General features: G+C 72.1%; 54 protein-coding genes (1 of these 54 only partly in view). 19 read left to right on the top strand and 35 right to left on the bottom strand.

Annotation, left to right across the window (positions count from 1 at the left end):
* The 4 genes in view from EFL26_RS00335 to EFL26_RS00320 are tightly spaced (at most 49 nt apart) and all read right to left on the bottom strand, a layout consistent with a single transcriptional unit that may run on beyond the window.
* Positions 1–188, bottom strand: the 5' end (the start) of a protein-coding gene (locus tag EFL26_RS00335; protein WP_123220911.1) for a VOC family protein. It extends 214 nt beyond the left edge of the window; only the first 188 of its 402 coding nucleotides appear in the window; its start codon is at positions 186–188; its stop codon lies beyond the left edge, outside the window.
* 49 nt (positions 189–237) lie between these two features.
* A complete protein-coding gene (locus EFL26_RS00330; RefSeq protein WP_123220893.1) occupies positions 238–1,974 on the bottom strand; it encodes a glycerol-3-phosphate dehydrogenase/oxidase in 1,737 nt (578 codons plus the stop codon).
* Positions 1,975–1,990: 16 nt separating this feature from the next.
* Positions 1,991–3,097 (bottom strand): GuaB3 family IMP dehydrogenase-related protein, encoded by a 1,107-nt coding sequence (locus EFL26_RS00325; protein ID WP_123220892.1) that lies wholly within the window; start codon positions 3,095–3,097, stop codon positions 1,991–1,993.
* Positions 3,094–5,706: an ATP-binding protein gene (locus EFL26_RS00320; RefSeq protein WP_123220891.1), complete on the bottom strand. Its 2,613-nt coding sequence runs from the start codon at positions 5,704–5,706 to the stop codon at positions 3,094–3,096. The genes EFL26_RS00325 and EFL26_RS00320 overlap by 4 nt, the downstream gene beginning before the upstream one ends.
* Positions 5,707–5,761: 55 nt before the next feature.
* Between EFL26_RS00320 and EFL26_RS00315 the strand changes: the two genes are divergently transcribed.
* Positions 5,762–6,148 carry a VOC family protein gene (locus EFL26_RS00315; RefSeq protein ID WP_123220890.1) on the top strand — a complete coding sequence of 129 codons (387 nt, stop codon included), beginning with the start codon at positions 5,762–5,764 and terminating at the stop codon, positions 6,146–6,148.
* A 4-nt stretch (positions 6,149–6,152) separates the two neighbouring features.
* Here the strand turns inward: EFL26_RS00315 and guaB are convergent, their stop codons facing one another.
* Both guaB and EFL26_RS00305 read right to left on the bottom strand, forming a co-directional pair.
* Complete coding sequence (guaB, locus tag EFL26_RS00310) at positions 6,153–7,670, bottom strand: IMP dehydrogenase (RefSeq protein ID WP_123220889.1); 1,518 nt, start codon at positions 7,668–7,670, stop codon at positions 6,153–6,155.
* A gap of 8 nt (positions 7,671–7,678) precedes the next feature.
* Positions 7,679–8,488, bottom strand: a complete 810-nt coding sequence (locus EFL26_RS00305) for a GNAT family N-acetyltransferase (protein ID WP_123220888.1) — start codon at positions 8,486–8,488, stop codon at positions 7,679–7,681.
* A gap of 89 nt (positions 8,489–8,577) precedes the next feature.
* Between EFL26_RS00305 and EFL26_RS00300 the strand changes: the two genes are divergently transcribed.
* Positions 8,578–9,147 carry a protein-L-isoaspartate O-methyltransferase family protein gene (locus tag EFL26_RS00300; protein ID WP_123220887.1) on the top strand — a complete coding sequence of 190 codons (570 nt, stop codon included), beginning with the start codon at positions 8,578–8,580 and terminating at the stop codon, positions 9,145–9,147.
* Here the strand turns inward: EFL26_RS00300 and EFL26_RS00295 are convergent.
* The 3 genes from EFL26_RS00295 to EFL26_RS00285 are packed head-to-tail and all read right to left on the bottom strand — an operon-like array spanning position 9,140 to position 11,369.
* The gene (locus EFL26_RS00295; protein WP_123220886.1) at positions 9,140–9,988 is read right to left on the bottom strand and encodes a phosphatase PAP2 family protein; all 849 of its coding nucleotides are present in this window, start codon (positions 9,986–9,988) and stop codon (positions 9,140–9,142) included. The two genes, EFL26_RS00300 and EFL26_RS00295, sit on opposite strands and share 8 nt — an antisense overlap.
* Positions 9,985–10,749, bottom strand: coding sequence for a VTC domain-containing protein (locus tag EFL26_RS00290; RefSeq protein WP_148046581.1), 765 nt, complete (start codon positions 10,747–10,749; stop codon positions 9,985–9,987). The genes EFL26_RS00295 and EFL26_RS00290 overlap by 4 nt, the downstream gene beginning before the upstream one ends.
* Positions 10,746–11,369 (bottom strand): DUF4956 domain-containing protein, encoded by a 624-nt coding sequence (locus tag EFL26_RS00285; RefSeq protein ID WP_123220884.1) that lies wholly within the window; start codon positions 11,367–11,369, stop codon positions 10,746–10,748. Before EFL26_RS00285 ends, EFL26_RS00290 begins: the two co-directional genes overlap by 4 nt.
* A 101-nt stretch (positions 11,370–11,470) precedes the next feature.
* Between EFL26_RS00285 and EFL26_RS00280 the strand changes: the two genes are divergently transcribed.
* Together EFL26_RS00280 and EFL26_RS00275 are read left to right on the top strand one after the other, a co-directional pair.
* On the top strand, positions 11,471–12,139 hold the full coding sequence (locus EFL26_RS00280) for a response regulator transcription factor (protein WP_123220883.1): 669 nt from the start codon (positions 11,471–11,473) through the stop codon (positions 12,137–12,139).
* 7 nt (positions 12,140–12,146) lie between these two features.
* Positions 12,147–13,505: a sensor histidine kinase gene (locus tag EFL26_RS00275; RefSeq protein WP_123220882.1), complete on the top strand. Its 1,359-nt coding sequence runs from the start codon at positions 12,147–12,149 to the stop codon at positions 13,503–13,505.
* Here the strand turns inward: EFL26_RS00275 and EFL26_RS00270 are convergent.
* On the bottom strand, positions 13,474–14,400 hold the full coding sequence (locus tag EFL26_RS00270; RefSeq protein ID WP_123220881.1) for a sterol desaturase family protein: 927 nt from the start codon (positions 14,398–14,400) through the stop codon (positions 13,474–13,476). The genes EFL26_RS00275 and EFL26_RS00270 overlap by 32 nt on opposite strands.
* Before the next feature lie 70 nt (positions 14,401–14,470).
* Between EFL26_RS00270 and EFL26_RS00265 the strand changes: the two genes are divergently transcribed.
* The 3 genes from EFL26_RS00265 to EFL26_RS00255 are packed head-to-tail and all read left to right on the top strand — an operon-like array spanning position 14,471 to position 16,669.
* Positions 14,471–15,127 carry a TetR/AcrR family transcriptional regulator gene (locus EFL26_RS00265; protein ID WP_123220880.1) on the top strand — a complete coding sequence of 219 codons (657 nt, stop codon included), beginning with the start codon at positions 14,471–14,473 and terminating at the stop codon, positions 15,125–15,127.
* Between the two features lie 43 nt (positions 15,128–15,170).
* Positions 15,171–15,749, top strand: a complete 579-nt coding sequence (locus tag EFL26_RS00260) for an RNA polymerase sigma factor (protein ID WP_221176776.1) — start codon at positions 15,171–15,173, stop codon at positions 15,747–15,749.
* On the top strand, positions 15,746–16,669 hold the full coding sequence (locus EFL26_RS00255; RefSeq protein ID WP_123220878.1) for a hypothetical protein: 924 nt from the start codon (positions 15,746–15,748) through the stop codon (positions 16,667–16,669). Before EFL26_RS00260 ends, EFL26_RS00255 begins: the two co-directional genes overlap by 4 nt.
* A gap of 78 nt (positions 16,670–16,747) precedes the next feature.
* Here the strand turns inward: EFL26_RS00255 and groL are convergent, their stop codons facing one another.
* Together groL and groES are read right to left on the bottom strand one after the other, a co-directional pair.
* Positions 16,748–18,370 carry a chaperonin GroEL gene (gene groL / locus EFL26_RS00250; RefSeq protein WP_123220877.1) on the bottom strand — a complete coding sequence of 541 codons (1,623 nt, stop codon included), beginning with the start codon at positions 18,368–18,370 and terminating at the stop codon, positions 16,748–16,750.
* 86 nt (positions 18,371–18,456) lie between these two features.
* Complete coding sequence (gene groES / locus EFL26_RS00245; protein ID WP_123220876.1) at positions 18,457–18,750, bottom strand: co-chaperone GroES; 294 nt, start codon at positions 18,748–18,750, stop codon at positions 18,457–18,459.
* Positions 18,751–18,961: 211 nt separating this feature from the next.
* Here groES and EFL26_RS00240 point away from each other — a divergent pair, with 211 nt between their 5' ends.
* Entirely contained in the window at positions 18,962–20,128 is a 1,167-nt protein-coding gene (locus EFL26_RS00240) for a class I SAM-dependent methyltransferase (protein WP_123220875.1), read from the top strand.
* Between the two features lie 3 nt (positions 20,129–20,131).
* Here the strand turns inward: EFL26_RS00240 and EFL26_RS00235 are convergent, their stop codons facing one another.
* The 5 genes from EFL26_RS00235 to EFL26_RS00215 form a co-directional block, all read right to left on the bottom strand.
* A complete protein-coding gene (locus tag EFL26_RS00235; protein ID WP_123220874.1) occupies positions 20,132–21,001 on the bottom strand; it encodes a glycoside hydrolase family 16 protein in 870 nt (289 codons plus the stop codon).
* 187 nt (positions 21,002–21,188) lie between these two features.
* Positions 21,189–21,674, bottom strand: a complete 486-nt coding sequence (locus EFL26_RS00230; RefSeq protein WP_123220873.1) for an SRPBCC family protein — start codon at positions 21,672–21,674, stop codon at positions 21,189–21,191.
* Positions 21,671–22,033: an ArsR/SmtB family transcription factor gene (locus tag EFL26_RS00225; RefSeq protein ID WP_123220872.1), complete on the bottom strand. Its 363-nt coding sequence runs from the start codon at positions 22,031–22,033 to the stop codon at positions 21,671–21,673. Before EFL26_RS00225 ends, EFL26_RS00230 begins: the two co-directional genes overlap by 4 nt.
* Before the next feature lie 81 nt (positions 22,034–22,114).
* Positions 22,115–23,293 (bottom strand): glycoside hydrolase family 16 protein, encoded by a 1,179-nt coding sequence (locus EFL26_RS00220; RefSeq protein ID WP_123220871.1) that lies wholly within the window; start codon positions 23,291–23,293, stop codon positions 22,115–22,117.
* Positions 23,294–23,412: 119 nt separating this feature from the next.
* On the bottom strand, positions 23,413–24,510 hold the full coding sequence (locus tag EFL26_RS00215) for an S-(hydroxymethyl)mycothiol dehydrogenase (RefSeq protein WP_123220870.1): 1,098 nt from the start codon (positions 24,508–24,510) through the stop codon (positions 23,413–23,415).
* 140 nt (positions 24,511–24,650) lie between these two features.
* Here EFL26_RS00215 and EFL26_RS00210 point away from each other — a divergent pair, with 140 nt between their 5' ends.
* From EFL26_RS00210 to EFL26_RS00190, 5 genes are read left to right on the top strand one after another with little or no spacing between them, the layout of a single operon-like run.
* Positions 24,651–25,190 (top strand): SigE family RNA polymerase sigma factor, encoded by a 540-nt coding sequence (locus EFL26_RS00210; protein ID WP_245999915.1) that lies wholly within the window; start codon positions 24,651–24,653, stop codon positions 25,188–25,190.
* Positions 25,187–26,344, top strand: a complete 1,158-nt coding sequence (locus EFL26_RS00205) for a hypothetical protein (RefSeq protein WP_123220869.1) — start codon at positions 25,187–25,189, stop codon at positions 26,342–26,344. Before EFL26_RS00210 ends, EFL26_RS00205 begins: the two co-directional genes overlap by 4 nt.
* Before the next feature lie 58 nt (positions 26,345–26,402).
* Positions 26,403–26,966, top strand: a complete 564-nt coding sequence (locus EFL26_RS00200) for a SigE family RNA polymerase sigma factor (RefSeq protein WP_245999914.1) — start codon at positions 26,403–26,405, stop codon at positions 26,964–26,966.
* Entirely contained in the window at positions 26,963–28,156 is a 1,194-nt protein-coding gene (locus tag EFL26_RS00195; protein ID WP_123220868.1) for a hypothetical protein, read from the top strand. Before EFL26_RS00200 ends, EFL26_RS00195 begins: the two co-directional genes overlap by 4 nt.
* Before the next feature lie 42 nt (positions 28,157–28,198).
* Complete coding sequence (locus EFL26_RS00190) at positions 28,199–29,359, top strand: glycoside hydrolase family 183 protein (protein ID WP_148046580.1); 1,161 nt, start codon at positions 28,199–28,201, stop codon at positions 29,357–29,359.
* Positions 29,360–29,373: 14 nt separating this feature from the next.
* Here the strand turns inward: EFL26_RS00190 and tsaD are convergent, their stop codons facing one another.
* The 8 genes from tsaD to glmS all read right to left on the bottom strand — a co-directional run bounded on the left by tsaD (position 29,374) and on the right by glmS (position 37,483).
* The gene (gene tsaD, locus EFL26_RS00185; RefSeq protein WP_123220908.1) at positions 29,374–30,426 is read right to left on the bottom strand and encodes a tRNA (adenosine(37)-N6)-threonylcarbamoyltransferase complex transferase subunit TsaD; all 1,053 of its coding nucleotides are present in this window, start codon (positions 30,424–30,426) and stop codon (positions 29,374–29,376) included.
* A 53-nt stretch (positions 30,427–30,479) separates the two neighbouring features.
* A complete protein-coding gene (gene rimI / locus EFL26_RS00180) occupies positions 30,480–30,932 on the bottom strand; it encodes a ribosomal protein S18-alanine N-acetyltransferase (protein ID WP_123220866.1) in 453 nt (150 codons plus the stop codon).
* Positions 30,929–31,558: a tRNA (adenosine(37)-N6)-threonylcarbamoyltransferase complex dimerization subunit type 1 TsaB gene (tsaB, locus tag EFL26_RS00175; protein WP_221176775.1), complete on the bottom strand. Its 630-nt coding sequence runs from the start codon at positions 31,556–31,558 to the stop codon at positions 30,929–30,931. Before tsaB ends, rimI begins: the two co-directional genes overlap by 4 nt.
* Before the next feature lie 86 nt (positions 31,559–31,644).
* Positions 31,645–32,562: a tRNA (adenosine(37)-N6)-threonylcarbamoyltransferase complex ATPase subunit type 1 TsaE gene (tsaE, locus tag EFL26_RS00170; RefSeq protein ID WP_123220864.1), complete on the bottom strand. Its 918-nt coding sequence runs from the start codon at positions 32,560–32,562 to the stop codon at positions 31,645–31,647.
* Complete coding sequence (gene alr / locus EFL26_RS00165; protein WP_123220863.1) at positions 32,559–33,737, bottom strand: alanine racemase; 1,179 nt, start codon at positions 33,735–33,737, stop codon at positions 32,559–32,561. The genes tsaE and alr overlap by 4 nt, the downstream gene beginning before the upstream one ends.
* 27 nt (positions 33,738–33,764) lie before the next feature.
* Positions 33,765–35,156 (bottom strand): bifunctional ADP-dependent NAD(P)H-hydrate dehydratase/NAD(P)H-hydrate epimerase, encoded by a 1,392-nt coding sequence (locus EFL26_RS00160; protein ID WP_123220862.1) that lies wholly within the window; start codon positions 35,154–35,156, stop codon positions 33,765–33,767.
* A gap of 114 nt (positions 35,157–35,270) precedes the next feature.
* A complete protein-coding gene (locus EFL26_RS00155) occupies positions 35,271–35,621 on the bottom strand; it encodes a holo-ACP synthase (protein WP_123220861.1) in 351 nt (116 codons plus the stop codon).
* A 5-nt stretch (positions 35,622–35,626) separates the two neighbouring features.
* The gene (gene glmS / locus EFL26_RS00150) at positions 35,627–37,483 is read right to left on the bottom strand and encodes a glutamine--fructose-6-phosphate transaminase (isomerizing) (protein WP_123220860.1); all 1,857 of its coding nucleotides are present in this window, start codon (positions 37,481–37,483) and stop codon (positions 35,627–35,629) included.
* A gap of 90 nt (positions 37,484–37,573) precedes the next feature.
* Here glmS and coaA point away from each other — a divergent pair, with 90 nt between their 5' ends.
* Both coaA and EFL26_RS00140 read left to right on the top strand, forming a co-directional pair.
* A complete protein-coding gene (gene coaA / locus EFL26_RS00145; protein ID WP_123220859.1) occupies positions 37,574–38,542 on the top strand; it encodes a type I pantothenate kinase in 969 nt (322 codons plus the stop codon).
* Positions 38,543–38,552: 10 nt separating this feature from the next.
* Positions 38,553–39,170 carry a class I SAM-dependent methyltransferase gene (locus EFL26_RS00140; RefSeq protein WP_123220858.1) on the top strand — a complete coding sequence of 206 codons (618 nt, stop codon included), beginning with the start codon at positions 38,553–38,555 and terminating at the stop codon, positions 39,168–39,170.
* Between the two features lie 621 nt (positions 39,171–39,791).
* Here EFL26_RS00140 and EFL26_RS00135 read toward each other — a convergent pair.
* Entirely contained in the window at positions 39,792–40,172 is a 381-nt protein-coding gene (locus EFL26_RS00135; RefSeq protein WP_123220857.1) for a hypothetical protein, read from the bottom strand.
* A gap of 136 nt (positions 40,173–40,308) precedes the next feature.
* A complete protein-coding gene (locus EFL26_RS00130) occupies positions 40,309–41,112 on the bottom strand; it encodes an enoyl-CoA hydratase (protein ID WP_183407966.1) in 804 nt (267 codons plus the stop codon).
* A 67-nt stretch (positions 41,113–41,179) separates the two neighbouring features.
* Between EFL26_RS00130 and EFL26_RS00125 the strand changes: the two genes are divergently transcribed.
* A complete protein-coding gene (locus EFL26_RS00125; RefSeq protein ID WP_123220855.1) occupies positions 41,180–43,330 on the top strand; it encodes an MMPL family transporter in 2,151 nt (716 codons plus the stop codon).
* Here the strand turns inward: EFL26_RS00125 and glmM are convergent.
* From glmM to rplM, 3 genes are read right to left on the bottom strand one after another with little or no spacing between them, the layout of a single operon-like run.
* Complete coding sequence (gene glmM / locus EFL26_RS00120) at positions 43,320–44,666, bottom strand: phosphoglucosamine mutase (RefSeq protein WP_123220854.1); 1,347 nt, start codon at positions 44,664–44,666, stop codon at positions 43,320–43,322. The genes EFL26_RS00125 and glmM overlap by 11 nt on opposite strands.
* A 16-nt stretch (positions 44,667–44,682) precedes the next feature.
* Positions 44,683–45,192, bottom strand: coding sequence for a 30S ribosomal protein S9 (gene rpsI, locus EFL26_RS00115; protein WP_183407965.1), 510 nt, complete (start codon positions 45,190–45,192; stop codon positions 44,683–44,685).
* Positions 45,193–45,220: 28 nt separating this feature from the next.
* Positions 45,221–45,664 carry a 50S ribosomal protein L13 gene (rplM, locus tag EFL26_RS00110; RefSeq protein WP_123220853.1) on the bottom strand — a complete coding sequence of 148 codons (444 nt, stop codon included), beginning with the start codon at positions 45,662–45,664 and terminating at the stop codon, positions 45,221–45,223.
* Between the two features lie 317 nt (positions 45,665–45,981).
* Here rplM and EFL26_RS00105 point away from each other — a divergent pair, with 317 nt between their 5' ends.
* Positions 45,982–47,286, top strand: a complete 1,305-nt coding sequence (locus EFL26_RS00105; RefSeq protein WP_245999912.1) for a citrate synthase — start codon at positions 45,982–45,984, stop codon at positions 47,284–47,286.
* 51 nt (positions 47,287–47,337) lie between these two features.
* Here EFL26_RS00105 and EFL26_RS00100 read toward each other — a convergent pair whose 3' ends face one another.
* Both EFL26_RS00100 and EFL26_RS00095 read right to left on the bottom strand, forming a co-directional pair.
* The gene (locus EFL26_RS00100) at positions 47,338–49,179 is read right to left on the bottom strand and encodes a glycosyltransferase family 61 protein (protein WP_123220852.1); all 1,842 of its coding nucleotides are present in this window, start codon (positions 49,177–49,179) and stop codon (positions 47,338–47,340) included.
* A gap of 18 nt (positions 49,180–49,197) precedes the next feature.
* On the bottom strand, positions 49,198–50,463 hold the full coding sequence (locus tag EFL26_RS00095) for an MFS transporter (RefSeq protein WP_123220851.1): 1,266 nt from the start codon (positions 50,461–50,463) through the stop codon (positions 49,198–49,200).
* Between the two features lie 61 nt (positions 50,464–50,524).
* On the opposite strand from EFL26_RS00095, the gene EFL26_RS00090 reads away from it, so the two are divergent.
* Positions 50,525–51,040, top strand: a complete 516-nt coding sequence (locus EFL26_RS00090; RefSeq protein WP_123220850.1) for a MarR family winged helix-turn-helix transcriptional regulator — start codon at positions 50,525–50,527, stop codon at positions 51,038–51,040.
* Between the two features lie 9 nt (positions 51,041–51,049).
* On the opposite strand, the gene EFL26_RS00085 is transcribed toward EFL26_RS00090, so the two are convergent.
* Both EFL26_RS00085 and EFL26_RS00080 read right to left on the bottom strand, forming a co-directional pair.
* A complete protein-coding gene (locus tag EFL26_RS00085) occupies positions 51,050–51,832 on the bottom strand; it encodes a DUF2127 domain-containing protein (RefSeq protein WP_123220849.1) in 783 nt (260 codons plus the stop codon).
* A 28-nt stretch (positions 51,833–51,860) separates the two neighbouring features.
* On the bottom strand, positions 51,861–53,438 hold the full coding sequence (locus EFL26_RS00080) for a long-chain-fatty-acid--CoA ligase (RefSeq protein WP_123220848.1): 1,578 nt from the start codon (positions 53,436–53,438) through the stop codon (positions 51,861–51,863).
* 45 nt (positions 53,439–53,483) lie between these two features.
* On the opposite strand from EFL26_RS00080, the gene EFL26_RS00075 reads away from it, so the two are divergent.
* Positions 53,484–54,038 carry a calcium-binding protein gene (locus EFL26_RS00075; protein WP_123220847.1) on the top strand — a complete coding sequence of 185 codons (555 nt, stop codon included), beginning with the start codon at positions 53,484–53,486 and terminating at the stop codon, positions 54,036–54,038.
* Here the strand turns inward: EFL26_RS00075 and EFL26_RS00070 are convergent.
* Positions 54,018–55,016, bottom strand: a complete 999-nt coding sequence (locus tag EFL26_RS00070) for an NAD-dependent epimerase/dehydratase family protein (RefSeq protein WP_123220846.1) — start codon at positions 55,014–55,016, stop codon at positions 54,018–54,020. The genes EFL26_RS00075 and EFL26_RS00070 overlap by 21 nt on opposite strands.
* Positions 55,017–55,749: the final 733 nt, after the last annotated feature.

The following is a 55,749-nucleotide window of genomic DNA, read 5'->3' as shown; positions in this document are numbered from 1 at the left end:
TTCACGTCCGGCACCTCGATGAACAGCACCCGGTGGCCGCCGTCCGGCCTCTGGATCATGCACTCCACGTGCCCCGGCTCGTTGGGGTCGTCGGGCAGGTCGACGTACCCGAGCACCTGCTTCCACCACTCGGAGAGCTGGTAGGCGTGGGCGCAGTCGACGGCGGTGTGCGAGATGAAGGAGGTCACGCCCCGCACCTTGCCGAGCGGACGCCGCGCGCGCACCTCGTTTTCGCGGTCAGACGGCCCAGGGACCTTCGGGCGCCTGGACCCGGGCCTCGTCGGCCTCCTGGTCGGTCAGCTTCTCCTGACTCTGCCGCTCGGCCTCGACCCGCCTGAGGTAGTGATCCACCTCTTCGTCGATGCGGGCCGAGTCCCAGCCGAGGACCGGCGCCATCAGCTCGGCCACCTGCCGGGCGCAGAGCACGCCGCGGTCGAAGGTCTCGATCGAGATGCGCGTACGCCGGGTCAGGACGTCGTCGAGGTGGCGGGCCCCCTCGTGCGTGACGGCGTAGACGATCTCGCCGCAGAGGTAGTCGGGCGCGTGGACCAGCGGCTCGGCCAGCTCGGGCCGGTCGATGAGCAGCGGCAGGATCTCGTCGACCAGGCCGCCGTAGCGGCCGAGCAGGTGGTCGATCCAGCCGATGTCGAGGCCCGACGTGCGGGCCAGCGCCACCCGCTGGTTGGTCCGGGTCTCGAAGCCCTGGGCGCCCAGGAGGGGCACCCGGTCGGTGATGCTCGGCCCGGGATCACCCACCGTGCGGCGCAGCGTGCGCGCGGCCATGTCGACGGCGTCGCGCGCCATCACGCGGTACGTCGTCAGCTTGCCGCCGGCGATCAGCACGAGACCGGGCACCGGCGCGACCACCGTGTGCTCGCGGGAGATCTTCGAGGTGGCCTCGACCTCGCCCTTGAGCAGCGGTCGCAGGCCGGCGTACACGCCCTCGACGTCGTCGTGGTCGAGCGGTGTGCGCAGCAGGGTGTTGACGTGGCCGAGCACGTAGTCGATGTCGGCCTTCGACGCCGCCGGGTGCGCGAGGTCGAGCTGCCAGGGCGTGTCGGTGGTGCCGATGATCCAGTGTCGGCCCCACGGGATCACGAACAGCACCGACTTCTCGGTCTTGGTGATGAAGCCCGTCTCCGACCGGATCCGGTCGCGGGGCACGACCAGGTGGATGCCCTTGCTGGCCTCGACGTGCAGGGCGCCCTTGCCGCCGACCATCTCCTGGATCTCGTCCGTCCAGACCCCGGCCGCGTTGATCACGACCCGTGCCCGCACCTCGAGGTCCACGTCGTTCTCCAGGTCACGGGCGCGCACGCCCACGACGCGGTCGCCCTCGCGCAGGAAGCCGGTGACCCGGACGCGCGAGGCCAGGTGGGCGCCGTACGACGCCGCGGTGCGGGCGATCGTCACGACGAGGCGGGCGTCGTCGACCTGGCAGTCGTAGTAGCGGATCGCTCCCGCGAGCTCGTCGGTGCGGAGGTCGGGCGCCATCCGTGCGATCTGCCGGCGGAAGAGGTGCTTGTGCCTGGGCACGCCCATGTCGTACTTGCCGGCCATGGCCATGGCGTCGTAGAGCGCGACGCCGGCGCCGACGTACGGGCGCTCCCAGGTGTGGTGCAGCGGGTAGAGGAACGGCACGGGTCGCACGAGGTGGGGCGCGAGCCGGGTGAGCAGCAGACCGCGCTCCTGCAGGGCCTCACGGACCAGCCCGAAGTCGAACATCTCCAGGTAGCGCAGGCCGCCGTGGACGAGCTTGCTGCTGCGGCTGCTGGTGCCGCTGGCGTAGTCGCGCTGCTCCAGCACGGCGGTCGAGAGCCCGCGGGAGACGGCGTCGAGCGCCGCGCCCGCGCCGACCACGCCGGCACCGACCACCAGCACGTCCAGCGGCGTGCCGCCGGGCGCTGACGTGGCCGACATCGCCGCCAGGGCCTGGGCGCGCTGGGCAGGGCCCAGGTCGGTCGCGATGCTCATCGAGGTGACGACGCGGTCACTGGACGACGACCTCGATCCGCTGGAACTCCTTGAGCTCGGTGTAGCCGGTGGTGGCCATCGCCCGGCGCAGCGCCCCGACGAGGTTCATGGTGCCGTCGGCGACGCGCGAGGGGCCGAAGAGGATCTCCTCGAGCGTCCCGACGCTGCCGATCTCGACCCGCTCGCCGCGCGGGAGCTCGGTGTGGTGGGCCTCGGCCCCCCAGTGGTAGCCACGGCCGGGTGCGTCGGTCGCACGGGCGAGCGGGCTTCCGATCATCACCGCGTCGGCCCCGCACGCGATCGCCTTCGCGATGTCGCCGCTCTTGCCGATCGAGCCGTCGGCGATCACGTGCACGTAGCGACCACCCGACTCGTCCATGTAGTCGCGCCGCGCGGCGGCGACGTCGGCGACCGCGCTGGCCATCGGCACGGCGACGCCGAGCACCGTGCGGGTGGTGTGGGCGGCGCCGCCACCGAAGCCGACGAGCACCCCGGCGGCGCCGGTGCGCATGAGGTGCAGCGCGGCCTGGTACGTCGCACACCCGCCGACGATCACCGGGACGTCGAGCTCGTAGATGAACTCCTTGAGGTTCAGCGGCTCGGCCTGGCCCGAGACGTGCTCGGCGCTGACCGTGGTGCCGCGGATCACGAACATGTCGACGCCCGCGTCCACGACCGTCTTCGCGAACTCCTTGGTCCGCTGCGGCGAGAGCGCGCCCGCGACGGTCACCCCGGCGGCGCGCACCTGCTTGACCCGCTCGGTGATCAGCTCGGCCTTGATCGGCTCGGCGTACACCTCCTGCATCCGGCGGACCGCGTCGTCCGACTCGAGCTCGGCGATGCCGGCGAGCAGGTCGGTCGGGTCGTCGTACCGGGTCCAGAGCCCCTCGAGGTTGAGCACCCCGAGGCCGCCGTGGCGGCCGAACGCGATCGCAGTCTCCGGCGACATCACGGAGTCCATCGGCGCCGCCAGGATCGGGAGCTCGAAGCGGTAGGCGTCGATCTGCCAGGCGGTGGACACCTCCTCGGGGTCACGGGTCCGGCGACTCGGCACGATGGCGATGTCGTCGAAGGAGTAAGCCCGGCGGCCGCGCTTGGCGCGCCCGATCTCGATCTCGGTCACCGGCCAAGGGTATCGGCCGCGCGCGCCGCGGCGTCGCGACGGTTGTCGACCCCCAGCTTGCGAAGCACGGCCGACACGTGGTGGTCGACGGTCCGCTGCGAGAGGAACGCCCGAGCCGCGATCTCCGCGTTGCTCAGCCCCTCGGCGAGCAGGGCCAGGATCTCCGCCTCCCGGGGGGTGAGCCCGTACGGGTGGTCGACGGTCCTCGGCCGTGGCCCGCGAGGCAGACCGCGCACGCCTCGGTCGCGAAGCTCGCGGCTGGCGAGGTCCGCGGCGGCACCGGCGCCCAGCTCGCGGAGCAGCGCGACGCCTCCCCTGGCCAGGTCGGGCCGTGCGTCGATCAGCGCCCAGGCGCGCTCGTAGGGCTGGCCGAGCTCCTCCCAGGCTGCGGCGGCGTCCTCGAAGCGGCCGGTGAGCTCCAGCAGGTACGGCGCGGCGACCCCGGTCTCCGGGACGTCGTCCTCGACACCGGCCCGACGGCGCACGACCAGGAGCGCGCCGGCCAGCCAGCTGTCACCCAGCTCGAGGCACGCCGCCAGGAGGTCCCCGGTCTCCGCGGCGACCTCGTCCGATCGCCCCTCGAGGAGGAACACCTCCGCGCGGGCCGCGGCAACGGGAGCCAACCGCTGCAGCTCGTCGGCTCGCCGCGCGTGCGCGCGGGCACTGTCCAGCAACGGCCACGCCCCGGGCTCACCTCGCCGGGCATGCACCAGGCCGAGCACCGTGGCCGGCTGGATCCGGCTGGGCAGGGCAGCCCGCGGGTTCGTGAGCACGGTGGCGCAGTCCGCGGCGGCGCGCTGGTAGTCGCCCCGGTCGAGGTGCATCCGCGAGCGCCACCCGGTCATGTAGAGCCGCCACGAGTCGAGATCGTGGTCGCGGCAGTAGTCGATGCCTCGGTCCAGGACCTCCGCGGCCCGGTCCAGGAGGTGCAGCTCGGTGAAGCTGGCGCCGAGGTTCGTGAACGCACGCGCTGCGTGCTCCTCGAGGCCGCCCTCGAGCGCGGCGGCCAGACTGCGCTCGAGCAGCTCGGCACCGTCCAGCCGTCCGACCAGGAGCTCGGCCGTGCCCGCGTTGTTCTGGGCGTGGACCACGATCTCGGTCTCGCCGAGGTCCTCGGCGAGACACCGCGCACGATCACTCCAGGACAGCGCACCGGGGGCGTCATGGGCCAGCATCCGCAGCTGGGCCATGTTGCTGTAGGCCATCGCGAGCTCGCGGCCCGGGGCCAGGCCGCCGAGGATCCGCACCGCTGCCTCCGCTTCTCGCTCGGCGGTCTCGCGGTCGGCGCGGAACCAGGCCAGCCGCGAGAGCCATCGCCGCGTGTCGCCCTCGCCCAGCCGGTCGCCGGTCTGCAGGTGCAGGCCGAGGAGCCGCTGGCGAGAGGCGAACGCCTCGTCGATGCGGTCGGTCAGGTAGCACTCGTACGCGTGCCGCTCGAGCAGTCGCGCCATCAGGTCGCCCGACACCGCCTCGGGCGCCGCCGTCGCCCGGTCCAGGGCGAGGGCGAACTGGTCGGCCGCCTCCCGGTGTGCCCTCAGCTCCGCTGCCCGCTCGCCCGCCATCGGCGCGTAGGTGAGCACGGCCGCGGTGTCTCCGGCGCCGTCGGCGTGGTGGGCGAGTCGGGCCGGGTCGACGGCGGGCGCGTGGCCGACCATCGCCGCGAGCGCCGCCGCATGGAGCCGGGCCCGGGTCGCGGGCGGCAGCGACTCCTCGACGCTCACCCGGGCGATCTCGTGGCGGAACCGGACGCCCTCGCCGTCCGGGACGAGCATCCCCGAGGCCAGGCACGCCTCCATCTCGGCGTACGCCGGCCCCGCGACGCGCTCGAGCAACCAGGGCTCCACCCGTCCGGGGAAGACGGCCGTCGCGTCGAGCAGCTCGCCGGCCGGGCCACTCATCCGGGCACGGCGGGCCAGCACCGCGTCGCGGACCGTGTCCGGCACCGTCTGCTCACCGGCCGCCAGCACCTCGCTGACGAAGAACGGGTTGCCGGCAGTGAGCTCGTGCAGCGCGGACGCGTCGGTCACCGCGCCTCCGGCGAGCTCCCCCACCCCGGCGAGGGAGAGTGCCGGGACCGTCAGCCGGAGCACGGCGCGCTCGGTGGCCAGCTCGCCGAGCAGCGTCCGCACGGGGTGGGCGCGGCCGACCTCGTCGTCGCGGTAGCTGGCCAGCACCAGCGCCGGCAGCCGGTGCAGGCGCCGGCCGACGACCCGGAGGAAGTCGAGGGTGGCCTCGTCGGCCCAGTGCACGTCCTCGAAGACGAGGACCGCCGGCCCGTCCGTGGGCAGCTGCGTTGTCAGGGCGGCCACGAGATCGACCGACGAGCCTCCGGCCGCGACCTGCTCCTCGAACCGGCCGCCGAGCTGGGCGGCGATGTCGAGCACCGCACCGAGCGCGCGCGGCGCGTGGAACGGCTCGGCCCTTCCGCTCGTCGCGGGAGCACGGGAGGCCGTCACGAAGTGGTCGAGGAGAGCTGTCTTGCCGGCGCCCGCCTCTCCGCCGACGAACACCATCCGGCCCGCGCCGTCACGACGTACGGCGGCCAGGTGGTCGGCGAGCTCGGCCAGCTGCGCTGATCGCTCCACCAGCCGCGGGCCCACGGCAGTCATCCGAGGATGATTCCACGAGGGGTTCCGCGGAGACCACCATGAAAGGGTGAGTGCCGTGGACGGGATCAGAGGCTTGACCGGATGGGTCGGGACGGTCCTCTCGGCCCGCGACCCGGGGGCGCTCGCGCGGTTCTACAGCGAGCTGCTCGGCTGGGAGGTCGCCCGCGAGTCGGCCGACTGGGTGACCATCAGGATGCCGGGCACGACCCACTACCTGGCGTTCGCGATCGACGACCACCACGAGGCGCCGGCGTGGCCGTCGCGGCCCGGTGAGCCGACGATGCAGCTGCACCTGGACCTCGGGGTGACCGACGTCGATGCCGCCGTCGAGGACGCGATCGCCCTCGGCGCCACCGTTGCGTCGTACCAGCCGCAGGAGGACGTCCGGGTCATGCTCGACCCGGCGGGCCACCCGTTCTGCCTGTACGCCGACGAGCCCTGAGCCGTCAGCGACCGGTGTAGTTCGGTGCCTCCACCGTCATCTGCACGTCGTGCGGGTGGCTCTCGGTCAGCGAGGCGGAGGTGATCCGGACGAACTGGCCCTTCTCCTGCAGCTCCGGGACCGTGCGCGCGCCGACGTAGAACATCGACTGGTTGAGCCCGCCGATCAGCTGGTGGGTGACCGCGGAGAGCGGACCCCGGTAGGCGACCTGGCCCTCGATGCCCTCCGGCACGATCTTGTCGTCGCTGGTCACCTCGGCCTGGAAGTAGCGGTCCTTGGAGTAGGACTTCTTGCCCCGGCTCGACATCGCGGCGAGCGAGCCCATGCCCCGGTAGGACTTGTACTGCTTGCCGTTGACGAAGACGAGGTCGCCGGGGCTCTCCTCGCAGCCGGCGAGCAGGGACCCGACCATCACCGAGTCGGCGCCGGCGACGATCGCCTTGGCGATCTCGCCGGAGTGCTTCAGGCCCCCGTCGGCGATCACCGGTACGCCGGCGGGCCGGCAGGCCAGCGACGCCTCGTGCACCGCGGTGACCTGCGGCGCGCCCACACCGGTGACGACGCGGGTCGTGCAGATCGAGCCCGGCCCGACCCCGACCTTGACCGCGTCGGCGCCGACGTCGATGAAGGCCTGGGCGCCGGCGCGGGTGGCGACGTTGCCGCCGATCACCTGCACGTGCTTCGTCGCGGGGTCGGTCTTGAGCCGCTCGACCATCTCCAGGAGCAGCCGCACGTGCCCGTGCGCGGTGTCGGCGACGAGCACGTCGACCCCGGCCTCGATCAGCGTGGTGGCCCGCTGCCAGGCGTCGCCGAAGTAGCCGATCGCGGCGCCGACCATCAGCCGCCCGGCGGCGTCCTTGGAGGCGTTCGGGAACTGCTCGGACTTCACGAAGTCCTTGACCGTGATCAGGCCGGCGAGGCGGCCGTCGGGGTCGACGATCGGGAGCCGCTCGCGCTTGTGCTGGCGCAGCAGCGCGGTGGCGTCCTCACGGGAGATACCGACCGGGGCCGTGATCAACGGCATCGGGGTCATCACCTCGTCCACCTTCGTCGTGGCCCACTCGGCGACGGGGGTGAACCGGAGGTCGCGGTTGGTGATGATGCCCAGCAGGCGGTTGTCCACGTCGACCACGGGAAGGCCGGAGACGCGGTACTCGCCGCAGGTCTGGTCGAGCTCCTCCAGGGTGGCGTCCGGCCCGATCGTGATCGGGTTCGAGATCATCCCGGTCTGCGTGCGCTTGACCAGGTCGACCTGGTAGGCCTGGTCCTCGATCGAGAGGTTGCGGTGCAGCACGCCGATGCCGCCCTGCCGGGCCATCGCGATCGCCATCCGGGACTCGGTGACCGTGTCCATCGCGGCGCTGACCAGCGGCACCTTGATCGAGATCTCGCGCGTCAGCCTCGTGGTGGTGTCGATCTCGTTGGGGTTGAGGTCGGAGTACCCGGGGACGAGCAGGACGTCGTCGTAGGTGAGGCCGAGGGCGGCGAACTTCGACGGGACGTCGGTGGGGCCGGAGGTCATGCTCCAGTCTAACGACCGACGAGGTCACCGATCGGACGCACCCCGGCGAGGCTCACGTGCACGCTGAGCCCGTGCTCGGTGAGCCGGATCCGGCCACGCATCCCGGAGGCGGCGAGAACCGGTACGACGCCCTCCTCGCTGGCCGGGGCGAGCAGCACCATCTCGGTGGCGCCCTGGGTGACCGCGAGGCCGCTGAGCTTGCGGAGCAGCTGGCGACCGATGCCGAGCCGGCGCCACGCGGGAGCGACCTCCAGACCGGCCTCGACGGCGGTGTCGACGACGGCGTGCAGCGTGGCGGCGCCGACCACGTGCTGGCCGATCCGGGCGACGACGCCCGTCTCGGAGACGTCGTACTCCACCACGGACGTCGGAGCCGAGGCCGGAGGCGGTGCGCACCCTTCGGCAGCGGTGGACCGCCCCCGGTCGGCTATCTCGGTGAGGACCTCGGCGCGGACCTGCTCGGTGGCAGACCAGGAGACTCGCGGACCGAGCAGACCCGTCAGCGCGGAGGGAAGGCTGTCGGGGTCCTCCATCACCGTCTTGGCGGCGCGCAACCACGCCGTCGGCTGGTCGACAAGGTCGTGAGTGGCGCAGGGGACGACGCTCACCTCGTCTCCTCCCGCGCCACTCACGAGCTCCACGACCGCTGCAGCCGTCCAGGCATCGGGTGTCTCGACGACGAGGTCGTCGGTCACCGCTCCCAGCTCCGGATAGATCTGCAGCGCCAGGATGTTCACCTTGGCGTCGCCGCAATGCTGGGCCAGCCGCGCGAGGGCGCCCGGCGAGTCGGCGAGCCTGGTGCGTACCCGGTAGAACATGCGGCGAGTCTGGCGGGCACGTGTTGCTGGTCGGCTGCCGCTGCGTTACGCACAGATCAACAAGGGCTCACACGTGGAAGACTCGGGGCATGGACCCGCACCAGGACAGGGTCTCTGCGGCGTTCGGCGCCGTTCCCCGGGAAGAGTTCCTGCCGGCCGGCTACCGCGCCGAGGCGTCGTACGACGGCCCGATCCCGATCGGCCACGGTCAGACGAACTCCCAGCCCGCGACGGTGGCGGCGATGCTGCGGCTGCTCGAGGTCGAGCCCGGGCAGCGGGTCCTCGACGTCGGGGCCGGCTCGGGCTGGACGACGGCGCTGCTCGCCCACCTGGTCGGTCCGACCGGGCTCGTGGTCGGCGTCGAGCTGGTGCCCGAGCTGGCCGCGTGGGGCGAGCAGAACGTACGCCGCACGTCGGGCGCCTGGGCGTCGGTGCGCGAGGCGACACCGGGCGTGCTCGGCGTCCCCGAGCTGGCGCCCTACGACCGGATCCTGGTGTCCGCCGAGGCGGGCAGGCTGCCGACGGCCCTCCTCGACCAGCTCGGCGACCCCGGCCGCATGGTGGTGCCCGTGGCCGGGGTGATGACCGTCGTGGAGCGTGCCGGGGGCGAGGACCGGACCGGCCTGCACGGCCACTACCGGTTCGTGCCGCTCAGGTGAGCGATGCCGGGTCGACCCCTTCCCGGGTCACGAGGAAGTAGTCGCCGATGAGGTCGCCGAGGAGTGCGCCCCCGGCGATGTCACCGGGGAAGTGCCCGGCCATGTACACCCGGGAGTAGTCGATCTCGTCCTCCAGGTAGCGGTACTGCGCGTCCAGCCGTGGCTGCAGGCCGCCCAGGAGGGTCTCGGAGGCCGCGCCGGCGGCGGCGTGACGCGAGGGGTACGAGCACGGGCACTTCTGGCCCGGCGTGACCTTGTGGTCGGTGCGCAGCGAGGGCTGGCGCACGTACGGCGCGGAGGAGCCGAACCGCGTGCCCAGCGTGTCCGCCAGGTTCTTGGCCATCGAGAGCAGGGCCTTCTCGTCGGCCTTCAGGGACTTCGCGGCGGACGGGGTCAGCCACTCGCGCTGGTCGTGGGCGTAGAGCTTCCAGACGTCCTTCTTGCCGTGGGTCTCCAGCCAGGTCGCGGCGTGCACGCCGGCCGAGGTGCGCTGACGGTCGAGCGCCACCACCTGCGGCATCTGGTCGGCGAGGTTCGCCGGCGGCGGCGGGAAGCCGGCCTCGACCCACTGCACGAACGCACGGTCGTCGGGCCGGGTGCCGTGGCTCGCCACCCAGGCCTGGATGCGCGCCGCGGCCGGCGGACGCTGCCGAGCGACGATCCGGTCGATCCGTGCGGTGTCGGCGACGGGGAACAGCGTGGGGGGCGGGTCGGCGGCGATCACGTCGGCGGTCGACGGGTTCGCCGAGCCGTGCCTGGACGGCAGCAGGAGCCCGGTCACGACGGAGGCGACGGCGAGGACCGCGACGACCGCGACCCGCGGATTGACGCGCCGGATCACGCGACCTCCCGCACGTGCAGCTCGCGGCCGACGAGGCGGCGGATGTCGTTGTCCGCGATCCCCGACTCGGTGAGGGAGACCGAGGCGACGTACTTGCTGAACGAGCGCGGTCGCTGGCCGAGGTCGCGCAGCAGCGTGTCCGCGGGCCCGGGCACCATGCCGCCCTTGGTCTCGACGATCACGTGCCCGTGGTCCAGCTCGACGACCCGGCCGTTGCGCTCGCAGCGGACACCGTGGTCGATCGTCGCTCGGTGGCCTGCCCCGGGCGCGGCGAGCGTGGCGCGGCGGTAGCCGACGTCCACGACGGGACCGACCGGGCCGACGTCGACGAACCCCGCCTCCTCGAGCTGCTGCCCGAGGAAGGCACGGCCCCGGTCGCTGACCCGGCCGTGGTCGTCGACGTCGATCTGGTGGAAGTACTTCCGGGTGAGCCCGGAGCCGTCCTGGACCTTCACCTCGAGGCGGGCCAGCGCATCCTCCACGTACAGGCGGCTGCGGAACTTCCACCGCCGGCGCCGGCGCTGCACGTGCGCGCGACAGGTGAGCAGGTCGTCGGTGTCGAAGTAGGTGCTCCGGTACGACGTCCAGCGGCGGCCGTCGATCTCCAGCACCCGGAACTCCTCGGGCAGGCCGTCGACGAACTCCTGGGCGGCCTCGAGCGGCACGATGTACTTGCGGTCGACCCGCACCGTGGCCGGGGCCTCGGCGAGCACCTCGGGCAGGCCCACGGGAGCGCGACGTCCCATGTCCAGCGGCGTCACGGGGCCACCTCCCCGGCGGGCTGCACGGTCCCGTCCGACGCAGCCGCGGCCGCGTCGGCCCAGCTGGTCCACGCCGCCTCGACCTCGTGGCGCACCGCGACCACGGTCGTCTCCCGGACGAAGTCCACCTGCTCGACCACGACCGCGATCGGCTCGCGGCCGAGGCGCTGGGCGACCTCGCGGCGCACGTCCTCGGTCGCGGTGACGGCGCAGTCGAGGGTCATCCGCAGGACCCGGGTCTGGGGGCGGCTGCCGCTGTCGTCGACCAGCCAGAGCGCGGCCAGGACGACCGCGTCGAGCACCACCGCCAGGAGCACGTGCTTCTCGGGGAGGGCGTTGACGAGGGCCAGGACCAGCGCCGAGAACGTGTAGGCCATGTCCTTGTTGGTGAACGCCACGCTGCGCAGCCGGACCAGGCTGAGCAGGCCGAACAAACCGAAGCCGACCCCGACCGGGAAGTGCCCGGAGCCGATCGCGACGACCGCGGAGAACAGCCCGATGTTGAGGGTCACGAAGACCATCGTCATCTCGGGCGCGGCGAGCCGGCGTCGGTACAGCCACCCCACCAGGACCAGGAGAGCCAGGACGTCGAGTCCCAGACCGACCAGGGTCGTTGCCATCCGTTCCTCCTCGTGCGTCACCGAGACGTGGGTCGAGGCTATGAACGGAACATGACGAGAGACTGAACGACCGCCTGCGCACCCGTCCCTACACTCGAGGCGTGCGCGTGGTGGTGGTCGACGACCAGGTCCGGATGGTCGAGCTGGTCACCGGCTACCTCGCGGAGCGCGGCATCGAGGCGATCGGCTGCTTCGACGGGGAGAGCGGTCTGGCCACGATCGACACCGAGCGACCCGACGCCGTCGTGCTCGACCTGATGCTGCCGATGATGAGCGGCACCGGCGTCTGCAAGGCACTGCGGGCCGCCGGCAACGACGTACCGATCCTCATGCTGACCGCACGCGGTGAGGTGAGCGAGCGGGTCGCCGGCCTCGAGGCGGGTGCGGACGACTACCTCGTGAAGCCGTTCGCGCTCGACGAGCTGCACGCCCGGCTGCGGGCGATCGCGCGGCGGCGAGAGGCGTCCGACACCCGGCTGGTCGCCGGCGACGTGGTGGTCGAGACCGACACCCGCCGGGTGCTCGTCGGCGGCGTGGAGGTCGCGTTCGCCCGTCGTGAGTTCGACCTGCTGGCGACGCTGATGGACCCGCCGGGACGCGTGGTCTCCCGACAGCGCCTGTACGACGAGGTGTGGGACGGCGAGGCCGACCTGCGCAGCAACGCGCTGGAGGTCTACGTGTCCCGGGTCCGCAGCCACCTGAAGGGCTCGGCCGACGTCTCGATCACGACGATGCGGGGCATCGGCTACCGGCTCGACGTCCGCCGGTGACGCGGCGATGAACCCGTGGGCCCGCTTCCTCCCCGGGCGCCGGATCGGGACCCGTCTGGTCGCCGCTGTCACGCTGGCGATGACCGTCGTGCTCGTGTGCGCCGGCGCGTTCGTCTACTGGCGGGTGAGCTTCGCGCTCGACCGCCAGCTCGACCAGGACCTGCGCGCCTACGCGGACGTCACGGCGCGGCAGGTCCGCAACGGGACGGCCCTCCTGGCCAACGGGCCGGGCGAGACCGCCCAGCTCTACACCCCGCAGGGCTCGCTGATCAGCAGGTCGGACGCCGACGTGCCCCGGCTCGCGTCGCGTGAGCGGATCATGGCGGTCACCGGCGCGCACCGCAGCTCGTTCGACGTCGGGCGGATGCTGCCGCCGAGCAACCGCGTGTACCGGGTCTCCGTGTTCCGCTCCTCCTCCCCCGACGGCGAGGTCGTGGTGGTCGCCGCGATCAGCCGGCGCAAGCACGACGAGGCGCTGCGCGAGCTGCTCGGACAGCTGGCACTGACCGACCTGATCACCGTCCTGGCCGCGGGGCTCGTCGGCTACGGCGTCACACGCGCCGCCCTGGGGCCGGTCGAGCGCTACCGGCGGGCAGCCGCGAGTGCCGGCGGCGGCCCGGCCCCGCGCCTCCCCGTGGACAGCACCCGGGACGACGAGCTGACCCGCCTCGGCCACACCTTCAACCAGCTGCTCGGCGAGATCGAGGAGTCCAACGCCCGCGAGCGGCAGTTCCTCGCCGACGCCTCGCACGAGCTGCGCTCGCCCCTGGCCCTCCTGGCCGCGGAGATCGAGTGGGCCCGCCACCGGCCACGGGCACCGGAGGAGCTGGACCAGGTGCTCACTTCCGTCGGGGCGCAGGTCGAGCGCCTGGTCGACCTGTCCAACACACTGCTCGACCTCGAGGAGCTCTACTCCGCGCGGACCGCCGAGCTCACCCCCGTTCGCCTCGACGAGCTGGTCGACGCGGCACTGACCGGCTGGCCCGAGCAGGCCGAGGGCCAGGGACGCGCGCTGCGGGTCTCGGCGTCGGCCGACGAGGTCGAGGTCGACGCGCGCTGGCTGACCCTGGCGATCACGAACCTGGTGGGCAACGCCCTCAAGCACGGCGAGGGCGACGTCGAGGTGGGCGCCGGAGCGACCGGCGACCGCGTGCGGATCAGCGTGACCGACCACGGCCCCGGCGTACCCGAGGCGCTCGGAGCGCGGGCGTTCGACCGCTTCACCCGCGCGGACGCGAGCCGCACGACCCGCGGCAACGGCCTCGGCCTGGCGCTGGTCAAGGCGGTGGCCGAGGCCCACGGGGGCGCCGCCTCCCTGGTTCAGGGAGGGGTCGTCATCGACCTGCCGCGTCGAGTGCCGGCCTGATCGGGACCAGGTCCGGGTCGGCACGATGGCCCGCCGGCTCCCACCCGGGCGGACCGAACAGGTAGCCCAGCTTGTCGCGGAAGCGGTCGGCCGCCCGGACGTTGCGGACGATCTGCGCGTAGTCGCCGTACTGGAGCCGGAGCAGGTTGTGGGTCCCGACCGGCTTGGTCAGTCCGTACGTCGGCCGCTGCCTCTCCGCCACGAAGGAGCCGAAGAGCCGGTCCCAGACGATCAGGATCCCGGCGTAGTTCTTGTCCAGGTACTCCGGGTCGGAGCCGTGGTGCACCCGGTGGTGGGAGGGCGTGTTGAACACCAGCTCGATCGGCCACCAGAGCTTGTCGACCAGCTCGGTGTGCACGAAGAACTGGAAGATCAGGTTGAAGCCGAACGCCACGTAGATCACCCACGGCGCGATGCCGAGGAACGGCAGTGGCAGGAAGAAGAAGAACTCGAACCAGGGGTTCCACTTCTGGCGCAGTGCCGTCGCGAAGTTCATGTACTCGCTGGAGTGGTGGGCCTGGTGGGCGGCCCAGCCGACGTTGACCCGGTGCACGAAGCGGTGCGAGAAGTAGTAGGCCAGGTCGACCGCGGCGAGGGCGACCGCCCACGACCACCAGGTGTGCATGCCGAGGTGGAACGGCGCGACGTACACGAAGACGGCGCTGTAGACCACGAACGCGCCGATCTTGAACACCAGCGTCGAGACCAGCGAGCCCAGGCCCATGAAGATGCTCGTGCGGGCGTCCTTCCCGTCGTACCCGGTGACGCCCCGGCCCTCGAACGCCGAGTCGTGGTCGAGCCACTTCAGCGCGGCGAGCTCGATGACGATGGTGAGCAGGAAGAACGGAATGGCGTAGGTGACCGGGTTCTTCAGCGGGTCCAGCACGTCGTTCATCGGGCACGTCTCCTTGATATGACTGCGGAGTAAGTTACCACGCGTTCATATCTCTGGCTAGACTCCCTCCATGACCTCCCGCGCGCGAGCCAAGGCCGGCACCAAAGGAGTGGCGCGCGCCGACCGCGAGGACCAGATCGTCGAGGTGGCGACCCGCGCCTTCGGCTCCTCGGGCTTCGCGGCCACGTCGGTGGCCGACATCGCCACCCAGGCGGGGATCTCCAAGCCGCTGATCTACAACTACTTCGGCTCCAAGGAGGGCCTGTACGCCGTGTGCGTGCAGCACGCCGCCGAGGCCCTGACCGCCGAGATCGAGCGCACGGCCGCGTCGGGCACGGTCGGCCTGGCCCGGGCGGTCGTGACGCTGGACGGGATGTTCCGGCTGCTGGCCCCTCGGCCCTGGATCTGGCACCTGGTCTTCGACCCGACCGCGCCACGCGATCCGCAGACGCAGGAGGCGCTCGCCGGCTACGAGCAGCGGATCCTCGCCTTCGGCACCGAGGGCGTCGCCGACCTGCTCCGCCTCGCCGGCAACGAGGACCCCACCGACACCGCCGCGATGCGTGCGGTCTGGGAGAACGTCTTCCGGACGCTGGTGAACTGGTGGCTCGAGCACCCGGAGGAGCCGCCCGAGGCGATGACCGAGCGCTGCGTGCGGCTGTTCAGTGCGGTGTTCGGCGAGATCCACGTGCCCGATGACCTGCTGGCCGTGCCCGCAGAACGTTGAGCCGCCCGTGAACCGAAGGGGCGCGAGGTGGCAAGAGCCAGTCGTGAACCCCGATGCTGCAGAGCTCACCGACGGCGAGGTGATCGCGAGGTCGCTGCGCACCCCTGAGGCCTTCGCGACCGTGTTCGACCGGCACTACGCGGCGGTGCACTCGTACGCCGCGCGCCGAGCCGGACCGGACGCCGCGGACGACGTGCTCGCCGACGTGTTCCTCGCGGCCTTCAGCCACCGGAAGCGGTTCGACTCGTCGACCGGGTCTGCGCTCCCCTGGCTGTACGGCATCGCCGGCAACGTGCTCAAGCGTCGATGGCGCACGCTCGCCTCGACCGATCGCATGACCCGCTCGGCGGCCAGCATGGTCGTCTCGGCGTCCGACTCGCACGAGAGCGAGGTCGCCGCCCGGCTCGACTCCGCGGCGGACTGGCTCGTCGTACGCACCCTGCTGGACGAGCTGGGCGACGGCGATCGCGAGGCGCTGCTGCTCTACGCGTGGGAGGAGCTGAGCTACGTGGAGATCGCGGTGGCGATGGACATTCCCGTCGGCACAGTGCGCTCCCGCATCAACCGAGCGCGCAGCCGGCTGCGCGCCCTGCTCGAGACGAACACGGAGGTGGCCCGATGATCGACGAACTGGTCCGAGATGCCCGGCCGGACGTGACCGCGCCCGACCCGACGGTGGTGTTGCGGGCGCGACGTGCGCTGCTCCGCAAGGCGCTCGTCCGGCGTGCCCGCCGGCGCTTCGCAGTACGCACCGCGATCGGCCTCAGTGCCGCAGCCGTGATCGTCGCGGCGACGGTGGTCGCTCAGACGCCGGACCACGGCGCCTCCGCCGCCGCGGCGGCGATCCTGGAGAACTCGGCCGACGCACTCGAGGCCGGCCGGCCTCCGCTGCCGGGTCAGTACGTGTACCGCAAGGAGGTCACGCTCTCGTGGGACTACGGGCCGTCACCGACGGACCCGTCGCAGGAGGACACCGCACCTAGGACGAGCCCGGTGCTCGTCGAGACCTGGGTGCCGACCGACCCCGACAAGCCCCTGATCCAGCGGACTCAGGACTCGACCAACCCGGTCAGCTGGGCCGTGGTCGACCAGAGCGCGAACGCCAACGACAGCATCTACCGCGACCGCCCGAAGGGAGCGGCGATGCTGGACGCACTTCGCGAGCTTGCGCGCCGGTCGGGAAGCGACTTCACGGACGACCTCAGTGCGGTCTGGAGCGCGGCGTTCTGGTTGCTCTCGGATCCGCAGTCGCCCGACGCGGTCAATGCCGAGGTACTGCGGGCGGTCGCACGCGTGGACGGCGTGAAGGTGGTCGACGAGCACGCCGAGATCGACGGCAGGACGGGCGTGGCCCTCGGCATCGACGAGAGGTACGCCGTCGACTTCGTGTTCGATCCTGCAGATGGCGCGTTCCTCGGCATGCGCGGGCATCCTGCGCACACGAAGAACTGGGTCGGACCCGACGAGCCGATCTGGACGACGACGTTCGAGTCGCGGGTGGTGAGCTCGGCACCGCGTCCGCCCGACGACCTGCGTCAGTAGGCCCCGGACAGAACAGCCGCTCCCGGTACGCAGTAGCGCACCGGGAGCGGCTGACTCACAAACTGTGTCGCGAGCCGATCAGTGACCGTGGCCGTGCCCGTGACCGGCGGCCGCAGCCTCGTCCTCGTCCTCGGGCTTCTCCACGATGAGCGTCTCGGTGGTGAGCAGCATGCCCGCGATGGAGGTGGCGTTGGTGAGCGCCGAGCGGGTTACCTTGACCGGGTCGAGGACACCCTGGGCGACCAGGTCGCCGTACTCGCCGGTGGCGGCGTTGTAGCCCGTGCCCGGGCCGGCCTCCCGCACCTTGGAGACGATCACGTAGCCGTTCTCGCCACCGTTCTCGGCGATCCAGCGCAGCGGCTCGTCGACGGCCTTGCGGACGATCCGAACGCCGACCGCGGCGTCACCCTCGAGGCCGAGGTCACCGTCGAGCGCGGCGGACGCGTGGATGATCGCGGAGCCACCGCCGGCGACGATGCCCTCCTCGATCGCGGCGCGGGTCGCGGAGACGGCGTCCTCGATGCGGTGCTTCTTCTCCTTCAGCTCCACCTCGGTGGCGGCGCCGACCTTGACCACGCACACGCCGCCGGCCAGCTTGGCCAGCCGCTCCTGCAGCTTCTCGCGGTCCCAGTCGGAGTCGGTGTTCTCGACCTCGGCCTTGATCTGGGACACCCGGCCGGCGACGGCGGCGTGGTCGCCCCCGCCCTCGACGATCGTGGTGTTGTCCTTGGTGACCACCACGCGACGGGCGGTGCCCAGCACGTCGAGGCCGACCTGGTCGAGCTTGAGACCGACCTCGGGGGCGATGACCTGTCCGCCGGTGAGGATCGCGATGTCCTGCATCATCGCCTTGCGGCGGTCGCCGAACGCCGGCGCCTTGACCGCGACGGCACTGAACGTGCCGCGGATCTTGTTGACCACGAGGGTCGAGAGCGCCTCGCCCTCGACGTCCTCGGCGAGGATGAACAGCGGCTTGCCGGCCTGGATGACCTTCTCCAGCAGGGGAAGCAGGTCGGCGATCGCCGAGATCTTGCCCTGGTGCAGGAGGATGTAGGGGTCGTCGAGGACGGCCTCCATCGACTCCGGGTCGGTGACGAAGTACGGCGACAGGTAGCCCTTGTCGAACTGCATGCCCTCGGTGAAGTCGAGCTCGGTGCCCATGGTGTTGGACTCCTCGACGGTGATCACGCCGTCCTTGCCGACCTTGTCGAAGGCCTGCGCGAGCAGCTCGCCGATCTCCGAGTCACGGCTGGAGACGGTGGCGACCGCGGCCATGTCCTCGACGGAGTCCACGTCGCGGGCCAGCTTGCCGAGCGCCTCGCCGAGCGCCTCGGCAGCGGCGTCCATGCCGCGCTTGATGCCCATCGGGTTCACACCGGCGGCGACGGCCCGCAGGCCCTCGTGCACCATCGCCTGGGCCAGCACGGTGGCCGTGGTGGTGCCGTCACCGGCGACGTCGTTGGTCTTGGTGGCGACCTCCTTGCAGAGCTGGGCGCCGAGGTTCTCGAAGGGGTCGTCGAGATCGATGTCACGAGCGACGGTCACGCCGTCGTTGGTGATCGTCGGCGCGCCCCACTTCTTGTCGAGCACCACGTAGCGGCCCTTGGGGCCGAGGGTCACCTTGACGGCGTTCGCGAGGGCGTCGACACCCCGCTCGAGGGCCCGGCGGGCGCTCTCGTCGAACTCAAGAATCTTGGGCATTGCTACCTCTCAAAGCAGGTGTGTGCCTGAGCGCGCCGGGGACGACTCGCTCAGGCACACGACCGGATGGATCAGGCTCGGGTGTGTCAGGAGATGACGGCGAGCACGTCACGGGCCGACAGGATGAGGAACTCCTCGCCGGCGTACTTGACCTCGGTGCCGCCGTACTTGCTGTAGATGACCTTGTCGCCGACGCTGACGTCGAGCGGGACCCGGTTGCCGTTGTCGTCGATGCGGCCCGGGCCGATCGCCACGACCTCGCCCTCCTGGGGCTTCTCCTTGGCGGTGTCCGGGATGACCAGGCCCGAGGCCGTGGTCTGCTCGGCGTCGATCGGCTGAACGACGATCCGGTCCTCGAGCGGCTTGATGTTGACCGACACTTCTGATCAACCTCCACGTATCTGCTGGTAGGTGAATGAATCACGTTGAGGCGCCTGCGATGTCGGTACGCCGTCGCGGGGGTCGCACCTCGAAGCACACGCGCTGGCACACTCACGAGGAGAGTGCCAATGCAGAACTTAGCACTCGCACCAACCGAGTGCCAGCGCGGGTCGCACGACCCGGCGATGCGCGATGGGACACAATGCGCCGATGGACCTCGAGGCCTTCCGCTGGCTGCTCACCGACGCCGGGCAGGCCCTGCTCGCCCGGGCGGCCGAGGCGTCCGAGGACCCGCTCGAGGCGGCCGCGGAGCTGCGCCGCGACGCGGCCCCGGAGCACGTCGCCGCAGCGCTGACGCAGGCGAGCCTGCGCCGACGCGCGGAGGCGAAGTTCGGCGATCTCGCCCCGCGGATGTACTTCACCCCGGACGGCCTCGAGCAGGCGACGCGGTTCACCGTGGCCGAGCACCGGGCCGCGCGGCTCCAGGCCGCGCGGACCGAGTCTGTGGTCGACCTCGGCTGCGGCATCGGTGGCGACCTGATCGCCTTCGCGGGTGCGGGCATCACCTCGGCGGGCATCGACCTGGACCCGGTCCGGGTCGAGGTGGCCCGGGCGAACCTGGCGGCGCTCGACCTCGGCGGGGCCGTGATGGTCGCCGACGCCACCGTGCTGGACCTCGACCCCTTCGCGGTGGCGTTCGCCGACCCGGCCCGGCGAGGTGCGCGCGGACGCACGTTCAGCGTCGAAGACTGGACTCCGCCCTGGTCCTTCGTGGAGACCCTGCTGCGCCGGGACTCCTGCGTGAAGGTCGCGCCGGGCATCCCGCACGAGCTGGTCCCCGAGGGGGTCGAGGCGGAGTGGGTCAGCGACCACGGCGAGGTCAAGGAGGCGGCCCTGTGGTCGGGCAGGCTCGCCACCACGGCCCGTCGTGCGACGGTGATCGGCGACGGCGGGCTCGCCACGCTGACCGACGAGGACCTCCCCGACCCCGTGGGGGTGACGCCACCGGTGGCGGGCGGCTTCCTCTACGAGCCGGACGGCGCGGTGATCCGGGCCGGGCTGGTCCAGGCGGTCGCTGCCGGCGTCGGCGGCGGCCTGGTGGACGAGCACCTCGCGTATGTCCTCAGCGACGCGGCGTACCGGACGCCGTTCGCCCGCTCCTACCGGATCGTCGAGGAGCTCCCGCACCGGGAGAAGCCGCTGCGGGCCGCACTGCGCGCGCGCGGCGTCGGCCGGCTCACGATCAAGAAGCGCGGGGTCACCGTCGTGCCCGACGAGCTCCGCAAGCGACTGGCGCTCACCGGCGAGGGCGAGGCGACGATCGTGCTCACCCGTGCGGCGGGCCGGGGCGTCTGCCTGCTCGTCGAGCCGTTCTGAGCCCTACTGCCAGGCCCGCACGTAGTCGATGCTGGTCGTCGCCGGCAGCGGGGTCCTCCAGGTGAGCCCGTTCTTGCCCGACCCGAGCGCTGCGGTCAGCGCGAGGATGTAGCGCTTCATGAACGCCGGGTCCCCGGAGGTGTTGACCAGGCAGGGCATGCCGTTGACCAGGATCTCGATCCGGCTCGGGCCCCAGACCAGGGTGTAGGTGTTCCACACACCGCGGGAGGCCACGCAGTCCCACGCGGTGTTGACGCCCGGCTGGGACCCGCCGGCGTCGGCGGAGTAGTGCAGGTAGGGCATCACGAGGTCCGGGTAGACCGAGTAGGTCTCCGCGACGTCGATCTCGCCCGAGTCGGGCCAGTCGATCGTGGAGTACCGGTCGTCGGGCCACATCCAGAACGCCTCGTGCAGGCCGGGCGCGGTCGTCGCCCGCGTCTTCATGCGCGCCTCGAAACGGCCGTACTGCTGGCTGAAGAGGTGGTACGTCGAGACCATGCCGGCGACGTACCGGGTGGAGAGGATGCCGCCGCCGGTGCTGCACGTGACCGTCCGGTTCAGCTTGCGCACGGTGAGGTTCAGGCTGCCGTTGGCGACGCCGATCGTCGCCGGGCTGTCGAGGTAGCAGGCCCGGCCGGTCAGCCCGCCCGTGCCGAAGACCGTCTGCGGGATCCACTTGGTGCGGTCCAGCGTGGTGCCGGAGAACTCGTCGTCGAAGGTGCAGCTCCACGGGGTGCCGTCCGGCTTGAGCGGCTGGACTCCGCACGCGTCGGTGGCGACGAGGGTCATCCCGCTGGCCGCGGGCGTCAGCGCGGACGGAACCGCCAACGCACTGAGGGCAGCCGTCAGCACGGCGGCGAGCACGAGCTTCATTCCCCACAACTCCGTCTCCCCCGAGAGCGAAGGTGAGGCCTGAGCAGTCCTGGGAGGGGGCCCGGCTCACCGTTCAGGACGGAGCGTAGGGCCTGCCCACCGCTTCCGCCAGCACCAATTTGGTCACGTGCCGAAATGGCGGGACGGCGCGGTGACGGCCGCTCGACGGCGCGCTGCGCGGGGCGTGCTAGAGGCCGGCGAGGAGCTCGTCGAGCTGCTCGTAGCCCTGCACGACACCGGTCTCCATGCCGCTGGCCACGAAGGCGTCACGCTCCTCGACGCTCGCCGCGATGCTCAGCACGCGCAGGCGCGTGCGCCCGCCGTCCAGCGGCTCGAGGGTGAGGATCTCCAGGGCCACCCCGTCGGGCATGCCCTCGTAGGTGAAGGTCTGCACGATCCGCTCGGGCGGACGCAGCTCGTGGAAGGATCCGTAGAAGCCGAACTCGTCCTCACCACGCCGCGACACGTAGCGCCAGCTGCCCCCGGTGCGGGCCTCCCAGTGCTCGGCCCGGCTGACGATGTCGCGCGGGCCCATCCAGGACATCGCCAGGTCGGGCTCGACGTGCGCCCGGTAGACCTTCTCGGGCGGGGCGTCGAACTCCCGGACGATCCCGATCGTGGGGAGTCCCTCCGGCACCTCGATGGTGGTCTCGTGGCCCGTGGTGGCGCTCATGACACGGCTCCTTCTCCCTCGGCCGGCCCGTCCATCGCGGCCAGCACGTCGTCCAGTCGGCGGTAGCGCTCCTCGGCCTCGCTCCGGTAGCGCTCGATCCACTTCGTCATCAGGTCGAAGACCTCCGCCTCGAGGTGAACCGGGCGGCGCTGCGCGTCGCGGCTGCGGCTCACCAGTCCGGCCTCCTCGAGCACCTTGAGGTGCTTGGAGACCGCCTGCAGCGACACGTCGTACGCCGCTCCGAGCTGGCTCACCGTGGCGTCACCGGAGCAGAGGCGCGCGACCATGTCGCGGCGGGTCGGGTCGGCGAGCGCCGCGAAGACCCTGGACAACCGGTCGTCGACTGCCGCTGCCGCCATCGTCACTCCTTGATCAACCCGTTGGTTGACCAAGACTCTCCCCGGCTTCGGCGGTCTGTCAACCCCGTGGTTGAGGAGCCGTCACTGCCAGACGCGGAGGTAGTCGACGTCCATCGTCGCGGGGACCGGCGTCGAGGCCACCATGGCGTTCTTCGTGTTCCCCAGGGCCTGGGTGAACGCCACGATGTAGCGCTTCTGGAACGCCGGGTCGCCCGAGGTGTTGGTGAGGCAGGTGCGGCCGTTGACGTAGATCGTCAGGGTCGTCGGCGTCCACTCGAGCGTGTAGGTGTTCCACACCCCGCGGTAGGCGGTGCAGTTCCACGCGGTGTTCACGCCGGACTGCGGGCCGCCCGCGTCGGCCGAGTAGTGCAGGAAGGGGATCGCCACGGAGTTGTAGAGGGAGTACGTCTCGGCGACGTCGATCTCACCGGTGGTGGGCCAGTTGATCGCGGAGTACCGGTCGTCGGGCCAGAGCCAGAACGCCTCGTGCAGCCCGGCCACGGAGCTGGCGGTGTTGCGGATCCGGGCCTCGAAGCGGCCGTACTTCTGGCTGAAGAGGTGGTACGTCGAGACCGATCCCGAGGTGTAGTACGAGGTGACCGACGAGGTCGGCGATCCGCACGGCTGGGGAGACGTCTCCTTGCGCACGGTCAGGCTGAGCATGCCGTTGGCCACGGAGACGTTCTTCGGGTCGTCCATGTAGCAGGCGTAGCCGGCGGTGGCGTCACCGGTGACGAACGCGGTCTGCGGCACCCACTTGGTGCGGTCGAGCGCGGTGCCGTCGAACTCGTCGTGGAAGGTGCACGACCAGGCGGTGCCGTCGGCCTTGCGCGGCCGGGCGCCGCAGGCGTCGTACAGGGTGGGCGGCTTGGCCGCCTGGGACGTGACCGTCGCGGCGCCCCCGGACGCGGGCATCTGCACCACGAAGGTGCGGCTGCGGCGGTCGCTGGTCACCCGGAAGGTCGCGCGGGTGCCGGCGGCCACGGCGAGGGTGGCGGTGTAGCGGTGGTGGTGCGCGCGCGTGCGCTTCACCACGGCCCAGCGGGAGCCGGACCGGCGGTCGAAGCGGACCCGCGGCGAGGCACTCGCCGTGCGACCGGTGACCTTGACCAGACCGCCGCTCGCCTCGCGCAGCGACACCGACGGTGCGGCGCGGTTCGCGGCACTGGCGGGACTGCCCGCGCCGACGGTGACCGCCAGCACGGCGAGCAGCGTGCCGATGACCAGGAGCGCGACCCCACGCGCGCGACTGAGACCCATTTCCGTCCTCCCCACAGACCAGGGACCGAAGTCCCCAATTCGCCTCTGCAAGGAGCGTAACGGATAAAAGTGATGAAAGGAATTAAATGGTCAAAACGGACACGAGAGCACCGGGCGGCTCACAGCAGCACCACCGAGCGCAGCACCTCCCCCTGCTGCATCCGCGTGAAGGCGGCTTCGACGTCGTCGAGGGCGATCTCCTCGCTGACGAAGGCGTCGAGGTCGAGCCGGCCCTGCAGGTAGAGGTCCACGAGCATGGGGAAGTCGCGCGAGGGCAGGCAGTCGCCGTACCAGCTCGACTTGAGCGACCCGCCCCGGCCGAACACGTCGATCAGCGGGATGTCGGGGATCCGCATGTCCGGTGTGGGGACGCCGACGAGCACGACCGTGCCCGCCAGGTCGCGCGCGTAGAAGGCCTGCTCCCAGGTCTCCGGACGCCCGACGGCCTCGATCACGACGTCCGCGCCGTGCCCGCCGGTCAGGTCCCGGATGGCCTCGACGGGGTCGTTGACCTTCGCGTCCACCGTGTGCGTCGCGCCGAGACCGCGGGCCCGGGCCAGCTTGCGCTCGTCGAGGTCCACCGCGATGATCCGGCCGGCGCCCGCGAGCGCGGACCCCGCGACCGCCGCGCAGCCGACACCGCCGCAGCCGATCACCGCCACCGACATGCCGCGGCGCACCCCTCCGGTGTTCATCGCCGCGCCGAGACCGGCCATCACCCCGCACCCCAGGAGCCCGACGGCGGCCGGTCGCGCCCGCGGGTCGACCTTCGTGCACTGGCCGGCCGCGACCAGGGTCTTCTCGATGAACGCGCCGATGCCGAGCGCCGGCGACAGCGCGCGGCCCGCGTCGGGTCCGTCGGCCAGGGTCATATTCTGGGTCGCGTTGAAGGTCGCGAAGCAGTACCAGGGCTCTCCGCGGTCACACGCCCGGCAGTGGCCGCAGACGGCCCGCCAGTTCAGGATCACGAAGTCGCCGGGGGCGAGGTCGTGCACCTCGGGGCCGACCGACTCGACGACCCCGGCGGCCTCGTGGCCGAGCAGGAACGGGAAGTCGTCGTTGATGCCGCCCTCGCGGTAGTGCAGGTCGGTGTGGCACACACCGCAGGCCTGTACCCGGACGACCGCCTCCCCGGGTCCGGGATCCGGCACGTCGATCTCGACCAGTTCCACCGGCGCACCCTTGCGGCTCGCCACCACTCCCCTGACCCGCTGCATCCGGCCTCCCTCGGTCCGACGGACCCACCCGTCACGCGGTCACTCTTCAACCCGCGACGGTGGTGCGCAACCTCCGGTGCAACCGGATCGGTGGCGGCGGAGTGGAAGGGGTGAGGACGCGAGACCATGGAGGACCGCCGATGACTGTGCAGGGGGTGCGGATGCGAGCTCGGGAGCGCACCGACGCTTCGGGGGATGCCGAGTTCGGCGAGTGGATGTCGGCCCGGCAGGGCGCACTCGTGCGCACGGCGTACCTGCTCACCGGGAGCCAGCACGCGGCCGAGGACCTCGTCCAGGCGACGCTGACCAAGCTCTACCTCGCGTGGGACCGGATCTCCGACCGGCAGCACGTCGACGCCTACGCCCGTCGCGCCCTCGTCAACGAGCACCGCTCGACCTGGAGGCGGGCGCACCGCCGCCTCGAGGTGCTCTCGGACGCCGTGCCCGAGGCGCCGCAGGCGGCGAGCGAGTACGACGGCGAGCGGGAGGCGGTCTGGCAGTTCGTGCAGGGCCTCCCACCCAGGCAGCGGGCCGTGATCGTGCTGCGCTACTACGAGGACCTGTCCGAGGCGGAGATCGCCGACCTGCTCGGGATAAGCACCGGGACCGTGAAGTCCCAGGCGAGCCGGGCACTCGCGTCGCTCCGCGACCGCGTCCCGGCCCGGGAGGAGGACCGATGAACCACGAGCAGCTGCTGCGAGAGGCGCTCGCCGCGAAGGCGACCGAGGCGTCCGTGGACCTCACGCTCGACGACATCCGCCGGAGCGCCGGCCGGCGGCGGTGGCAGACCCGACGCAGGGTCGGCGCGGTGCTGGCCGTGGCGGCCGCGCTGGTCGTCGGGATCCCCGCAGCGATCCTGCTGCGTCCCGCGGGCGACGGCGTCTCCCCGGCTCCGGCACCCTCGCCGACGGCCCCGACGACGTCCTCGTCCCCGCGGCCGGAGGGCCTCGACGGCATCGCGCGCGGGAAGGATCCGCAGGTCGCCTACCTGCACGGTCGCGAGGTCCACCAGCCCGACGGCACGACGGCGCGGCTTCCCTACGGCAGCTCGTTCGTCGCCGGGTTCACGGCGTACCACGGCGGCTGGCTGCTCCTCGACGACCTCGGCGGCCTCCGGCAGTACGACAACACCGGTGCCCTCGTGCTGCGCTCGCAGACCGGCGAGGCGGCCCTGGCCGTGAGCGCCGACCAGATGCGCACGGCCTTCGTGTACGGCGGCCACCTCCGCGTCGGGATCGCGACGGGCATGGGCCAGGGCGAGAGCGACCTCCCGGTGGGCAACAACGCCCGGCTGGTCGGCTTCCTGGGCGACTCAGTGGTCCTCAACGGCTACCCCGACTCGCCGCACGTCGTGGACCCGGGCACGGGCCACACCGCGCGCGTGCCCGGGCTCGAGATCGCGTGGTGCACGGCCGCGGGCGGCGACCTGGTGGGCGGCACCGTCGACAGCGACGGGCGCGGCCGGGTCGTGTCGACGAGCTCGGCCAGGACGCTCTGGACGGGCGACTGGGTGCCCGACGCGTTCAGCCCCGACGGCAGCCGCGTGCTCGCCGTGCCGGTCTCGTCTCTGAACGAGCCGGACGAGGTCGCCGTCCTGGACGCCCGCACCGGGACCGTGCTCGCGCGGTTCTCCCTGGCGGCCCGCGACCTGGCGGCCGCCGGTCGACCGGTCTGGGAGCCCTCCGGGGACGCGGTGCTGTTCGACGTCCGCGAGACCCAGGGCGCCCAGCAGGCGGTCCTGCGACTGGCGGTCGACGGCACGGTCACGCGGGCCACCGACCCTGCTCCGCTGAACGGCGACGCGCCCGGATGGGTCTTCGCCACCCGGCCGTAGCCCCTGGTGCAACCTTTCCGGCCGCCACCACGTAAGGGACGGTCGAAGGAGGTGCATGATGCTCACGACCGTGAGGGGGATGCGGGTGGACGACCGGGCCGCGCGATCGGACTTCGAGTCCTGGATGGCCGCGAAGCAGGGCCGGCTGCTGCGCACGGCGTACCTGCTCACCGGTGACGTGCACGCGGCCGAGGACCTCGTCCAGACGGCGCTCGCCAAGCTCTACCTGGCGTGGGACCGGGTCTCGGACGCCCCGTCGATCGACGCCTACGCGCGCAAGATCCTGGTCAACGAGCACACCTCGACCTGGCGGCGGCTGTGGCGCCACCGCGAGGTGGTCAGCGACACGAGTGCCCACGACGTGCCGGTGCGGGGCGAGGAGTACGACGGCGTCAGCGACGCCCTCTGGAGCGCCGTGCGCAGCCTGCCCGACCGGCAGCGTGCCGTCGTGGTGCTCCGCTACTACGAGCAGCTCTCGGAGAAGGAGGCCGCCGAGGCCCTGGGCATCTCGGTGGGGACCGTGAAGTCCCAGGCCAGTCGCGCCCTGACCGCGCTGCGGACCCGGCTCGGTGACTCCTCCTGGGACCGCGACGACCTGACCGGATGGGAGGCCCACCGATGAACGCTCCTCAGGACCTGCACGAGCACCTCGCCCGCGAGGCCGACGGCTTCTTCCGCCGCGGCGGCACCACCCTCGAGCTCGACCAGGTGCTCGACCGCGCCGGTGAGATCAAGCGCGGGCGGCGGATGCGGGCCACCCTGCTGATGGCGGCCTGCGTGCTCGCCGTGGCGGTCCCGTCGGTGCTGGTCGCGACCAGGAACAGCCACGTGCGCCCGCCCGTGACCCCCGCTAAGCAGGTGAAGGTGGACCACACGCCGCTCACGCTGGAGGGCCTGGAACGAAGCAACCAGCCACACGACGGCTACGCCGTGGGAGGGGAATTCCGGGTCGGCAACGGCTCGATCGGCCTTTCCCCGGGCAAGGGCACCGTGGCCGCCGTCGCCCGGGTCAGCGGCGGCGTCCTGGTCGCGACCCGCGACGAGAGTGGCGACCTGACCGCTAGCTACCTCAACGACCAGGGCGGCTCGTCACGCGAGACGTGGCCGATGACGGGAGACTTCGCGGTCACCCCCGACGGCGCGGCCGGCGCCTTCGTCGAGCCCGACGGCACACCGGTGCTCGTGCGCGAGGCCGACCTCCGCACGCTGGAGCCCGTGCCGGGCGGTGTGACCTTGAGCGCGGCGGGAGTCACCGGACTGGACTGCACACGCCCGAACGTGTCGGGCTGCACCGTCTGGATGAACGACCTGGGACCACAGCCGGCGGTCTGGATGGCCTACGCCGGCGGCACCACCAAGAAGCTCGACACCGACCTGCGCTCCGTCGTCGACATCGACGACCGGCAGCGGATGGCGGGCGTGAGCTCCGTCAGCGACACCGGGTCGTGCTCCACGGTCGGGGAGATCGGCAACGGGACCCTCTGGAAGACGTGCAAGCACAGCCTGCTGTCCTTCTCGCCCGACTCCCGGCACCTCCTGGCGACCTCGGCGTACCGGGACGGCGCGGGCGACACCGAGCTCGCGGTGCTCGACAGCGCCACGGGGAAGCCGGTGCTCGACCTGAGGACCGCGGACGGTGCCTTCGTCACCCAGATGACGTGGGAGGACGACACCCACGTGCTGGCGAACACCTACGAGGGCGGCCGGTGGGCGGTGGTCCGGATCAGCCTCGACGGGAGGCGCGAGTACGCCGTGCCGCCCGTGGCCGGCAACGACTACGACGGATCGCCGTTCGTGCTGCCCCCGCGCTGATGCGACCGCCTCCTGCGCCAGACTGGTGCGCAGGAGGTGGTCGTGGCCTGGGTCAACCGCGTACGCCGCCGCGTCCGCCTCCTCGCCCTCTTCAGCCTGGCCCTCGGCATCGCCGCGGTGGCAGGCGCCGGCCTCTTCGTCGAGCGGGAGGTCACCCCCGGGCGCGACCTGTCCCTGGACTGCCTGCCGTTCAACCCGCCCCGCACGGTGGGCGGCCTGAACGACCTGATCGCCCACTACCGGTCGCTGCCGGGGTTCGTGGGCGCCGACGTCGGCGCCGACGTGCAGCTCCAGGACGGCCGGCGGATCTGGGTGTTCGGCGACACCCTGCGCCAGAAGGACTTCCGGGGGCAGCGGTTCGTGCGCAACTCCATGCTGATGTTCTCGCCCGGCTGCGCGACGGTCGTGATGCCGCGCGACCACGGCGCCGTCGTACCGGACCGGCCCGACGGGGTCGGCTACTGGCCGATGGACGTCGGCGCCGTCCAGCACACCGGCTTCGACCTCGTCGGCGTGAGCCTCCAGCGCGTGCGCACCACGGGCAGCGGCGCGTTCGACTTCGAGACGCTGGGGCCCGCCATCGCCCTGTTCAGCGTGCCCGTGGGCGGCACCCCACGTCTGATCACGGTCCGCGACCTCGGAGCGGATGACGCCGATCCGACGAAGCCCACGTGGGGAGCGGCGATCGAGACCACCGCGGAGGCGGTCTACATCTACGGCACGGCGTCACCGGCCCAAGGCGTCGCGTTCGGTCGCCAGCTCGAGGTCGCGCGGGCACCGATCACCGGCGTGGCCGACCCGTCGACCTGGCGTTACTGGGACGGCCACCTCTGGCAGCCGGACCCCGGCCGCGCCGCGGTCCTGATCCCGGCGGTCGGCGGCGTCTCGCAGGTGCTCTCGGTCTTCCGGCGCGGCGGCACCTGGTACGCCGTGAGCAAGCGCGACGACCTCCTCGGCCACGACCTGGTGATCTGGAAGGCTCCCGCGCCGACCGGTCCCTTCGTCGCGAGCACTCCCCTGGCCGAGATCCCCTCCGACTCCGCCGACGGGCTGCTGCGCTACATGCCGCTCGCCCACCCCGACCTGCTTCCCGGCGACGGCTCGGTGGTGGTCTCCTACAGCCGCAACGTCGCCGACCTGGACCGGTTGTGGAAGAGCCCGCGCCTGTACCGCCCGCGCTTCCTGCGCGTGCCGCTGCCCTGATCAGGCGGTTCGGATCAGGCCTGGACGAGCTCCACGCTCATCGAGGAGTCGGCGGGCAGGTCGAGCGCCGAGGGAGCGCGGCCCCGGGCCACCATCTCGGCACCCAGGGCAGCCACCATCGCGCCGTTGTCGGTGCACAGACCGGGGCGGGGCACGCGGACCCGGATGCCCTTCTGCGCCGCGCGCTCCTCGGCGAGCACCCGCAGCCGCGAGTTGGCCGCGACTCCCCCGCCGATGAGGATGTCGTCGATCCCCTCGGCGGCGGCCGCGTCGATCGCCTTGCGGGTGAGCACGTCGCACACGGCCTCCTGGAAGGAGGCCGCCACGTCGGCCACCGGCACCGGCTCACCCGCGGCCTCGCGGGCCTCGACCCAGCGGGCGACCGCGGTCTTCAGGCCGGAGAAGGAGAAGTCGAACCGGTGCCGCTCGAGGTCGCGGCGCGAGGTCAGGCCCCGGGGGAAGTCGACGTACACCGACGAGCCGTCGCGCGCGGCCCGGTCGATGTGCGGACCGCCCGGGAAGGGCAGCCCCAGGAGCCTGGCGACCTTGTCGAAGGCCTCCCCGGCGGCGTCGTCGATCGTCGAGCCGAGCGGCGTGACCCGCTCGGTGACGTCGTCGACGCGGAGCAGCGACGAGTGCCCGCCCGAGACGAGCAGGGCCAGGCAGGGGTCGGGCAGGGCGCCGTGCTCGAGCTGGTCGACGGCCACGTGGGCGGCGAGGTGGTTCACGCCGTACAGCGGCTTGCCGAGCGAGAGCGCCAGCGCCTTCGCGGAGGCGACCCCGACCAGCAGCGCACCGGCGAGACCGGGACCGGCGGTCACGGCGATCGCGTCCACGTCGTGCAGCGCCACCCCGGCGGTCTCGCAGGCCCGCTGCACCGTCGGCACCATCGCCTCCAGGTGCGCCCGCGACGCGACCTCCGGTACGACACCCCCGAACCGCGCGTGCTCGTCGACCGAGGAGGCGACCGCGTCCGCGAGCAGGGTGTGGCCGCGGACGATGCCGACACCGGTCTCGTCGCACGACGTCTCGATGCCCAGGACCAGGGGTTCGCTGGTGGCGCTCACCGCCACATTGTGCCCGGACGGACGATCCTCCCGGCGCGCGGTCGGCCGGTCGGTCAGCCGCAGCCCTTCACGAGGGGCAGTCGGAGCACGACGGCGGTCGTGCCGTCGCGGTAGTAGCGCCGCCGCCGGTCGATCTCGATGAACCCCCGGTCGGCGTAGAAGGCCAGGGCTCCCGCGTTGTCCTCGCGCACCTCGAGCAGGAGGCGGTTGGCCCCCGCGCCCGGTGCCTCGGCGACGACCTCGTCGAGCAGCGCCGTGGCGATCCCGGTACGCCGGGACGCAGGCGTCACGCCGATCCGCTGCAGCTCCGCGATGTCGCCCCCGAGGGAGGCGACCGCGTAGCCGACCACCTCTCCCTCGAGCTCGGCGACGAGGTAGCGCACCGTCGGCAGCCCGCCCTCGACGCCGTCGCGGACGAGCCAGGGGCTCCAGGCATCCGGGCCCTGGCAGGTCTGCTCGAGCGCCGCGACCGCGTCGACGTCACCGGCGACGGCGTGCCGGATCACGAGACCTTCTTGGGCTGGTGCGGCTCCATGGTGTCGGGGCGGCGCAGGTAGAGCGGCTCGGGGTCGAGGAGCTCGTAGCGCTCGCGCACCACGACGTCGCACAGCACGGCCGCGCTCGGCGCCTCGGGCCCGTGGGCGTTCGGGAAGGACTCCGGGTAGAGGGTGGCGCCCCGGCCGACCACGATCGCGTCGGTGGCCGCGTCCGCGGGCTTGACGACCTCGGGGCCCGACGCCCGCCAGCCCTCGGCGTAGGACGCGACGTAGACCTCCTTGCGCCGGGCGTCGGTGGCGACGAGGAAGTCGGTCAGCCCGCCGTCGACCGCCTCCGCGGCCAGGACGTCGAGGGAGCAGACGCCGTACACGGGGATGTCGAGCGCCATCGCCATCGTGCGCGCGGTGACCAGCCCGACGCGGAGGCCGGTGAAGGGGCCGGGGCCCACCCCGACGGCGATCGCGGTGACGTCCTGGGCGAGCGCTCCCGCGCGGGCCAGCACCTCGGCGATGCCCGGGGCCAGCATCTCGCCGTGGCGCATCGACTCGGCCGCGGTGTACTCCGCGACCACGCGGTCGCCGTCGTGCAGCGCGACGGTGACCTGCGGCGTGGCGGTGTCGAAGGCGAGGAGCACGGGCCCGAGGTTACGCGAACGAGCGGAGCCGCCTCGAGCTTGCTCGAAGACGGCGTAGCGAGGAGCGTCGAGGCGCGCAGCGACGACTACGCGAAGCGCTCCGCGCCGAGCGCGGCGCGCAGGCCGGAGTCCAGCCATCGCCCACCGACCGGGGCGAGGGTCAGCGTGCGGACGTCGTCGTCGGCACGGGCCAGGCGCAGCTCGAGCCGGTCGCTGCTGAGCGCCTCGGCGAGCCCCGACCCCCACTCGACGACGGTCACCGCCTCGTCGAGGTCGGTGTCGAGGTCGAGGTCGTCGAGCTCGGCGGCGTCGCCGAGGCGGTAGGCGTCCACGTGCACCAGCGCCGGCCCGTCGGCGAGCGAGGGATGGACGCGGGCGATCACGAACGTCGGGGACGTCACCGTGCCGCGTACGCCGAGCCCCGCCCCGAGGCCCTGGGTGAGCGTGGTCTTCCCGGCGCCGAGGTCGCCGGTGAGGATGAGCAGGTCGCCGCGGCGCAGCAGCGGCGCGAGCCGTTCGCCGACCGCCCGGGTGTCCTCCGGCTCGGGGAGCACCACCCGCATCGGGCACAGCCGCAGCATCCGGAGCCGGGGTCCGTCGCGCTCGACCTCGACGTACCCGTGCTTCTCCCAGAAGGCCACGGTCTTCGGCAGCTCGATGCGGGCCTCGAGGTCGATGCCGTCCTTGCCCCGCTCGACGGCGACGTCCGCGGCCGCGTCCGCGAGCAGCTGGGCCACACCGTGGTGCCGCGCCCGCTCGAGGACGCCGACCCTGCGCAGGCCGAGGAGCTGACCGTGGTCCTCGAAGAGGAGCGCGCCCACGGGCTCCCCCTGCAGCGTGGCCAGCAGCCCGCCGTGCTCGGCGAGGGCCTTGCCGACCGACTCCACGGTCTCCTCGAGCGCGGTCGACGGCGGGTCCAGGACCGGACGTCCGGCGAAGGCCTCGTGGATCACCGCGACCACGTCGTCGGCGCGCGAGGCGTCGACCTGGAGGATCTCGGTCATGCGCCGGCCTCTCCGGTCGGTCCGTCGCTGTCGACCCACACCCGCCGCTGGCGACCGCCGATGCGCGTGACGATCTCGTAGCTGATCGTGCCGCACCACTCGGCCCAGTCCTGCGCGGTCGGCTCGCCGTCACGACCCGGACCGAAGACGACCACGTCGTCGCCCGCACGGGAACCCGGCGCGTCGACGACGAACTGGTCCATGCAGATCCGGCCCAGCACCGGGCACCGCTGCTCCCCGATCTGGACCTCGGCCCGCGACGAGGCATGGAGGGGGATGCCGTCGCCGTACCCCATCGGGACGAGCGCCACGTGCATCGGTCGGTCGGCGACGAACGTGTGCCCGTAGGAGACCCCCGCACCGGGCGCCAGGTCCTTGACCATGACCGTCCGGGCGCGCACGGTCATCGCCGGCTCGAGGCCGAGCTGCTCGCTGGTGACCACCTCCGGCGCCGGGCTCAGGCCGTACGCCGCGAGGCCGAACCGCACGAGGTCGAAGCGGGCACTGGGCCGCAGCAGTGCGCCGGCGGAGTTCGAGAGGTGGCGGACCTCGGGGTCGAGGCCGGCGTCGGCGGCCAGCACGAGCGCCTCGCGGAACGCCGTCTCCTGGGCGTCGTTCGCCGGGTGGTCGGGCTCGTCGGAGCACGCGAAGTGCGACCAGACGCCCGTGACCGTCGCGTCGCCGGCGACCTCGGCCTTGCGCGCCGCCTCGAAGAGCGCCACCCACTGGTCGCGCGGCGCCCCGCCTCGGGAGAGCCCGGTGTCGACCTTGAGCTGGACCCTGGCCGCACGACCGAGCGTGCGGGCTGCCTCGAGGATCTCGTCGAGCTGTGTCACCGAGTACGCCGTGGTGTCGACGTCCGCGGCCACGGTCGCACGGTGGTCCTCGCCCGGGGCAGCCAGCCAGCAGAGGATCCGTCCGGTGTCCCCGGCCTCACGCAGCGCGAGCGCCTCGTCGGCGGTGGCCACGCCCAGCCACTCGGCGCCCGCCTGCCGGGCGGCGCGCGCCACCTCGACCATGCCGTGGCCGTAGGCGTCCGCCTTCACCACGATCATGAGCGCCGGCCCGGGTCCGGGCCCGTCCGACACCAGCTCACGCAGCCGGCGGACGTTGCGCCGGATCGCGCCGAGGTCGACGACGATCTCGGCGCGGGCAGCGGGGTCGGGCAGCGTCATGGCCCGCCCATCTTCCCATCCGGTCGGTCAGGCCAGGAGGGCGCGCACGACTGCCGGGACGGCGTCGGCGACACCCTCCGGCGTCACCGGCCCGCCGCGGCTGGCCAGCGTCGCCGCGGATCCGTGCACCCAGGAGCCCACGGAGGCGGCGTCGAAGGGCGACAGCCCGGCGGCCAGCAGCGACCCGACCACGCCGGCGAGCACGTCGCCCGCACCGGCGACCGCCAGCCAGGGCACGCCGCTCGTCGTCACCCGGACCCGCCCGTCGGGAGCCGCGGTCAGCGAGTGCCTGCCCTTGAGCAGCACCACGGCGGCGTACTCCTCGGCGGCCCGGCGGGCGTGCTCGAGCTGCCGGGCCTCGACGTCCTCGCGCTCGACGCCGAGCATGGCGGCGAGCTCTCCCGCGTGCGGGGTGAGGACGAGCGGGATGCTCGACCCCCGTGGCGCGTGCTTGAGCCCGTCGGCGTCGACGACCGTCGGTACGCCGTCGGCGAGCGCCTGCTTCACGCCGTCCGCCGCCTCGTCGTCACCGCCCGAGCCGACCACCCACGCCTGCACGCGCCCGGCGCCGGCGACCACGCCCGGGTGCCGGGCACGAACCGCGTCGGCGGCCTCGCCGACGTAGCGCACCATGCCGGCCAGCCCGGACGACGCCCCCGACGTGCACAGCACGGCGGCGCCGGGGTACATCGCCGAGCCGGCGCGGACGCCCACCACCCCGCGGGTGTACTTGTGGTCGAACGCGGTCGGCACCGGCAGCAGCCGGGCCACGTCGTCGGCCTGAAGCGCGGTGACGAGCGGCTCGGGGAGGTCCAGCCCGATGTCGACCAGGGTCACCACGCCGGCCGCCTCGGCCGCCGGGTCGAGCAGGTGGCAGCCCTTGTGGGTGCCGAACGTGACCGTGACGTCCGCGCGCACGTGGGGTCCGTCGAGCTCGCCGGTGTCGACCGCGACTCCGGAGGGCACGTCGACCGCGACGACCGCCGCGTCCGGGAACCGGGTCACCGCCGCCTCGGCGTCGGGCCGGAGCCCCGGCTTGCCACCGATCCCGACGATGCCGTCGACGACCACGTCCGGGCGGTGCGCGGCGTCGAGGTCGACCACCCGGCCGCCCTGCGCCCGGAGCGCGGCCAGCCCGCCCTCGTGCGCCCGCTCGGAGAGGAGCAGCGCCTCGACCTGCGCCCCCCGCCGGGCGAGCAGCGCGCCGGCGTACAGGGCGTCGCCGCCGTTGTCCCCCGACCCGATCAGCAGCAGCACCCGGGCGCCGTACACACCGGCGTCCTGCTCCCCGCGCAGCAGGTCGGCCACCACCGTCGCCAGCCCGTACGCCGCCCGCTGCATCAGCGTCCCCTCCGGCACCCGCGCCATCAGGTCCCCCTCCGCCGCCCGCACCTGCTCGACGCTGTGTGCCGCTCGCATCCCCCCATTATGTTGAGTTGGGTGATCCCGCCCCTCGAGTTGGGTGTTTCCGCCCGACTCGTGGGGCCGTTTCGCGGAACTCGTGGGGCGGTTTCCCCCAACTCGACGGGTGGGTCAGCGCTCGAGGACGACGACCGCGCTGGCGATGCCTCCGTCGTGGGAGAGCGAGAGGTGGGTGGAGGTGGCGCCGAGCTCGGTGGCCCGGGCCAGGACGGTGCCGCGGAGCTCGAAGGTCGGGTCGCCGGAGGGGAGCGAGACCACCTCCGCGTCGTGCCAGTGCAGGCCGGCGGGGGCGCCGAGCGCCTTGGCCAGCGCCTCCTTCGCGGCGAACCGAGCGGCGAGCGACTGCAGCGGCAGACCGGCCTCGGCCGGCGTGAACAGCTTGTCGCGCAGCGCCGGCGTGCGCGTCAGGGACGCCTCGAAGCGCACCAGCTCGACGACGTCGATGCCCAGGCCGACGATCACCGTCGCTACTCGACCGTGACGGACTTGGCGAGGTTGCGCGGCTGGTCGACGTCGTGGCCGATCAGCGTGGCGAGCTCGCACGCGAACAGCTGCAGCGGCACGGTCGCGACCACCGGCTGGAGCAGGGTCGGCACCGTGGGGAGCCCGATCAGCACGTCGGCGTACGCCGCGACCTCGGTGTCGCTCGCCTCGGCCAGCACGATCGTCAGGGCGCCGCGGGCACGGACCTCCTGGATCGCGCTGATCATCTTGTCGTGCAGCTGGTCGCGGCCCCGGGGCGGCACCACGCAGAAGACCGGCAGGCCCTCCTCGATCAACGCGATCGGGCCGTGCTTCAGCTCGCCGGCGGCGAAACCCTCGGCGTGGATGTAGGCCAGCTCCTTGAGCTTGAGCGCACCTTCGAGGGCGACCGGGTAGCCGGCGTGCCGGCCGAGGAACAGCACCGAGCGGGTGCCCTGGAACCGCTGGGCGAGCGCGTAGACCGACTCGGCGTCGTCGAGGATCGTCTGCACGTTGGCCGGCATCTGCGCGAGCTCCCGCACCACGCCGGCGATCTCGTCGCCGAACTTCGTGCCCCGGACCTGGGCGAGGTACAGGCCGAGCAGGTAGCACGCGATCAGCTGGGTCAGGAACCCCTTGGTGGACGCGACCCCGATCTCCGGGCCCGCGTGGGTGTAGATCACGGCGTCCGACTCCCGCGGGATCGTCGAGCCGTTGGTGTTGCAGATCGCCAGCACCCGGGCCCGCTGCTTGACCGCGTGCCGGATCGCCATCAGCGTGTCGGCGGTCTCGCCCGACTGGCTGATCGCCACCACCAGCGTGTTGCGGGTCAGGATCGGGTCGCGGTAGCGGAACTCGTGCGCCAGCTCGACCTCGCACGGGATCCGGGTCCAGTGCTCGATGGCGTACTTGGCGACGAGGCCGGCGTAGTGGGCCGTGCCGCAGCCGATGATGATGATCTTGTCGATGTCGCGCAGCTCGTCGTCGCTGATCCGGACCTCGTCGAGCTGGAGCTGCCCGGCCTCGTCGTGCCGGCCCAGCAGCGCGTCTGCGATGGCGCGCGGCTGCTCGAAGATCTCCTTGCGCATGAACCAGTCGAAGCCGCCCTTCTCGGCGGCGGCCAGGTCCCAGTCGACGTGGTAGTGCCGGCCCTCGGCCGGGTTGCCGTCGAAGTCGGTGACCTCCGCGCCCTCGCGGGTGATCGTCACGACCTGGTCCTGGCCCAGCTCCAGCGCGTCGCGCGTGTGCTCGATGAAGGCCGCGACGTCCGAGCCGATGAAGTTCTCGCCCTCGCCGATCCCGACCACCAGCGGCGAGTTGCGTCGGGCCGCCACCACGCGGGAGGGGTCCTGCGCATCGAGCGCGACCAGTGTGAACGCGCCCTCGAGCCGTCGGCAGACGCGCTGCATCGCCTCCGTGAGGTCGTGCCCGGCCTCGACCTCCGCCTCGAGCAGGTGGGCGGTGACCTCGGTGTCGGTCTCCGAGACCAGGTCGTTGCCACGGCGCTCGAGCTCGTCACGCAGCCGCGCGAAGTTCTCGATGATGCCGTTGTGCACCACCGCGACCCGGCCGCGCGGTCCGGTGTGCGGGTGGGCGTTGACGTCGTTCGGGGCCCCGTGGGTCGCCCACCGGGTGTGCCCGATGCCGGTCGTCGACGGCGGCAGCGGGCTCTCCTCGATCGCCTTCTCGAGGTTGGCCAGCTTGCCCGCGCGCTTGTCGACCGCGAGCGCGCCCGAAGAGCCGGAACCGGTGATCAGGGCGATGCCCGCCGAGTCGTAGCCGCGGTACTCCAGACGGCGGAGACCCTCGATCACGACGTCGCGCGCCTGCCGCTCCCCGACGTATCCCACGATCCCGCACATGGGCCGCAGTCTACGGCTCCGCGCCGCACCTCCCCGCCGCGCGCGCTCCCGGCAGACGGCCCGGGGACCGTTGCTGGAACAATCGCCCGCATGGCGAACGGCGGCCCGCGAGAGCCACACCTCAACGAGACCTCGCCGTACGTCGAGCTCGATCGCGACGCATGGGCCGAGCTGGGCGCGAGCACCGACCAGCCGCTCTCCGAGCTGGAGGTCGAGCGGGTCCGCGGCCTGGGCGACCAGCTCGACGTCGAGGAGGTGCAGCAGGTCTACCTGCCGTTGTCCCGGCTGCTCAGCCTGTACGTCGAGGCCGCCGGCTCCCTGCACCGCGCCCAGGAGACCTTCCTCGGGCGACCGCAACCGCCCCGCACGCCGTTCGTGATCGGCCTCGCCGGGTCGGTGGCGGTCGGCAAGTCGACCACCGCGCGCGTGCTGCAGCAGATGCTGGCGCACTGGCCGGTCCACCCCGAGGTGGCGTTGGTCACCACCGACGGCTTCCTGCTGCCCAACGCGGAGCTGGAGCGACGCGGCCTGATGCACCGCAAGGGCTTCCCGGAGTCCTACGACCGCAAGGCTCTGCTGAAGTTCGTGATCGACATCAAGTCCGGCAAGGACGAGGTCGAGGCGCCGGTGTACTCCCACCTCACCTACGACGTCACCGACGAGAAGGTGACGGTGAAGCGACCCGACGTCGTGATCGTCGAGGGCCTCAACGTCCTCCAGCCGCCACAGGTGCGCCCCGACGGCCGCACCGGCCTCGCGGTCAGCGACTTCTTCGACTTCACCATCTACGTCGACGCGGCCACCAGCGACATCCGGCAGTGGTACACCGACCGTTTCCTCCGGCTCCGCGAGACCGCGTTCCGCGACCCGGCGTCGTACTTCGCCAAGTACGCCGGCCTCTCCCACGACGACGCGGTCGCCGAGGCGAACCGGATCTGGGACGAGATCAACGGCCCCAACCTGGCGCACAACGTCGCTCCGACCCGGTCCCGCGCGACGCTCGTGCTGCGCAAGGACCACGACCACTCGGTGCGGTGGGTCCGGCTCCGGAAGCTCTGAGGAGGAGACGATGACCGAGATCCCCCGGACTCGCTGGGAGACCAGCGAGAACAGCGGCTTCGCGGCCCACTTCAGCGAGCTGATCGCGACCGGCGGGGACATCGAGGGCGAGGCCCGGCTCGCCGACGCCCTGCTGCCCCGCGGAGCCACGGTCCTGGACGCCGGCGCGGGCTTCGGCCGCGTCGGCGCCGCCCTGCAGGCTCGCGGCCACCACGTCGTCGCGGCCGAGAAGGACCCCGACCTGGTGGCGATGGCCGCCGAGCACTACCCCGACCTTCCGATGGTCCGCACCGACATCCTCGCGCTCACGCCCGACCTGCTCGCCGAGGCCGGCCACCCGACCACGTACGACCTGGTCGTGCTCGTCGGCAACGTGATCGTGCTGCTCGCCCCGGACACCGAGCAGCGCGCGCTCCGCACCCTGGCCGCCTTGCTCGCCGAGGGCGGACGGATCCTGGTCGGCTTCCACATGAAGGAAGCCCCGACCAGCTCGGCGCGGGCCTACCCGTTCGAGCAATTCGTCGCCGACGTCGAGGCGGTCGGCCTCAAGGTGCAGCACCGGTTCGGCAGCTACGAGCTCGCGCCGGCGAACGACGACTACTGCGTGGCGGTGCTGAGCTTGGTTTGAGGGTTCGCCTGCGGCGGGCTTTGCCTGCGGCGCTTGTGCGGCTGCGCCGCACGGGGTCGGTGCCGGGGCCGGGGTGGGCCGGTCCCGACGGCGCCCGCGAACGGGGGCGGCACGTCGCAGGCACAGCACTGCGCGTGGTGACCTCTGCGGGCCTGCGCCGCGGCCAAGCCCCTTGAGTGTTCGCGGACACCGCCCGGCCCGTCCCACCACGACAACCCCATCGACCCGGATGGTGGAGAAACGCGATGGGTCCACCGCCGCTCCTGTCGATGGCCCGCTGGCGGGCCCACCGCTTTTCCATCTCCCCCGGGTGGGCGGGGCTTCCCGGTGGGTGCCGGGCGGCCCCCAGAGGGTGGACGGGGACGGGTGCGCCCGCGAGCCGTGGATGGGTCTGGACTCCGTGGAGCCGGTCCTCCCCGAGGAGCCTGCGACGAGGGCAGGACCGGCGCAACGGGTGGTTGGCGCGTGGGCGCACCCGGCACCGGCCACCCCACCAGCCGCCCGACACACACCCAGCCCGGTCGACACGAAGCCCGCCGCAGGCGCCACGTGGTTTCGAGGCTCGCTGGCGCTCGCACCTCAACCACCCGAGGGCGCAGAAACGAAGCCGCAGGCGAACCCTCAGCCGCCGAAGCAGACGTCGATGTAGTCGATGCCCTTGCCGTCGCAGGCGTGCTGGGGCTTGTTGCTGCCGGGCCCGCCGACCTCTTCCTTGCCGCTGTGCTCGGGCGACATGCCGAGGCTGTGGGTGTAGAGCGTCGTCGGGTTGCCGAAGACTCCCGGGGCGATCGCGACGAAGCCGCCGATGCCCTTGCCGGGGCCGGTCTGAACCAGGATCGGACCGTTCTGGTCGAATCCCTCGAGCGTGTAGTTCACACCGCCCGTGGGGGCGTGGGCATCCTTCTGCGGGTTGAAGCAGTCGTGTGCGTAGCTCGGGGAGGCGAGCATGATCAGAGCTGCCGTACCCCCGGCCACCGTCAGGATCCGTGTACGCATCAACATGTGCGTTCCTTTCGTAGGCGCTCTCATCGGTCTACTCCTCCGATCGGTGCTGACGCATGACGCACCTGGGCTGCCAGGACGCACGGGTGGGCCATGACAGACCGCGCAGATCGCCCAGACCGGGCGATGCCGCCCCCTACCGCGTGTCGCGGAAGCGCGGCTGGCGCTTCTCCTTGCGGGCGCGGGTGGCCTCCTCGAAGTTGTCGGTGAGGATCCGCAGGTAGAGCTGGCCGAGGCCCTCGGCCTGCATGTGGCCCTCCAGCGAGGAGGCGTCGAGGCCGGTGACCAGGGTGCGCTTGGTGAGCTCGACACCGGGCTGGGAGAAGCCCGCGATCTGCCGGCCCATCTCGACCGCGGCAGGTACGACGTCCTCGACGACCCGGCTCACCAGTCCGATCGCCGCGGCCTCCTCGGCGTCGACGTCGCGCCCGGTGAGCATGATCTCCGCGGCCCGGGACGACCCGACCGCCCGCGGCAGCAGGTAGGACAGTCCGAGCTCGCTGGCGGTCAGGCCGTTGTTGATCCCCGCCGCCCGGAAGTACGCCGCCGGTGCCGCGAGGCGGATGTCGCAGGCCAGGGAGAGGCACAGGCCGCCGCCGATGGCCGCGCCGTTGACGGCGGCGATCACCGGCTGGTGGAGGCGGCGCAGCGTCAGGGTGATGTCCTCGAGCATCTCCATCGAGCGCAACGCGTACGTCGGCCGGGTCAGCCCGTCGACGTACGGCGGCGTCCCCGCCGACTCCTGGTCGGCGCCGGAGCAGAAGCCCCGGCCCGCGCCGGTGACGACGATCGCGCGCACGGTGTTGTCGTGTCCGAGCTCGACCAGCTGCTCGCGGAAGGGCACCATCACGTCGAACGCCATCGCGTTCATCCGCTCGGGGCGGTTCAGCGTGACGACGGCGACCTCGGGGACGGGCCGGTCGACCAGAATGAAGTTCACCCGGCAGACTCTAGGGCGCAGCGAATCTCGTTCGTGCGCGTCGACCGGGCCCCGATACGCTGCGCCCATGTTTGCTGCCCTCGGCCGTTTCGTAACCCGGTTCCCCTGGCTGGTCATCGGGATGTGGATCCTCCTGGCGGTCCTCGTCGTCTCGTTCGCGCCGAAGCTGACCTCGACGCAGGACGAGTCGGAGTTCCTGCCGAAGCACTACGAGTCGATCCGGGCCGCCCAGGTGCAGCAGGACCAGTTCCCGTCGCAGTTCCAGCCCGGCGCGATCATGGTCTTCGACCGGACCGACGGCGGCAAGCTCACCGCCGCCGACTCGACGAAGGTGACCGAGATCGTGACCGCGCTCGACGGCGCGATCAAGGACGAGCCGGTCCTGAAGAAGGTGTTCTCCCAGGCGGTCGCCCAGCCCCCGTCGCAGAACGGGCTCGTCCAGCTCGGCGTGGCCGGGCTGGCCAAGAACGCCACCGGCTTCGACACCCCCGCGATGGACGCGGCCAAGCAGCTGCGCAAGGACGCCAAGCCGCTGGTGAAGGACACCGGGCTCCGGGTGCAGATGACCGGCGCCGCGCCGCAGCAGCTGGACTCCCAGGAGTCCGGAAACAAGACCCTCGCGATCGTCGGCCTGGCCACGGTCCTGCTGATCATCGTGCTGCTGGCGCTGATCTTCCGCAGCGTCATCATCTGCCTGATGCCGGTGCTCACCGTCTTCGTCGCCTCGCAGGTGGCGATCGGCCTGATCGCCTGGGCGAACCAGGCCTTCAGCCTCAAGGCCGACTCCTCGATCGAGGTCATCCTGATCGTGGTGCTCTACGGCATCGGCACCGACTACATCCTGTTCTTCCTCTTCCGCTACCGCGAACAGCTGCGCCGGGGCGCGGACACGAAGGCCTCGGTCGTGCACGCCCTGGAGCGTGCCGGTGAGGCGATCGCCTCGGCCGGCGGTGCGGTGATCGTCGCCTTCATGGCGCTGATCCTGTCCTCGCTGAGCATCTTCCGCTCGATCGGTCCCGCCCTGGCGATCGCGGTCGCGGTGACCCTGGTCGCCGCGCTGACGCTGGTGCCGGCGGTCGTCACGCTGCTCGGCCGGGCGCTGTTCTTCCCGTCCAAGAAGTACCTCGCGGAGCCCGAGGGGGCGCGGTTCGCCGCGATCGGTCGCCGCCTGGGCGAGCGCCCGGCCGTGTTCGCGGCCGCGTCCGGACTCGTGCTGGCGGTGCTCGCCGTGTTCGCCCTCGGGTTCAACCCGACCTTCGACTTCAACTCCAGCCTCCCGAAGGGTGTCGAGTCGACCAAGGCGCTCGACACCCTCCAGAAGGGCCTGCCCTCGGGCGCGACCGACCCCTTGACCGTGGTGCTCGAGTCCTCGGGAGGCTCGCTCGCGCAGGGCGACCTCGGCCCGTACCAGCAGGCTCTCGCGGGGGCCCAGGGCGTCGCGCGCGCCGAGCCGGGCGTGCTCTCCAGGAACGGCAGGGCCGCGACGTTCAGCGTCACGCTGTCGCACGACCCGGGGTCCGACCAGGCGATCGCCGACGTCAAGGGCCCGATCCGCGACACCGCCCACCGCGCCGCACCGAGCGGCACGACGGCGTACGTCGGGGGCACCACCTCGGTGTTCGTGGACATGAACAAGGCGATGAACCGCGACTACTCGGTGGTGTTCCCGGTCGCGGCGCTGGTGATCATGCTGATCCTCGCGCTGCTCCTGCGCAGCCTGGTGGCGCCGTGGTACCTGATGGTCTCGGTCGGGCTCGGGTTCGCAGCCACGCTCGGCGCGACCGTGATCATGATCCAGCACATCAAGGGCGACAACGGCCTGATCTTCCTGCTGCCGATCTACATCTACCTCTTCGTGGTGGCGCTGGGCACGGACTACAACATCTTGATGATCGCCCGGCTGCGGGAGGAGGCGCGCGAGGGCCGCAACCCGCACGACGCAGCGGCCGAGGCGGTCAAGCACGCCGGTCCGACGATCGCGGCCGCGGGCGTGATCCTGGCCGGCACGTTCGGGTCACTCATGCTCGGCGGCAACTCGCTGATCGTCTCGATGGGCTTCGCGCTGTCGTTCGGGATCTTCACGGCGGCGTTCGTGATGGCGATGTTCTTCACGCCGTCGCTCACGGCGCTGATCGGCCACGCGGCCTGGTGGCCGGGCCACGGCGACGAGACCGAGGCCGAGCACGAGGCCCGGATGACGGCTGACGTCAGAGGCTGAGCCGCTCGCGCACGACGTCGGCCAGCCGGCCGGCGACCGCGTGCGCGTGGTCGGCCGTGGCCGCCTCGACCATGACCCGGACCAGCGGCTCGGTGCCCGAGGGCCGGAGCAGCACCCGGCCGTTCCCACCGAGCTCGGCCTCCGCCTCGGCCACGGCCGCCAGGAGAACCTCGTCGGTGGCGGCCCGCGCCTTGTCGACGCCCGGCACGTTGACCAGCACCTGGGGCAGCCGGACCATCACCGACGCGAGGTCGGCGATGCTGTTCCCGGTGGCCGCCATCCGGTCGAGGACCTGGAGCGCGGTGAGGATGCCGTCGCCGGTGGTCGCGTGCTCGCTCATGATCACGTGGCCGGACTGCTCACCGCCGAGCGTGTAGCTGCCCGCCTTCATCTCCTCGAGGACGTAGCGGTCGCCCACGGCGGTCTGCCGTACGGCGATGCCGGCCGCCGTCATCGCCTGCACGAAGCCGAGGTTGGACATCACCGTGGCCACGACCGTGTCGTCGTGGAGCTCGCCACGCTCACGGAGGGCGAGGGCGAGGATCGCGAGGATCTGGTCGCCGTCGACGACGTTGCCGGCGGCGTCGACCGCGAGGCACCGGTCGGCGTCACCGTCGAGCGCGAATCCGACGTCGGCGCCGTGCTCGACGACGGCCTTCTGGAGCACCTCGAGGTGGGTCGACCCGCAGCCGTCGTTGATGTTCAGGCCGTCGGGCTCGGCGCAGATCGCCACGACGTCGGCGCCGGCGTCACGCAGCGCCTTCGGTCCGGCGACCGAGGCGGCTCCGTGCGCACAGTCGAGCACGACCTTGAGACCGCCCAGCGGGTGTCCGACGGTCGCGTCCAGGTGGGCGGCGTACTCCTCGATCGCGGTCGCGTGCACGCGCACCCGGCCGACGTCGCCGGCGGTGGGCCGGTCCCACGGCTCGCGGAGCCGCTCCTCGATCGCCACCTCGATGGCGTCGTCGAGCTTCACCCCTCCGCGGGACAGGAACTTGATGCCGTTGTCGGGCATCGCGTTGTGCGACGCGGAGAGCATGACGCCGAGGTCGGCGCCCAGGGAGCCGGTGAGGTGGGCGACCGCCGGCGTCGGCAGCTCACCCAGCAGCAGCACGTCGACCCCGGCCGACGCCAGACCGGCGACGACCGCCGCCTCGAGGAACTGTCCCGAGATGCGGGTGTCCCGGCCGACGACCGCGAACGGCCGGTGCCCGGAGAACGTGCCCCGCTCCGCCAGCACGTGGGCTGCGGAAACGGAGAGGTCCAGGGCCAGCTCCGCGGTCAGCAGACCGTTGGCCAGGCCCCGGACCCCGTCCGTGCCGAAGAGTCGCGTCATGAAGAGGCGACCCTGATCAGCGCTTGCTGAACTGCGGTGCCTTCCGGGCCTTCTTCAGACCGGCCTTCTTGCGCTCGATCACGCGGGCGTCGCGGGTGAGGAGCCCGGCCTTCTTCAGCGACGGCCGGTTGGTCTCCACGTCGATGGCGTTGAGGCAACGGGCCACGCCCAGGCGCAGCGCGCCGGCCTGGCCGGTGATGCCGCCGCCGTGGATCCGGGCGATCACGTCGAAGCGACCCTCGAGCTGCAGGGTCGCGAACGGCTCGTTCACGACCTGCTGGTGCAGCTTGTTCGGGAAGTAGCTCTCCAGGGTGCGGCCGTTGACGGTCCACTGGCCGGTGCCGGGCACGATGCGGACCCGCGCGACGGCCTCCTTGCGGCGGCCGGTGGCCGCGCCCGGGGCGATGGTGGCCGGCCGGGCAGGCGTGTCGGCGCCGGGCACGCTCTCCGAGGAGTAGGCGATGCCTTCCTCGTTGGCCTCGTAGGTCTCCTCGACCTCGGTGGTCTCGTTCAGGTTCTCGGTCACGTCTGATTCCTCGATCTCGTCTGAATGCTTACTGGGAGATCTGCGTGATCTCGAACGGCTTGGCCTTCTGGGCCTGGTGCGGGTGCTCCGGGCCGGAGTACACCTTGAGCTTCTTGAGCATCTGACGGCCGAGGCGGTTCTTGGGGAGCATGCCCCAGACCGCGTTCTCGATGGCCTTGCGGGCGTCCTTCTCGAGGAGCTCGCCCATCGGCGTGGCGCTCAGGCCGCCCGGGAACCCGGAGTGCCGGTAGGACATCTTCTTGGTCGCCTTGGACCCGGAGAGCGCCACCTTGGAGGCGTTCACCACGATCACGAAGTCGCCCGTGTCGACGTGGGGGGCGAACATGGTCTTGTGCTTGCCACGGAGCAGGTTGGCGGCCTGGACGGCGAGCCGTCCGAGGACCACGTCGGTGGCGTCGATGACGTGCCACTCGCGCTGGATGTCCGCGGGCTTGGGGCTGTACGTACGCACGTGTATGCCTTGCTTCCTCGTTCGTGAACCAGCCTGGGAAACCCCGGGCCGGCGGTGCTGCTGCGGCTTCTGACGAACACTGCCCGGCCTCGCCCCCGAGGGCTTCACATCCGGGTCTGCACCACACCCCGTGCGGGGGCATGACGCGGCAGGAGTCGCGACGGACCAGATTACCGGTGCGGCGGGGGCGTGGTCAAAACGAGAGACGCGATGGCGACCCCTGCGCCGTGGGGAATAGGTTAGAGGCGGTTCTGCATCACCACCGCACCCGGGAACGATGCACCGGAACATCTCTGACCGAGAGCGAAGGAGCCCTTGTGTCCGACGACGCTGCCAACCAGACCCTGACGATCCGGGACAACCGGACCGGCAGGGAGTACGAGATCCCGATCGGGGACGGCACGATCAAGGCGGCCGACCTGGCGCAGATCAAGACCTCCGACGACGAGCCCGGCCTGGCGACGTACGACCCGGGCTTCGTGAACACCGCCTCCTGCAAGAGCGCGGTCACCTTCATCGACGGCGACAAGGGCATCCTCGAGTACCGCGGCTACCCGATCGAGCAGCTGGCGGAGAAGTCGAACTTCCTCGAGGTCGCCTACCTGCTGATCCACGGCGAGCTGCCGAGCAAGCAGCAGTACGACGCCTGGGTGCACGAGATCACCTACCACACCTTCGTGCACGAGAACGTCCGCACGTTCATGGAGGGCTTCCGGTACGACGCGCACCCGATGGGCATGCTGATGGCCTCCGTCGGGGCGCTCTCCACCTTCTACCCCGAGTCGGGCAACATCGCCGACCCCGACAACCGGCACATGCAGATCGTCCGGATGATCGCGAAGATGCCGACCCTGGGCGCCTGGGCCTTCCGGCACGCGCAGGGCAAGCCCTACATCTACCCGGACAACGAGCTCGGCTACACCGCGAACTTCCTCTCGATGCTGTTCAAGATGAGCGAGCAGCGGTTCGAGGCCGACGAGCGCCTGGTCAAGGCCCTCGACGTGCTCTTCATCCTGCACGCCGACCACGAGCAGAACTGCTCGACCAACGCAGTCCGCTCGGTCGGCTCCTCGCAGGTCGACCCCTACTCCGCGGTCGCCGCCGGCGTGGGCGCGCTCTACGGCCCGCTCCACGGTGGCGCCAACGAGGCGGTGCTGCGGATGCTGCGCCGGATCGGCTCGATGGAGAACATCCCGGCGTTCATCGAGGGGGTCAAGGCCGGCAACGAGCGCCTGATGGGCTTCGGGCACCGCGTCTACAAGAACTACGACCCGCGGGCCAAGATCATCAAGAAGGCCTGCGACGACGTCTTCGAGGTCACCGGGGTCAACCCGCTGCTGAAGATCGCCCAGGAGCTGGAGAAGATCGCGCTCGAGGACGAGTACTTCGTCAAGCGCAAGCTCTACCCCAACGTCGACTTCTACTCCGGCCTGATCTACGAGGCGTTCCAGTTCCCGCCGGAGATGTTCACGGTCCTGTTCGCGATCGGCCGCACGCCGGGCTGGCTGGCCCAGTGGCTGGAGCTCGTGCAGGACAAGGAGCAGAAGATCGCCCGGCCCAAGCAGATCTACACCGGGGCGCGCACGCTCGACTTCACCCCGGCCGCCCAGCGCTGGGCCTGACGTCTCGGGCCTGATCTCTCCGGCCTGATCTCTCGGGCCTGAGCGTCCGGCTCAGCCCAGCCGGCTGAGCTGGTCCTCCAGCCACGCCCCTTCGCGAGCGAGGTCGAAGGTGTAGCCCGAGGAGTACGCCGCCTGGGTCCACCACCCCTCCGGGTGGTGGAGGTCCGGCTCGCTCCACGCGCTGACGATCCGGTGGCCGCGGGCGGCGGCGATCAGGTGCTCGTTGCGCGCCGTGTACGACGTCGGCGCCACCGTCACCAGCGTCTTCGGGGTGTCGCACAGCGCGGCCGTGAACAGCGCGCTGCCGCCGAACCCGGCCACGATCTCGGCCGACCGGAACAGCGCCACCTGCTCGGGCAGGGGCAGCGTCTCGGGCCGGAGCACCTCGAAGCCGTGCCGCGCGAAGAGCGCCTCCACCTCTGCGGTGTTGGTGCAGCTCCGCTTGTGGTCGGTGGGCCGGGTGCAGAAGATCCGCCGCGGCCGATCGCCGCCCGCCGCCTGCGCGGCGAGGTGGTCGCCGACGCGGTCCCAGATCTCGACCATGCGGGGGTGGACGTAGTCGGCCAGGGAGAACATCGACGTCGCCGAGTACAACGTCTCCGGCCGGCAGGGGCGGTCGAACACGTGGACGTCGTCGACGGAGATCCCGAACGCGCCCAGCACGTCGAGCTCCCAGGGCAGCAGCCGCTGGGGGTCACGGTCGCGCTGCAGGGTCATCAGGCAGCGCACGTCGGGCGCCAGCTCTCGCACGCGGTCCCACGCCCACATCCGGCCGAGCAGCTCGGTGAGCAGGTGGCCGTAGTGGCCGGGGAACTCCGAGTCCAGGTTGAACCAGGCGCCCGGGAGCCGGTCGGCGTCGGAGGCGTCACGGCGCAGGTGGCCGAAGAGCGGCGCCTCGTCCTCCACGAAGTAGTTGCGCAGGCGCGGGGCCAGGTGGTGCCGGTAGGTGTCCGGCCAGACGAAGCCCCCGCTGGTGACGACCTGGCCGCGCGAGCACACCGGGTCGGCGTACGCGCGCAGAGTGAGCTTGGGCACGGCCATGTCTGCTGAGAAGTAGTCGTCGCGAGGGAGGTTGTGGAGGTACTCGGCAGCAGCGCGCATGCGCGTCGGCGGCAGCGAGTCGACCTCCCGGCCGAGCTCGGGGCGTGCCGCGAGGACGACGTCGGCCTCGCGCTCCCGGAGCTTCACGTGTGTGCGGCGCGCGTTCACGATCCGCAGCGACGCCCCGTGGACGTGCACCTCGCGGAGGTGGCGGGCGAGACCGTGGACGTCGAGGGTGCGGGGGCCGCGGTCGGGGCGGCCCTCCGTCTCCCGCAGCAGCGAGCCTTGCGCCTCGGCCACGACGTCCCAGAGCTCGCCGACGTACGGCGGGACCGGAGCGCCGTCCTCGTTCGGCAACGGGCCTTCGGTCCGCCGGGCCTCCAGCCAGGCCGCGGCCTCCGCCTGCCCGGCCGCGGCCTCCTCGGCCGAGATCGGGAGCAGCACCGGCGTGAGGTACACCCCGCCGTCCGCCAGGTGGAAGAACGCGCGGGAGAACCAGCGGGCCTGATCGACCGCGGTCGTGTCGGCGGCATGGAGCACGACGTCGAAGGGGCCGGCGAGGGCCATCCGCACGTGGACGTCCGACTCGTCGTCGGCGACCGACACCAGCAACGGGTCGACCTCCGGCCAGGCCCGCGAGAACAGCTCGGCCCAGGTCCGCAACTGAGCACCCGCCACGACGGCGACGCGCGCCTCGGGCCGGTCGTCGAGGGCCCGCCGCAGCATCGGCATGAACCGCTTGCGGGGCGGTTCGACGGCCCAGGTCAGCTGCTGCGCGTGCTCCAGGGGTGTGGGCGCCCCGTCCTCTGGTCCGTCCGGCGTACGACGGCGCAAGAAGCGTTCCAGCGGCACGACCCGATCCAACCACAGTCAGCCGGTGACGACCTCCGGGGCCACGGCGCCACTGGCGTCTCCGGCCTCCTCCTCCGCGACCGGTCGGCGCTCGAGGCGGCGCACGTCGCGGATCAGGAAGGGGGCGAGGTCGGCGACCGCGATGGCCCCGGCCACGACGAGCAGCCACCGGCGCTCCCCGACGGCGCTCGCCAGGGGCCCGGTGAGGGCCAGGCCGATCGGGCGCGCGATGAAGGACCCCAGCTGGTCGAAGGAGTACACCCGGGCGAGCATGTGCTCGGGGACGTTCTCCTGGATGGACAGGTCCCACCCGACGCTGAAGATCTCCAGGCCGAAGCCGTGCAGGAAGGCTCCGGCGAGGACCACCCAGAGGTTGTCCGACAGTGCCATCGCCAGCGGGAAGCACGCCGTGAGCAGCAGGAACCACTCTCCGACGAGCAGGGCGCGCCGCGGCTTCCAGAACAGGCTCAGCACGCCGCCGAGCACGAAGCCGGTCATCATCGCGGACAGGGCGTAGCCCCAGGCGGCGCGGGAGATGTGGTCGCCGACGACGATCGGGCCGAGCACGCCCTGCGCGCCGCCGTAGAAGAGGTGGTAGACGAGCGCCATCGCGATCAGCGACCACAGCCAGGAGTGCCGGACCACCTCGCGGAAGCCGTCGCGCGCCTCGGCGAGCGCGCGCGTCCGCGGCCCGGAGGCGACCGCGGGCACCCGCACCCGGGTGAAGCAGGTCGTGGCGACCAGGAACGTGGCGGCGTCGACCGCGAGAGCGCCGCCCGGCCCGATCCACGCCACCAGCAGACCCGCGACGCCTGCCCCGCCGATCATCGCGGCGTTCTGGCTCAGCCGGCGCAGCGTGATCGCCCGCCGGAGGACCGCCGCGGGCACGGTCTGGGGCGTGACCGCCTGGGTGCTCGGACCGGCGAGCGATCCGAGGCCGCCGTTGAGCGCGCCGCCGATCGCCAGGAGCCAGAGCGAGCCGTGGTGGGTGGTCAGGCTCAGCGCCACGAGGCCCTGGACGAGCGCCGCCGCCGCGTTGGAGGCGCGCATCATCACGGTGCGGGGCAGCCGGTCGCCGAGCACCCCGCCCCAGAGCACGGCGACGACGTCGGCGAGGGCGTACGCGCCGACCACCAGGCCCAGCTGCGTCGCGCTGCCGCCGAGGTCGAGCACCGCGAACGCGATCGCGACCGGCGCGATCATGTTGCCGAGGCTGTTCACGGTCGTGCCCACGAGCAGCCACCGGAAGGCGGTGTGCCGGAGCGGGCCGTCGGCGGTGGTCATGACCCGAAAGTATTTCGCTGGTGAATTGTTTGTCAACGAAATAGATCTCTACACTGGGACCATGCCGAAGGACCTCGCGGACCTCCACGTCGAGCGCTGGCGCGACCACTGGATCGACATCAGCTTCGACGACGAGGTCGAGGCGCTGACCGTCCGCCTCCTGAACCTCGCGCGCCACCTGCGCGAGGCGAAGCAGACGGCGCTGGTCCGGACGGACCTGCAGGACTTCGAGTACGACACCCTGCACGCGCTGATGATCCGGGACACGCCCGGCCACGCCTCTCCCGGCGCGCTGGCACAGGAGCTCGGCGTCTCCAACGCCGGGATCACCGGACGCCTGGACGGTCTGGAGAAGAAGGGCTGGGTCAAGCGGATGCCGGGCGCGGACGACCGCCGCCGGGTCGACGTCGAGGTCACCCGGGCCGGCGCGACGGTGTGGCGCAAGGCCATGAGCCTGCGGGGCACCGCCGAGGACGAGCTCGCCTCGGCGCTCACCCGGCGAGAGCTCGTCACGCTCAACCGACTGCTCAGGAAGCTCACGCTGCACGCCGAGGAGTCGGGCGCCCCCTCGGCGTGAGCGGCGCGGTCAGGGCCTGCTGGAGACGGCGGCCTGCTCGACCTCGAGCAGCGACTCGCCGTGCCGCTCGGCCTCGAACGCCGCGTAGCCCCCGCGCAGGCCGAACAGCCGCTTGGTCCAGAGCAGGTAGACCACGGCGAACACGTTGACGACGAAAGCGACCAGACGCAGCCAGGTCACCTTGTCGACCAGCTCGTAGACCTCCAGGGGCAGGAAGATCGACGTGCCGACCACGGCGACGTACTCGCCCCACCGCTTGAGCAGCCAGAGGCCGACACCCTCCACCAGCTCGAGGGAGCCGTAGGCGAGGACGCCCAGGGCGACGAGGGCCAACGTGCCGTGCGCGGTGTGCAGCGCCCGGTCGATCAGCCGGACGGGACCGGTCGTCTGGAGGTCGATCCCGAGCTTGTTCGCCAGCGGCGTCAGGGTCGGCAGGTAGCTGTCGAAAACCCGCTGCAGCGAGTCACGGGCGCCGTTGAACTTCTCGATGCCGTAGGCGAGGGCGACCAGGAGGAGGCCGCGGATGAAGCGCTCGGCGGCCAGCAGCCGGAGGATGAACGCGTCGCGCAGCTCGCGGCCACGCAGCACCAGCGGTGCGTCCTCGGCCGGACCGGATCCGTGCGGTGGGCCGGGCACGTACGCCTCGCAGCGCAGGCACCGCCAGGCCTCGCCGGCGACGGTGTCGGCCCGCAGGCGCTCCGCGAGGTCGGGCTCGGTCGGCCGGTAGGTGATGTGGCCGTGCAGCCCGCACGAGCGCAGGCTCCAGTCGAAGTGGCGGAAGCGGAACGGCACGGTCCCAGCCTCTCAGACCGTCCGCGGCTCAGACGGTCTGCCGCTCGCGGTCGGCCCAGTACGGCGCCCGGAGATCGCGCTTGAGGATCTTGCCGGTGGGGTTGCGGGGCAGCGCCTCGACGACGTCGACGGACTTGGGGCACTTGAAGTGCGCGAGCCGCTCGCGGCAGTGGTCGATCAGCTCGGCCTCGGTCGCGGTCGCGCCGGCGTGGAGGCTGACCACCGCCTTGACCACCTCGCCCCACCGGTCGTCGGGCACCCCGATGACCGCGACCTCCATGACCGCCGGGTGCTCGGCCAGGACCCGCTCGATCTCGGGCGAGTAGATGTTCTCGCCGCCCGAGATGATCATGTCCTTGAGCCGGTCCTGCACGTAGACGAAGCCGGCCTCGTCGACGACGCCCATGTCACCGGTGCGGAACCACCCGTCCGCGGTGATGACTTCGGCGGTGGCCTCGGGCTTGCCGAGGTAGCCGGTCATGAGCTGCGGCGTGCGGAACCACAGCTCGCCGTGCTCGCCGGCGGGCAGGTCCTCGAGCGTGCCGGGGTCGACGACGCGGACCTCCACCTCGGGGATGCAGTGGCCGGCCGACACCAGCCGCTCCGGGTGCTCGGCGTCGCGGTGCGCCTCGGGCATGAGGTGGGTGAGCACACCCGAGACCTCGGTCAGGCCGTAGACCTGGATGAAGTCGGTGTCGGGCCAGGCGGCCATGGCCGCGCGGAGCAGCGGCAGCGGCATCGGCGCGGCGCCGTACGTGTAGGTCTTGAGGGCGCCGAACAGCTTGATCGCGTCGTCGCCGCTCTGCAGCACCTGCGCGAGCACCGCGGGGACCAGGAAGGTGCGGTTCGCGCCCTGCAGGATCGCCCCGGCGAGCGAGGCGCCGTCGGGGTCGCGGGTCATCACGCTCGGCACGCCGTCGTGGATGCCGAACAGCACGTACGACGACCCGCCGACGTGGAAGAGCGGCATCGCCACGAGGTTCTTGTCGCCGGGCTCGAAGGACCAGCCGTCGTGGGCGTTCACGGTGTGCTTGACCATGTTGCGCTGGGTCAGCATCACGCCCTTCGGCCGACCGGTGGTGCCGGAGGAGTACATCACCAGGCAGACGTCCTCCGGCCGGACGTCGGCGCTGCGGCCGACCGGGGTCGCACCGGCGAGGAGGGCCTCGTAGGCGTCTCCGTCGCCGCCGTCCGGCGTCACCTCGACGACGTGCTCGACGGTGGTCAGGCGGTCGCGGATCCGCTCGATCAGCGGCATCAGCTCGGTGCCCACCAGCAGGACCTTGGCGCCGGCGTCGTTGACCGCGTAGTCGACCTCGTCGCCGGCGAGCCGGAAGTTGATGATCGCGTTCGCCGCGCCGAGGCTGGCGGCGGCGAACGTGAGCTCCACGCAGGCGGGATGGTTCTTGTCCAGGAACGACACCACGTCGCCGCGACCGACGCCGAGGTCACGCAGGGCGCCGGCGAGGCGGCGTACTCGCTCGTCCCACTCGGCCCAGGTCCAGCTGCGTCCGAGGTAGCTGACCGCCTCCGCGTCCGGTGTCACGGTGGCCCAGTGCCGGAGCCGGTCGTCTAGATAGGTGGGGGCCGGAGCACTCGCCGTCATGGCGGAACTGTGACACAGCGCACAACCCGGGGATAGCCTGCGCGCATGCGGAAGATCCTGCTCGTCAGTGCGTCAACCCTCGCCCTCGCGTTCGCCGTCCCGGCGTACGCCGACACGGTCACCGGCACCGACGCCGGCGAGACCCTCACCGGCACCACCTCCGCCGACACCGTGCGCGCCCTCGGCGGCGACGACACCGTGCGCGCCCTCGGTGGCGCGGACAACGTGCGGGGAGGCAAGGGCAACGACTTCCTGTACGGCGGCCGCGGCGCCGACCACCTCAAGGGCGGTCCAGGCTCCGACCGCAGCTACGGGCAGCGCGGCAACGACGTGATCGCCGACGCCCAGGGCAGCGAGGTCGACGCGCTCTACGGAGGCGCGGGCAACGACACCATCTTCGGCAACTTCCGCGACGTGATCTTCGGCGGCGCGGGCGACGACCGGATCGTGGTCGCCTTCCCGGACAGGATGACGATCACCTGCGGGCCGGGCACGGATTCCGTGACCTTCAACCAGGCCCACCCGCACGTGCTGCTGCTGGGCTGCGAGAAGGTGCGGATCGTGTCCGCCGGCCGCGCCTCAGCCCACCGCGCCCAGTAGCCGACGCTCCTCCTCGGCAGACAGGCCGAGCTCCCCGGCGCGCGCGGACGGCGGCGCCGGGGTGCCCTCACGCTCCAGCCACGCCCAGGTGTCGGCGACCGTCGCCTCCATCGGGCGGCACCGGAGCCCGGCCTCGTGCGCCGCGGACACGTCGCAGTCGTGCAGCGCGGCCAGCTCGCCCGTCGGCGGCACCCAGATCGGCAGGTCGGTCCACCCGCTGAGCCCCGCGGCCTCCACCGCCTCGGGCGTCACCCACACCAGCTCGGCGTCCGAGCCGGTGACCGCGACGCACTGGTCGAGCAGCGCGCCGATGGTGGTGTGTCCTCGCGGGCTGACGGTGTTGTACGCGCCGGAGACTCCCCGCTCGGCCGCGTCGAGCACCCAGGCGGCCAGGTCGCGCGCGTCGACGTACTGGAGCGGGCGGTCGCGCGGCCCCGGCGCCGGAACCCGTCCCCCGGCGGCGATCCGGTTCAGCCACCACGGCAACCGGCCGACCACCTCGTACGGGCCGAGGACCAGCACGGCGCGCGGCAGCAGCACGTCTCCGTCGAACTCAGCCTGGACGGCGAGCTCACCACCCCGCTTCGCCGCCGCGTAGTCGGCCGCGTCGGTGCTCGCCGGGTCACCGTCCACCACCGGAGCGGACTCGTCGCTGCCCGGCTCCATCGGCCACGTGTACACCGACCGGCTCGAGATGTAGGTGTAGTGCGGCGCCCGCCCGGCCAGGAGGCGCGCGGAGTCGCGCACGGCCACCGGCTGGTGCGACCAGGTGTCGACCACGGCGTCCCAGGTGTCGGCACCGAGCGCCTCCCGGACCGCCTCCGGGTCCAGCCGGTCCGCGTGCCGGGCCTCCGCACCCGGCACGGCGTGACCGCTGACACCTCGAGTCAGCGTCGTGACCCGGTCCCCCCGGCTCAGCGCCGCGTCGACGGTGGCTCGTCCGACGTGGTGGGTGCCTCCGAGAACCAGGACTCTCATGGCCTCGATGCTCCTGGGTCGTGGTGGGCTGGACAAGCGGGTTCTGCTGCGGGCGGAACTGGGAGTGTTCGGCGCTGGGTGGTTGAGCTTGCCGAAACCACGCTGTCAGGCAGAGACCCAGCCCCAGGTGGTTGAGCTTGCCGAAACCACTCTTGTCGGCTGGCGGTCGGTGCCGGGGGACGGGCAGCGACGACGGGGTACGGCGCGGGACCGGGTCTGCTGTCGGCTCACGGATCTGCGGTGCGCTTGGTGGTTGAGGTGCGAGCGCCAGCGAGCCTCGAAACCACGCTCGGCAGGTGGCGGTCTGTGCCGGGGGGACGGGCAGCGACGAGGCGGTACGGCGTCGGGGCCGGGTCTCGATCTCGGCCGCCGGTCTGCGCCGCTTTCGGTGGTTGAGGCGCGAGCGCCAGCGAGCCTCGAAACCACCCGCCGGCACGGACCCAGCCACCGACCGCCGAGCCAACCTCAAGGTGGTTGAGCCTGCCGAAACCACCCGCACCGCACGGGGCCCCAGTGGGTCGCGGTGGGTCGCTAAAGATTCTCGAGAATTCTTCCGAATTCCCTTACCCGCAAGGGGATCCGGGACCGAAAGTGTCGGTGGTCACCCCTAGATTCGAACCATGAACCCGACCACCAGCACCCACGCCGCCACCACGGCTGGTGCTGTGCTCGGATCGATCCGGCAGGCCCGCGCCGAGGCGAACGCGGCCGAAGCCCGCGTGCTCGCCCACGC

This window comes from Nocardioides pocheonensis (genome assembly GCF_003725535.1).
GTDB lineage: Bacteria > Actinomycetota > Actinomycetes > Propionibacteriales > Nocardioidaceae > Marmoricola > Marmoricola pocheonensis.
Note: the sequence above shows the minus strand (reverse complement) of the source record. Positions and strands in the feature narration are given on the sequence as shown.

Coding starts and splice junctions, on each gene's coding strand:
- EFL26_RS00330 (WP_123220893.1), bottom strand. CDS start 1,974: ATGAGCATCGCGACCGACCTGGGCCCTGCCCAGCGCGCCCAGGCCCTG.
- EFL26_RS00320 (WP_123220891.1), bottom strand. CDS start 5,706: ATGACTGCCGTGGGCCCGCGGCTGGTGGAGCGATCAGCGCAGCTGGCC.
- guaB (WP_123220889.1), bottom strand. CDS start 7,670: ATGACCTCCGGCCCCACCGACGTCCCGTCGAAGTTCGCCGCCCTCGGC.
- EFL26_RS00305 (WP_123220888.1), bottom strand. CDS start 8,488: ATGTTCTACCGGGTACGCACCAGGCTCGCCGACTCGCCGGGCGCCCTC.
- EFL26_RS00300 (WP_123220887.1), top strand. CDS start 8,578: ATGGACCCGCACCAGGACAGGGTCTCTGCGGCGTTCGGCGCCGTTCCC.
- EFL26_RS00285 (WP_123220884.1), bottom strand. CDS start 11,369: ATGGCAACGACCCTGGTCGGTCTGGGACTCGACGTCCTGGCTCTCCTG.
- EFL26_RS00275 (WP_123220882.1), top strand. CDS start 12,147: ATGAACCCGTGGGCCCGCTTCCTCCCCGGGCGCCGGATCGGGACCCGT.
- EFL26_RS00270 (WP_123220881.1), bottom strand. CDS start 14,400: ATGAACGACGTGCTGGACCCGCTGAAGAACCCGGTCACCTACGCCATT.
- EFL26_RS00265 (WP_123220880.1), top strand. CDS start 14,471: ATGACCTCCCGCGCGCGAGCCAAGGCCGGCACCAAAGGAGTGGCGCGC.
- EFL26_RS00255 (WP_123220878.1), top strand. CDS start 15,746: ATGATCGACGAACTGGTCCGAGATGCCCGGCCGGACGTGACCGCGCCC.
- groL (WP_123220877.1), bottom strand. CDS start 18,370: ATGCCCAAGATTCTTGAGTTCGACGAGAGCGCCCGCCGGGCCCTCGAG.
- EFL26_RS00240 (WP_123220875.1), top strand. CDS start 18,962: ATGGACCTCGAGGCCTTCCGCTGGCTGCTCACCGACGCCGGGCAGGCC.
- EFL26_RS00235 (WP_123220874.1), bottom strand. CDS start 21,001: ATGAAGCTCGTGCTCGCCGCCGTGCTGACGGCTGCCCTCAGTGCGTTG.
- EFL26_RS00230 (WP_123220873.1), bottom strand. CDS start 21,674: ATGAGCGCCACCACGGGCCACGAGACCACCATCGAGGTGCCGGAGGGA.
- EFL26_RS00225 (WP_123220872.1), bottom strand. CDS start 22,033: ATGGCGGCAGCGGCAGTCGACGACCGGTTGTCCAGGGTCTTCGCGGCG.
- EFL26_RS00220 (WP_123220871.1), bottom strand. CDS start 23,293: ATGGGTCTCAGTCGCGCGCGTGGGGTCGCGCTCCTGGTCATCGGCACG.
- EFL26_RS00215 (WP_123220870.1), bottom strand. CDS start 24,510: ATGCAGCGGGTCAGGGGAGTGGTGGCGAGCCGCAAGGGTGCGCCGGTG.
- EFL26_RS00210 (WP_245999915.1), top strand. CDS start 24,651: ATGACTGTGCAGGGGGTGCGGATGCGAGCTCGGGAGCGCACCGACGCT.
- EFL26_RS00205 (WP_123220869.1), top strand. CDS start 25,187: ATGAACCACGAGCAGCTGCTGCGAGAGGCGCTCGCCGCGAAGGCGACC.
- EFL26_RS00200 (WP_245999914.1), top strand. CDS start 26,403: ATGCTCACGACCGTGAGGGGGATGCGGGTGGACGACCGGGCCGCGCGA.
- EFL26_RS00195 (WP_123220868.1), top strand. CDS start 26,963: ATGAACGCTCCTCAGGACCTGCACGAGCACCTCGCCCGCGAGGCCGAC.
- tsaE (WP_123220864.1), bottom strand. CDS start 32,562: ATGACCGAGATCCTCCAGGTCGACGCCTCGCGCGCCGACGACGTGGTC.
- alr (WP_123220863.1), bottom strand. CDS start 33,737: ATGACGCTGCCCGACCCCGCTGCCCGCGCCGAGATCGTCGTCGACCTC.
- EFL26_RS00160 (WP_123220862.1), bottom strand. CDS start 35,156: ATGCGAGCGGCACACAGCGTCGAGCAGGTGCGGGCGGCGGAGGGGGAC.
- glmS (WP_123220860.1), bottom strand. CDS start 37,483: ATGTGCGGGATCGTGGGATACGTCGGGGAGCGGCAGGCGCGCGACGTC.
- coaA (WP_123220859.1), top strand. CDS start 37,574: ATGGCGAACGGCGGCCCGCGAGAGCCACACCTCAACGAGACCTCGCCG.
- EFL26_RS00140 (WP_123220858.1), top strand. CDS start 38,553: ATGACCGAGATCCCCCGGACTCGCTGGGAGACCAGCGAGAACAGCGGC.
- EFL26_RS00135 (WP_123220857.1), bottom strand. CDS start 40,172: ATGTTGATGCGTACACGGATCCTGACGGTGGCCGGGGGTACGGCAGCT.
- EFL26_RS00125 (WP_123220855.1), top strand. CDS start 41,180: ATGTTTGCTGCCCTCGGCCGTTTCGTAACCCGGTTCCCCTGGCTGGTC.
- glmM (WP_123220854.1), bottom strand. CDS start 44,666: ATGACGCGACTCTTCGGCACGGACGGGGTCCGGGGCCTGGCCAACGGT.
- EFL26_RS00095 (WP_123220851.1), bottom strand. CDS start 50,463: ATGACCACCGCCGACGGCCCGCTCCGGCACACCGCCTTCCGGTGGCTG.
- EFL26_RS00090 (WP_123220850.1), top strand. CDS start 50,525: ATGCCGAAGGACCTCGCGGACCTCCACGTCGAGCGCTGGCGCGACCAC.
- EFL26_RS00080 (WP_123220848.1), bottom strand. CDS start 53,438: ATGACGGCGAGTGCTCCGGCCCCCACCTATCTAGACGACCGGCTCCGG.
- EFL26_RS00075 (WP_123220847.1), top strand. CDS start 53,484: ATGCGGAAGATCCTGCTCGTCAGTGCGTCAACCCTCGCCCTCGCGTTC.
- EFL26_RS00070 (WP_123220846.1), bottom strand. CDS start 55,016: ATGAGAGTCCTGGTTCTCGGAGGCACCCACCACGTCGGACGAGCCACC.